The following is a 57,367-nucleotide window of genomic DNA, read 5'->3' on the forward strand; positions in this document are numbered from 1 at the left end:
CTAGGAAGGACGAGCATCGGCGCGGAGCGAATTTGACATTCGTGAGCACCGAAGCGCAGGACTGACACCGAATGCGAGGGTTTGTCTACACGCTGAGAGGTCCCTGTCATAGAGGGACCTCTCTTTTTCTGCTTACGACAGCTCACTTAATTCCTCTAACCGCCGCTTCGCTTCTTCTTTATTAAAGGAACTATAATAGCGATAATTCTCATCATCTAAGATGCGGTAATGCTGGCTTAGTACATTTTGCTGGAGACGAAACGTACCTTTTTTCACAGACGTCCGCCACCAAACCTTTCCGCCAATCGTACGTTCAACAGATAAATGCAATTCATCGTGGGCGACGACTTCCAAAATCTCAAGCGGATCATCCCCAAGTGTCCCTTTTAAAATGTCACTATCCCTGAATAATGCACATACGGCCGCAGATTGCGTCCAGTTGAGGCGAAGACGATTCTTTTCTACCTGCTGCAAATGCCGTTTGGATAGCCCAAGCACCTCAGCCATGCGGTCCTGTGTATAGTCTTTTTCTTTTCGAATTCGTGCCATTTGTTCTGTGACGAGGTCAATTACCATTTCTTTGTCCATCTCTCATCACCTCTTGATTGTTCAGTCTTTACTGACATCATACACGATTTCTTAAAAAAAGTGGCGTCTCACCTCATGGAATGATGGCGAAAACATCTATTGATTCTGCTTTTCACCATGACCATGCTGCTGTTTCCAATTCTCTTGGGCAGTCTCATGTAAATATGGATAAATGTTTTGTTTCACCGTTTGCTCAAATACTTCTTCATCTAAAATACTGTACGCCGGAATCTTGATCAATTTCCCATCAAATTTCCGAATAAGCACATCCATGAACAGAAATCCCCTGATACTGTAACGATGCCTGCGCATATCAATAGATTGAATGTCTTGAAAAGCGATTGTTTGTTGCCGATATAAAACAGCGCCATTCTCTCCTCGCTGAATGCGAAAAATCACATTTCCCCTCTTCGTAAAAGCCGGAAGAATCATCAAAAAAGAGATCCACCCATAGACAATGCCTAATAATCCGCCTAAAAATAAAAACAACGTATAATTCGATTCAAATGTAAGAGCTTCCGAAAATAACCAAATACCGATGATGCCAAATCCGCCCGTTGCTAAGAATGCCCATACTCTTAGAAAGGGTCTGCTCCTCACTTCTATTACTTCACTTGGATTCAAGCGTCATTCTCCTTTTCTCCATTAGAATATAGAACGTAATCCGTCTCTATGAGCCGTCTCTATCCGAAATTCATTTTCCTTCATGCCCGACACTAGCCAAGAATGCTTCTGCCCCGGAATAACAAATATCATGGACTCTACATCCGGCGTATTATTTTTATCATAAGTGACCTTCATCAAAGAATCCATTTTTCCTTTTCTGACCCTTACATCAGAAACAAATGCCCTCACAAGCTCTTGGTTCTCTGCTTTATTTAGAAAAGAAGGCCAATCATCATTCCCTTGACTGGCTTGTTCTAACAGCAGTTCAAATTCTTCTGCCTGCAAATTGATGACTGGTGTGAGGTGTTCACTCATGTGTATGTTCAAAAAGGTTGTCACTTGCTCCACAGTCTGCTGATCGTCTTTTAGTTTGTGAATCTGATGCACTTGTTGATCATAAAGCGTATGATGCGCATACACACCTACCTGAGTCGTATGAAAGGACGTACTGACCTCTTCATCTAATGCACCAAACCTTGAAGCTTTCACGGTATGTGATGCATCATTCATGGCCTGAATAAAATGCCGGTATGCTTCTTTATAACGGTATTGTCTATTTCGAAATTCCAGCACGTCTTTTGCCAGCAAAGAGCGGCATGCAATTTCAAATAAAAATCCAAGACGTTCATCCTCTACATCTGGATAATAGGCTTCCTTTAAAGACATCCCTTGCTCAAAATAGCCTTCACTGTAAAAACTAAAGATGAGTTCCTCAATACTTAGACTTAGCTGATCCAACTTGATCTCTCCTTATCCAAAAGAAAATGCGCCCTTCAAGAAATCACCTGCACCTTTCAACAGCGAATCTGCGGTTTCTTTTGTTTTTTCTATTCCTTTATGTATCACCTGATTTGCTTGATCAATGGTGTCATTGACTGCTTTAACACCTTGACCTGCAAGTTCAAATGCTTTTTTTCCTTTATCGACAACCGCATGAATTGGGTCTTTTAATTTCACTGCGACCTGTTCTGCAAAACCAGAAGTAAGCTTGGCGACTTTTTCACCAATAAAGCCACCTACTGCTGATCCTATCGCACCGCCAACGACTGTTCCAATCGGTCCTGCAAAGCTTCCAAGAGCGCCACCCACAACGGCACCTGCAACAGATCCGCCTGCAATAAAGACCGTATTATTCACTGCATTTCCAACAGCCTTTGCATTTTCACGCTTGAGAACTTCAGGCTGATCCCCAAATTCCGCATAGTTCTCCGCAATTTTCAGACCGCAGCCTACCGTTTCTGTTGCACCCGTGACGACCGTTGCAATGATGGCATTTCCTTTCGCAAACCTTGCACCATTTTTCAGAACAGACTTGATGCCAGCTGTGTCCTTCCAATTGATACTCCCTTTTGTGAAATCACGTACACTGTTCGTGAACGCAACTGTATCACTAGGATAAAATTTCGTAAATTTCTTATGGACCAGGTCAGCCATCGACCAATTCGATCGTTTTAATAATTCTTTTTTGCTCAGCCAAATCCTTGCCAACCGGTCAAATCTCGTACCTTCTACCCGTCCGGTCACATCAAGAAGGAGCTTTGAATGCTGCGCAGCATATCGGCCATTTTCTTTAATAAAAGTCGTCATTCCAAGCCCATAGTATTTTGCCTGCATCATCACAATACCAGCTAGGCTCGTGAGTGTACCATATTGATCATACAGACTGTACATTTTCCTTAAAATATCATCAGCTTCGACCATTTTATCCGTTGCATGACGAATGGCAATGTCGTCACTGCTCAATTTGCTCATTAAGGCTTGTCCAGAACCCCATGCATCTCCTACACCAGAAAAACAGCTTCGATAACGGGGATCACAGCCTAGGATGAGGCCATCCAGTTCACTATGTAAATCGTGGTGCTTTGTTTCGATGGCCGAAAGCTCTCCTACAAAATCATTCGCCAGCCCTGTCAGCTGATCTGGATCTACTACAATGTCACGCGCCATCACATCATCTCCCTTCTCGGTTTCTTTCTCTCCGTTCTTCTCGCCTTTTTCGCTCAAGCTCTTCCATTCTGGCGATTTCAGCTTTACGTTCCTCGATTTTGACAGCAGCATCCCGCAGTTCCTGACTTGTTTCAAGCAAGTCCTTTTCAAATTGATCATAGCGTGCCACTGTTTCCTCAAAGCTTTGATCAAATTTATCTCTTGCTTCCCCTTGCCAGCCTGATCCAACTGCCTTCAGCCGATTCTCAAGCAGCTGCTTCGACTGCCGAATGCCATCAGCAGCTTCCTGGAACTTTTGAGCGAGTGCAAGTGTTTGACTAGAATCCAACTTTCGCACCCCTTTCTCCCAAATTAACGTACAAATGGATGATTTTATATGTCCTCATTATAAATAAAAAGACACCCAAAAAAATCACCCTAAAGAACCATTCAGCACATCGCAAAATAAAAGTAGGTCTTTTTCCTCTCTAATTGTCAGAGAAAGCCTTTCTTGTTATGAAGCGCATTCAAGACATGATAAAATGAACATATTCTACAAAAGGAGTGACGTATTGATGAAAGAGGAAATGATCCAGCGATTCACAAGTTATGTAAAAGTGGATACACAGTCTGATGCAGACATAGAGAGCTGCCCATCCACTGAAGGACAGCTAAACCTAGCAAGGCAGCTAGTTGAAGAGATGAAATCCATCGGCATTCAAGAAGTGACAATGGATGAAAACGGTTATGTCATGGGCACGATCCCATCTAACACAGACAAAGAAGTGCCAACCATTGGCTTCCTGGCTCATATCGACACAGCCACTGACTTCACTGGCAAGAACGTGAAACCGCAGATTCATGAGAACTATCAAGGCGGGGACATCACGTTAAACGAAGATCTACATATCGTATTATCTCCAGCACAGTTTCCAAATTTACAAAAATACCAAGGACATACGCTCATCACGACTGATGGCACGACCCTGCTTGGTGCAGATAACAAAGCAGGTATCGCAGAAATTATGACCGCCATGCATTACCTGATTGAGCATCCAGAAATCAAACATGGAAAAATTCGTGTCGCCTTCACACCAGATGAAGAGATCGGCAGAGGACCTCACAAATTCGATGTTGATGCCTTTGGCGCTTCTTATGCTTATACGATTGACGGTGGCCCACTAGGAGAGCTTCAATATGAAAGCTTCAACGCCGCAGGTGCAAAAGTATCAATTAAAGGAAACAACGTCCATCCAGGGACAGCAAAAGACAAAATGGTCAGTGCTGCAAAGATCGGCATGCTCTTTCACAACAAACTTCCTTCAGATGAATCTCCAGAATACACGGAAGGATACGAAGGCTTTTTCCACCTCACAAGATTTGTAGGAGAAGTAGAAGAAGCAGAGTTGCAATATATTATTCGTGATTTTGATAAAGAGAAATTCAACAAGCGCAAAGCACTGTTTGAAAAAATCGCAAACGACTTAAAAGCGGTCTACGGCGAAAACAGCATCACCCTTAGCATTCAGGATCAATACTACAATATGAGAGAAAAAATTGAGCCAGTCAAACATATCGTAGACATCGCTCATGAAGCCATGGAAAACCGCTCAGTGACACCTGTCATTGAACCAATCCGCGGCGGTACAGATGGCTCACAGCTTTCATATAAAGGACTTCCAACGCCAAACATCTTTACTGGCGGGGAAAACTTCCACGGTAAATATGAATTCATCTCTGTAGAGAATATGCTGAAAGCGTCAGAAGTGATCGTGGAAATTGCACGTTTATTTGAAGAAAAAGCATAAACATGTTTACAACCGTTCCTGTTCGGGAACGGTTTTTTAATAAAAGTTTACAATTTTCTGAAACTTTTATGACACTTAATCGTACTAATAGAGACAACCCCAGAAAAATTCTTCTTGACGAGTGAAATAACTGGAAATATAATAGTTAAAAACAACCAGTATTTTAGACCTAAAAAAGCAGCCAGAATAAACCTTTAGAACTAAACGCTATTTGCTAACTATTTTCAGTTATAAACATCACTCACCCTGTCTACACTTAAAGAATAGGATGAATTGGAGGAATGTCATATGATGATTTTATTGATTATCGCTTCACTTTGCTGCTACTTACTATTCTCTTTCAAAAAAGATAACCGCACCCAAAAACGAAAAAGCGCAGAGCTTTCGGAGTTTGAAATCTTTCGTATGCGCCGCCACTACAACGGCAAACGCCGTCACCCACTAAACGATGCACCCAAACAAGTATAAATGTAAAAAGAAGGGCCTCATCACCAGAGGCTCTTTTTATGTATAAAAAACGACCAAATTCATGGCCGTTTCTCTTGTTTATTTATACACCTTCGCAGGTACTTGAATCATAGGAATTCCTACATAGTACGGTGAAATTTCATATGGCTGGAAGACAACAGCGATTCCCTTTTTCGTGAAGTAGTACTGCGTGTCGTAGCCGATTTGAATATCGCTTTTTTTCAGATTCGCATAGAATTTACTTTTATGCTTCTTTGTGTAGTTATAGATATAATCTCTTACTTTTGTACGCTTTTTCTTTGTTTTTACCACATCTGTAAAGTACAGTTGCTTTGTTTTTTTCTTTGTTAACACATAGTTCATGCTCGTAACCATCGTATCCCCGTGCATGCTACCGTCATTCATGTAATCATAGTTTAGGATACTTAGTTTCTTCCCATTATTAAATTTCGTTTTAAACGATCTCTCGTATGTGATCTTCCCAATGCCTTCTTTTTTCGCTTCGTCCTTTAAGAACAAATACGTAGAGTAGGAAAATGCAATATCTTCTTTTAAATCATGGTTGATGGTTTTCATATGCGCTTTACTAAGGTTTTTCACCTGTGCATATTTAAACGTTTTTTTCTTTTTATAATAGTGTGTGCTTACTTTTGCTTTTTTCACTTGTTTGGCATCCGCAGATCCAACTGGCGCAAACAATGAAACAATCAGCGAAAAAATGAGCAGGCTGATCGTTAGGCCTTTTTTCATTGTCATAGTAAAAACCCCCATTTTTGTCTATTACCAATTGAGTATACCATGACAAAAGAACCAAAAGAAGTGTTTTCTTCCATATTATTCTTTATTTTTCATGTGAGGTTTGTTTACCGTTTTCATAAGTTCCTGTATGCTTAAGATAGAATGTTAGATGAAGTGTGGTGTTTATCATAGAAGAGAATATTTTTAGTCATATCCGGACAACATTTCATAGTTTGTCCCCTACCCAGAAAAAGATTGCCAATTACATTTTACAAAACCCTCAGAAAGTTGTGCTTCATTCGATTAGTGCACTCGCTGCTGAATGCAACACAAGTGAAACGACGATCTTTCGTTTTCTGCGAAAAATTGGATATGAGTCCTATCAAGTGTTTCGTGTCCATGTCGCGCAGGATATTGCGACCAATACGCCTCAATCTATATACGGTGAGATCGAAGCATCTGATAGTGTCGCAGATATTAAACATAAGGTCATAGAGTTAACAACCAACTCTATTCAGGATATGAAGCATATTTTAGAAGACCAAGCTGTGACACAATTTATTGAGCAAATGAAACAGGCTCATAAAACCGTCTTCTTTGGAGCAGGTGCCTCCAGTTTTATTGCCGGAGATGCCTATCATAAGTTTCTCCAGCTTGGCTTTGAAGTGAGTCTATGTAGTGATCCTCATATGATGAATATGATTGCAACACATGCAACGGAACATGATTTTATCGTCGCGATCTCACATTCAGGGGAAAGTAGAGAAATCCTTGATGCCGTGCAATTTGCAAAGGAAAAAGGTGCAACGGTCGCCTCGATCACGAGCTATCCGAAATCAGAGCTCGCCAAGAAATCCGACTTTCATCTGCTCAGTTCATCGAGAGAAACAACCTATCGTTCTGACTCAATGATTTCTCGTATTAATCAGCTTGTGATTATTGATGTTTTGTACGTCACAGCTGTTTTAGAATTAGGATCAAATGCAATCGACAACGTCAAACGTTCTCGATTAGCTGTAGCTAAAAATAAAACATAATCGACCATAGACCGGAGCTGTTTCCGGTCTTTTTTTTGTGACTTTTCTCATATTTTCCGTTGACACATTCCTATTTCGTCATGTACATTAAATGAACAATAGTTTATTTCCTACTATTAATTTAAATCGATAGTATATATACTAACAAAAAGAAAAGAAAGCGCTTTTTGTAAGGGGTTTCTAAATAGGAGGCGGACAAAATGGCAAAGCAAATTGGATTCATTGGATTAGGCATTATGGGGAAACCTATGGCACTCAATCTATTAAAAGCCGGTCATACTGTGACTGTTTTCGATATTCATACAGAAGCTGTTCTAGCATTAAAAGAAGTGGGCGCAAATGCCGCTGCATCAGCTGCTGAGGCAGCATCTGTAAGCGATATCATCATCACGATGCTTCCAAAAGGTGAGCATGTAGAAGCAGTCGTAGCAGGTGAACAAGGCATATTGGCTACAGCAAAACCTGGCACGATCATTATAGATATGAGCTCTATTTCACCTGTTACTTCTAGAGCATTAGCGGCACTGGCAAAACAGCATCAGGTCGAATTTATCGATGCTCCTGTCAGTGGCGGAGAGCCAAAGGCGATAGACGGGACACTTGCGATTATGGCGGGCGGAGAAGAAGAGATCTTTGAACAAGTAAAGGATGTCCTCTATGCCATGGGCACAGATGTCGTATTAGTTGGTTCAAATGGAAGCGGGACAACCGCTAAGCTTGCGAATCAAATCATCGTCAACTTAAATATCGCTGCCATGTCCGAGGCACTCGTCCTTGCCGCTAAGTCTGGCATTGCGGTTGATAAAATGTATGAAGCCATCCGAGGTGGACTGGCAGGAAGTGCTGTCCTCGATGCGAAGGTTCCTCTCATTTTAGAACGAAACTTTGAGCCTGGCGGACGTATTGACATCAACTTAAAGGATTTAACCAATGTCATGGAAACTGCCCACGATATCGGCGTTCCTCTCCCGCTTTCTAGTCAGCTGCTAGAAATCTTCCACGCCCTCAAAGCAGACGGAAAGTCTGGACTTGATCACGGCGGAATCGTTCAATATTACGAAAAAATGGCTCATGTTGAAGTGAAGAAAGGATGAGGTTCTATGAAACAAAGCATTGAATTACTAAATGCCATTCCGAAAGCGGATTCAGACCGCATTCAATCAGCATACGAACAAGCACTAAACCATTTTCACCATAAAGTGATTGTATTAGACGATGACCCAACAGGTATTCAAACCGTGCACGGCGTCTCTGTTTTCACCGATTGGTCAGAGAAAAGCATTGAGGCTGGTTTTCTTGAAGACAGCCGTATGTTCTTTATCTTAACCAACTCTCGCAGTATGACAGAGAAAGAAACGGCGGTTCTTCATGAAACGATCGCATCAACGATTGTGAAAACGGCTGAACGGCTTGATCAAGATTTCATCATTGTCAGCCGGGGAGACTCCACCCTACGTGGACACTTCCCGCTAGAGACTGAAATTCTCAGAACGACCATTGAACAGCAAAGCTCCCGCCAATTTGACGGCGAAATCCTTCTTCCCTTTTTTAAAGAAGGCGGCCGCTTTACGATTGGCAATATTCACTACGTACAGGAAGGTCACGAATTAATTCCTGCTGGTGACACAGAATTTGCATTGGATCGTACATTCGGATTTCAATCTTCTCACCTCGGAGAATGGATCGAAGAGAAATCAAACGGATCGTTCACTAAGGAAAACACTACTTATATTTCTTTAGAAGATATCCGGGCTTTACGTATTGAACAAATCAAGGATCAGCTGATGACCGTGAAAGATTTTCAAAAGGTGGTTGTGAATGCAGTGGACTATGACGATGTCAAAGTCTTTGTCGTTGCCCTCATAGATGCCATCAAAGCAGGTCAGCACTTTCTATTTAGAAGTGCGGCAGCTCTCACAAAAGTGCTTGGCGGTGTTGAGGATCAAGCACTATTAACTAGACAAGACTTAATACAGGAAGAAAGCACGCACGGTGGCCTCATCATGGTCGGTTCCCATGTCAAAAAAACAACCGAACAATTGCGAGCGCTGCAGCAAAATAAAGACATTGCATTTATTGAATTTGATACACACCTCGTGTTAGAACCTGAAGCATTTCAAGAGGAAATTGACCGCGTGATTCAACAAACTGAAAGGCTTTTAACAACCGGACAATCGGTTGCTGTTTATACAAGGAGAGAACGGCTTGATCTTGGAGACAATCGCCGAGAGGAAGAATTGAAACTCTCTGTTCAGATTAGTGATGCGGTGACAAGCATTGTCCAGCGCCTCTCCATTCGCCCTAAGTACCTCATTGCCAAAGGTGGAATCACCTCAAGCGATATTGGAACAAGAGGACTCAGCGTCAAACGTGCGACCGTCGCAGGTCAAATCAAACCAGGTATTCCCGTTTGGCAAACAGGAGAAGAAAGCAAATTCCCATTTATGTCTTATGTGATTTTCCCGGGAAATGTTGGCTCAAAGGATACGTTAAAAGAAGCAGTAGACATACTTGAAGGATAAAGCAGAGGGGGCGTTCACGCTCCCTTATGCAGCACAAAGGAGGAAAGATCATGTCGTTAGTTTTTATCGGACTTGGCGTTTTGTTATTACTTTTACTCATGGTTGTCTTTAAGTTAAACGCTTTCATTTCGTTGATTATTGTCTCTTTAATCGTTGCCGTTTTAGAAGGCATGTCACCACTTGAAGCGATTGCTTCAGTCGAAAAAGGGCTTGGAAGTACACTCGGCCATCTGGCGTTGGTTCTTGGCTTTGGAGCGATGCTTGGTAAATTGATGGCTGATTCTGGCGGTGCTCAGCGTATTGCCATGACACTCATCGACCGCTTTGGTATCGGGAAAATCCAATGGGCGACGATGCTGACTGGATTTGTTATCGGAATTGCTCTATTTTATGAAACCGGATTCATTATTCTTATTCCATTAGTCTTTACCATTGCTCAAGCCGCAAGACTTCCTGTGTTGTATGTGGGAATGCCGCTCGTCGCTGCACTCATTACAACACATGGCTTCCTCCCTCCTCACCCAGGGCCGACAGCCATTGCCAATGTATTTCAAGCCAACATGGGACAAACCTTATTGGTTGGAATTATTTTAGCCATTCCTGCTGTTTTAGTAGGCGGACTTCTGTTTACGAAACTATTTAAGAAAGACCAACTGCATGCACACATTCCAAAGGACTTGTTTAATCCAAAGGAATTTACAGAAGAGGAAATGCCAAGCTTCAGCATTAGTATTTTCACCGCTATTTTACCTGTATTGCTCATGACATTCAGAGCATGTTTAGAAATTTTCTTCCCGTCCTCCCCGCTGCTACCGGCAGCTGAGTTTTTAGGCGAGCCGGCGATTGCCCTATTAATCTCTGTGCTGCTTGCCATCTACACATTTGGTCTTGGCAGAGGAAAGAGCATGCAGGACGTCATGAAGTCGATTACAGATTCAATTGGCTCCATTGCGATGATTTTATTGATCATTGCAGGCGGCGGCGCCTTTAAACAGGTGCTCATTGACAGCGGTGTTGATCAATACATTGCAGGGATTATGCAAGGAAGCACACTGTCTCCTCTGCTCCTCACTTGGCTGATTGCAGCTGTCCTTCGTGTCTCTTTAGGGTCAGCAACTGTCGCGGGTCTCACAGCAGCTGGCATTTCTGCACCGCTAATTGGTTTGACGGGAGTTAGCCCCGAACTAATGGTGATTGCAACAGGCGCCGGCAGTATAACATTCTCTCATGTGAATGATGCAGGTTTCTGGATTTACAAAGAATACTTTAATTTGTCGATGGCTCAAACTTTTAAAACGTGGACATTGATGGTGACTGTTCTATCACTTGTTGGATTAGCAGGTGTTCTCGTCGCTGATTTGTTTATGTAGGAAAATAAATAGGAAAAACCATTGACTTTTTCTCGAAAAGATTGAATAATTGTGTTTATTAAGAAAATTGAATCAAAGGTAACCTTATTAAGAGTGGTGGAGGGACTGGCCCTGTGAAACCCGGCAACCGCTGTTCCTAGGAACAGAATGGTGCTAATTCCTTAAGCAAGCTGATGCTTGTTTGAAGATAAGGCAGAGATCTCACAGTATATGATGCTCTTCCTTATCTAAGGAAGAGCTTTTTTATTTGATTTATAACCTGAAGAAAGAAGGGATTCAGCATGACACAAGTACAAACCATTGGTAAGAAAACAACAAAGCCGCCATTTCGCGCAGATCAAGTAGGGAGTTTACTTCGTTCTGAACGCATCAAAGAAGCACGTAAGCAAAAGGCAGACGGTACACTGACAGCAGAACAGCTCAGACAAATTGAAAACGAAGAAATCATTCGTATTGTAGAGAAGCAAAAAGAAATTGGATTAGAGGTTGTCACAGATGGAGAATTCAGACGTGCATGGTGGCATTTTGACTTTCTAGAAGGGCTTGATGGGGTCGAAGGATTTGAAGCAGACCAAGGCATTCAATTCCACAATACGACGACAAAAGCGAGAGGCATCAAAGTAACAGGTAAGATTGATTTTACTGATCATCCAATGATAGAGGATTATCGCTTCCTTCACAGCATCGCGGGTGATCATACGGCTAAAATGACGATTCCAAGTCCGAATATGCTCTTTTTCCGTGGAAAGCTTGAAGAAGGTGTGTACAACAGCTTAGATGATTTTCACCATGACGTGGCACAAGCTTATAAAAAAGCCATCCGTGCTTTTTATGATGCAGGCTGCCGTTACTTACAGCTAGATGATACAGCTTGGGCTGTGTTCTTTTCTGAAAAAGGACATGAACAAATCAAAGCTTTTGGCCGCGAGGAAGATGAACTGCGTGAATCGTTTGCGAAAACAATCAATGAAGCGGTTGCCGATCGACCAGATGATTTAGTGATCACCATGCACATTTGCCGTGGTAACTTTAAATCAACTTGGGCAGCCGAAGGTGGTTATGAGGCAGCGGCAGAAACGATTTTTGCGGGTCTCGATTTGGATGGTCTCTTCTTAGAATTCGACGATGACCGTTCTGGCGGATTTGAACCCCTGCGTTATGTGAAGAATCCAAACCTTCAAATCGTACTAGGTCTTGTCACTTCAAAGTATGGGGAACTCGAACCCGTTGATCAGATCAAAAGAAGAATCGAGGAAGCGGCTCAATATGTGGACATCAACCAAATTTGTTTGAGCCCACAATGTGGATTCGCCTCAACAGAGGAAGGCAATTTGTTAACAGAAGAACAGCAATGGGAAAAGCTGCGTCATGTGATTGAGATTGCGGATCAAGTGTGGAAATAACACATCTAGTTCTAAGCTCTCAAAGCCTAGGGGTTAAAAAAAGAACTGCCAATAAGCAGTTCTTTTTTAGTTACGTAATCTTGATACGATATTTTCTTGTGACAGTTCTTTCTTCATACGTTTTGTGATAATGTATCGCACAAACCATTTATTTAATAGAACCAAGACAAGTAGAAGTCCAACAGCTGTTCCACCAATCCATAGAATGATCTCTCCCGGTAATTGTCCTAGCAGGAAAGCACCCAAGACAGCAATGAATAGTAACGCAACAATATACACTTTTAGGTTCATCTTATCTATACTACGATAGAATTGCTTGATCATATCCTTTGATGACATCCCATTTAAATACAAGGACAACAAATCTCGATTCAAAATACTAATCAGTGTATGCATCTGACCTCGATAAATAAAAGTAATCACCACAAATAAAATGATCTGAAATACGACAAGCAGCAAAAATGACAATTTTGAATTAGCAACTAGTTTCTCTAGCCCTTGCGCTTGATAGTATACAAAAACATCTTCTTCATCAAACATTCGATCAAACTGGTTCACAAATTCATAAATATCCTCGGTTTTATTTAAATTAACAATGAGTGTTCTAACACCATCGTAGTTCTCACCAATCTTAATTTGATTACTTAGTTTTTTATACAGATCAGGTGATAAGTAACTGTAATCTTTTAAGAAATAGTTCCCTTCTCCTTTGTAGTAATCAATATTCGCTTTTAATGGTTCCACTTCACCATCAAAAACTTTTATTTTTTTACCTTTAAATCTTTCTGGAAGCAGGATAGTGTTTTCTTTTAGATCTCCTTCATAACTCACAGCCTCTTTTGTTGTCGGATTGAATGATAAAGCCGACAATATATCCGTTTCTCCATTTGCTTCAATAGATAACGAGACGTCATATTCATAGACAATGTCTTTGACATTCGGCATACGCTTAATTTTATCTGTATCGTACTGATACTCACCAGTTTTCGAATATCCATTAATTAAAACCATTGATAGACGATCATTAGTCAATACGTTTTTATAAATATTATCGGCAGAAATCAAGATAGTAAATATGGAGAAAAAGATTAACATCAGTAAAACAAAATTCAAAACAGCTAATTTTCTCAGGGTCGGTCGATGTTTCTTTTTTAAATACTCAAAGACGAATGTTGTTTTCATATGGATTGGTCCTTTTTATTCAAGTCTTCAAATCGAAGGACGACATCAGCATGTTGCACAACGGTATCAGAATGTGTAACGACTAAAATGGTCCTCGTTTTCTTCAATTCAGATAACATACCAAGCATCATCTGAATATTATCTTTATCAAGGTTATTTGTTGGTTCATCTAATAGAATCAATGAATAATCAAACAGCATGATTTTCAAAAAAGCCGCGCGCTGCCTTTCTCCCCCTGATAAGTTGCTCACTGTGACATCAATTTTCTCGCTCATTTTGAGCTTCGCAGCCTGTTCCTCTAATCTTTCATTTGAGATTTCTTGTTCGTTAATTAATGAGATAACGTGTAGATTTTCTCTGACAGTTAAAGACTCAATCAAGTTCAAATCCTGAAACAAATAGGCGATTTTTTTGCGGTAATTATCAATCTGTTCTTGATTTGTAAAATCAATGGGCTGATTGAACAACGTCATCTTCCCAGTACTCGGTTTTTGAATCAATGCAATAATATTAATAAATGTCGTCTTCCCACTACCACTTTCTCCATGAAGGGCATAAAGGCCAGAGCCTTGAATATGTAAAGACAAATTTTTTAAGATGGTTGCATTCCCATATTGAAAACCAAGGTGGTCGACCTTTAAAATCGACGCATCTTCCTTATTATCTAAGTTCACTTGCCATCTCAATCCCCTCTAATAAATTAAGTGTGTTATTTCCATAAACACCCAATTCAAAATCGTAACTTCCTTTAGATGTGCAATAACCCACATTGTTACTCTAGTTTGATCATTTTTTACATTAAGTTATAGCACAATAGATTCATATGTATCTTGATAATATTGTAATAACTTTATCAACCAAATATACTAATTTATTCATTATACTCACCTACAATATCATACTTCATCAAGGTTGTTAATAAATTGTCAGATGAGCTAGCTCGCTTAAATAAATCATAAAAAAACAAAACCACTCCTAGAATTGAGTGGTTTTGTTAGATCTTTATTCTTCATGCATCTAAATGATCACCATTTGTCGCGATCACTTGTTTATACCAATCAAAGCTTTTCTTTTTCTTTCTATCTAATGTACCGTTGCCTTCATTGTCACGGTCGACATAAATGAAGCCGTAGCGTTTTTTCATTTCAGCTGTTGATGCACTGACAAGATCAATTGGGCCCCAGCTTGTATAGCCGATCAGATCAACGCCGTCTGCGATCGCTTCTCTTGCCTCAAGCAAATGACTTCTTAGGTAATCAATTCGGTAATCGTCTTGAATTGAGCCGTCTTCTTCTACTTGATCCACAGCACCCAATCCATTTTCTACGATAAACAATGGTTTTTGGTAGCGGTCATATAGTTGGTTTAGTGTTGTACGAAGTCCTTTTGGATCAATTTGCCAGCCCCAATCACTTGCTTCTAGATAAGGGTTTTTCACACCTTCAAATAGGTTACCACCAGTCACTTGTCCAAGAACCTCTGGATCTGTACTTGTCACAAAACTCATATAATAGCTGAAGCCGATATAGTCGACTGTATGGTTTTTTAGAATGTCTTCGTCACCGTCTTGGAATTCAATGTTGATGTTATTTTCCAGGAAATAACGTTTCATGTATCCAGGGTAATAGCCTCTTGACTGTACATCTGAGAAGAACAATGTTTTACGATCTTGATCAATCGCAGCAAACATATCTTCAGGTCTTGAGCTGTACGGATATGTGGTCATCGCTGCAATCATACAACCGATTTTCGCATCTGGAATGATTTCGTGTCCTGCTTTAACAACTAGAGCACTTGCAACAAATTGGTGATGCGCTGCTTGATATTGAATGCTTTTCTCGTCTTCGCCTTCTTCAAATACAAGGCCGCCCCCTGTGAAAGGAGCATGTAACACAACGTTGATTTCATTGAAAGTCATCCAATATTTCACTTTATCTTTAAAGCGAGTGAACAATGTTTTAGCGTATGTTTCATAAAGACCCACAAGCTTACGGTTTCTCCATCCGCCATAGTTTTTCACAAGTGCAAGCGGCATTTCATAGTGAGAGATCGTGACAACTGGCTCAATTCCATGCTTATGCAGTTCATCAAATACTTTTTCATAGAAAGCGAGGCCAGCTTCATTCGGTTCCGCATCGTCGCCATTTGGGAAAATACGTGGCCAAGAAATGGATAGTCTGAAGCACTTGAATCCCATTTCTGCAAAAAGGGCAATATCTTCTTTGTAGCGATGATAGAAGTCGATCGCATCATGATATAAGTTAAGGTCCTTCATTGATTCATCGAATGGGTGCATAATCCCGTGTGGTGATACATCCGCTGTCGATAAGCCTTTTCCATCTTTGTTATAAGCGCCTTCAATTTGGTTGGCGGCTACTGCGCCGCCCCATAAGAAACCTTTAGGAAATGTTTTTTCTAAATTGGTCATGTTGAATGCCCTCCTCATTTTCTTCTACACTGACTGTAAGCAATGTCTCTTTTACTGTAATCGCCCCATCTGTTTTCGCATTAACTTGTGCAAAATCATTTGTGTTGGTGACGATAATTGGCGTTGTTACATCATAGCCTTCTTGCTTAATGCCCTTGATATCAAATTCAACTAGCAGATCTCCTGCTTGAACGAGATCACCTGACTGCACATGACTTGTGAAATGTTTACCGCCAAGTTTTACTGTATCAATCCCCACATGGATGAGAAGCTCTGTGCCTTGATCACTCTTTAAACCAATGGCATGTTTCGTTTGGAAAATGGTTTCAACCTTGCCGTTGAACGGTGCTACTACACGTCCAACTGTTGGGACAATGGCTGTTCCTTTACCCATGATTTCATTAGAGAATGTTGCATCATTTACTTGATTGAGCGGCTTTAGTTGACCTTCAAGCGGGCTTTGTACCACTTCATTTTGAAGCGCTACTGTGTCTTTCTTTTCTTCTGGTTTGTCTGCTTTTGTATCATCTTTCACTGGTACATCTTTGAACCCTAGAACAAGTGTCATGATGGTTGCTACAACAAAGCCGATCACTAATCCAATGATGGAGTAAACAAATGTCGGTCCAATGAACGTTGGGAGACCTGGAAGACCTGCTGATCCTGATATCACATATGACTTTACTTTGAAGATAGACATGAACACGCCGCCTGCTGCTGCACCAATGAGGGCTGCAAGGAACGGTTTTTTCAATCGCATGTTCACACCATACATAGCAGGTTCAGTAATACCCATTAATGCAGTGATACTTGTAGACATCGCCAATGATTTGAATGTTTTGTTTTTTGATCTTAAGAAGACACCAAATGCTGCGCCTGCTTGTGCCATATTCGCTACAAACATCATTGGAAGAATGAAGTCAAAACCGTTTAATGTAATGTTGTTGATCATGATTGGAAGTAGTGCATAGTGCATGCCCGTAATGATCAATGGTGACATAAAGCCACCGATTAAGAGTCCGGCCAAAATACCTGCATGTTTGAACAATAAATCAATTCCACCTGAAAGGCCATTTCCGATAATCCCACCAAGCGGTCCAACCGCGATAAGCATAACTGGTACCACGACAAGAAGTGTAACTGTTGGAACAAGAATGATTTTTAGTGATTTCGGACTATATTTTTCTGCGAATCTTTCCACATATGAGCCGAGCCAGATAGTGAGTAGAATTGGAATCACCGATGAAGAGTACACAACGGCAACCACTGGCAAGCCTAGAAATTCTGTATTTCCTGCACCTAGTAAAGCAGTGAGCTGCGGGTGCAGTGCGGCTGCTGCAATGGCAGCTGCGATATACTGATTTGTGCCAATTTTTTTGGCTACGCTTACAGCAAGCAGAATCGGTAAGAAGTAAAAGGCTCCGTCTCCGATAGCTGTTAAAATCGCATATGTGCTGCTTTTATCTGAGATCCATTGGAACGTCAGCATTAATGCCAAGATCCCTTTGATCATACCAGCTCCAGCGATGGCTGGAAGAATCGGTGTGAAGACACCAGAGATAAAATCGAAAAGCTTTGAAATCACATTTTGTTTTGATGCTTCTTCTGAATCGCCTGACTTTACATCTGTTGATAACCCAGAATCAGCAATCATTGCTTGATAGACGTTTGATACGTCGTTGCCAATAATGACATGGTATTGACCGCCGCTTTGATTCACGCCCATGACGCCATCTGTTGATTGCAGCTTCTCCTTATCCGCCTTGCCTTCATCGTATAAATTGAAGCGAAGTCTTGTCATACAATGCGTGACTTGCTTTACATTCTTTTCACCGCCGACAAGCTCTAGAACTTCTTTTGCTGTTTGTTTGTGGTTCATTGTGTTACCCTCCAATCGTTGATTTCATCTTGATATAGAAAAAACCTAAACATCCATTAATGCCCGAAAAATAGCGATTCAGACATTAATCGATATTTAGGTTTTGCCTGCTTAACCAGTAACAATCCTTCATAGCGATTGATCGTTATTCAATTTTATAAGCCTTTAGATACAAAAAAACCTAAATCATGCCTTATCAAAGATAGGGACAATGATTTAGGTTTTGCCTGCTTGACCAGTAACAATCCTAAAAGATTGTGGGTTATTGAGTTTATAGTTATAAATTAGCATGTTAATTTTGATATGTCAACGCTTTCTTTTTGATTTATTTTCTTTTTATGACTCGATCGATGTGCAAAGTTAAGTATAACATCTCATCTTCTATGAGACTTCGGTTGTATTCTTTTTGAACATAGTCATTAATTTTCTCCGCACATTGAAAAGCGGCTGTATTTTTTTCCTTTACCACTTCATACAGAAACTCATTTTGATTTTCCATTTGTGTTTCGTTAAACAGACGCTGTCCAAAAAATTTCAAATGCGTGACAAAACGGAAATAATTTAATGATTCTTCGTCCAAATCAATTTGGAAATGATACTTTACGATGTTCAAAATATCTTGAATCAGTTTTGTAATTTGAATGACATTCGGCATTTCCTCATTCAGTTCTGCATTAACAATATGCATCGCAATAAAGCCTGCTTCATCCTCGGGAAGATGGATGTTGAGCTTGTCCTGTATGATCCGAATCGCTTCTACACCACACATGAATTCCTCTTTGTACAGCCGTTTGATTTCCCAAAGCAAGGCATTTTTAATGTCCATTCCTTTTTGATGACGTTCAATAGCAAAGGTAATATGATCCGTTAATGTGACATAGATGCTGTCATTTAAATTTTTGTTAAGGGTCGTTCTCGCGTGATCGATAATTGCCTCACACACTTGCATATACTCGATCGGAATATCATAAAGCAGGGTTTTGAATTTTTCTGATATATCTTTATTTTGAATGGAAAATACTTTTTCGATACGTTCTTCGTCAATCGGGTCTCCGCTTTTCTTTTGAAACGCAATCCCTCTGCCCATAATGACCAGCTCATGCTGCTCGTCATCATACGCACTGACCACATTATTGTTGATTACTTTCGAAATGATCAATTGATCCCCCCCAGTACATTCCGCTTTTTCGAGCATTTCATTGTTGATTGATATGTCATTTTATTATTATTTTCAAAAAAGAGGACTTTAAGATGATTTTACATTTTTTTTTGATACGGTCAACTAGAAAGAATGACATATTACCTCTCAGAAATGACGATTTAGGGGCAAAAAGGCTAAAAATAGACAAAAAACACTCTTCAAAAAGAGTGTTTTTTACAAAATTAGGAGCAATCCCAGTTATAGACGACATTTTCGAAATGTTTTCGTTTGAGGTCTTCTGGTTTGATAAAAAAGTTAGCAATGCCGCAATCTCCCCACAACATGTCCACTTCATCATCTGAGTCAATTTGCAAAAATAGCACAGTATGTTCTTGGTCTACATAGGTACGCGGGTCTTCTTGTGTAAAACCTGGATATCCGCCAACTTTATGGCCAAAACCACTTGCTGTCTCATAAAATTCATCTAGCAATTGATCTGCTTCATCACCATCAATACCAACAGCATCTTCGAATAGATCCCAGCTTTGCTTTCCTGTGACTTTTTCAAAGCGGAAATCTCCTACACTGATCGTTTCGCTTGATAATTCACCTGTAATCGCACCTTCCTTCGTAACTGGAAAATAAAAATCGTCAGGAATTTTCACGAATGAAAAATCAGTCAATAAGTCTTCTTCAGCTAAGAAAGGTTCCTCAATAAATTTGATCCGAAAATCTTTTTGCTCTGTTTTTTGGTCAATATTCATCCCATAAAGATCATCATGTACAGAAATAAACACTTGCAAAAGTCCTGTTTCTGGGTAATCTTTCAGCTTTGGCAGCTGGCCGAAATTGATTTGTGCCAGCAGCTTCATAGGATGGCCTTCTCCATCAACGGGATATTCGTCGTTTTTTGGGAAATAAGGATCACCTGCTATTTTGCTGTCATATGGTCCTGTTTTTCCTTGTTTTATCTGTAATTGAATCAGTGGTTTTTCAGTTTGATCTAGCAATGGACGGTAAGGCGCAAGTACTTCTTGCAGCTTTGCTGATTGTGTCAAGATGGTCTTCCTCCTTATGAATAGGTCTAATGATCAAAACAGGTCTCTCTTTTTCTATCATACAGAAGTGTAACTTCCCTGTCAGTGAAAAACCCTTCAATATCATGACAAAAAACTCACTTCAACACGTTAAAAAACCTCCGATACGGCTGGAGGTTTTGTGATTCGTTTATTTATTTCACTTGATAATTCACTAAGTCTGTTGCCAATGTTTTCATCGTTTCGTTCGTTTCGTGCAGCCCCTCAATAATTTTTGTGAAAGTGCCAACGAGTTCTGCTTGATGTTCAGAAGAAGCCACGATTTGTGCTATTTCTTCTTCCATTCCTTTGATAGAGCCTTGCACATCTTTTAGCGCTGTTTCAATATCAGTCGTTGCTTGCTTCGCGTGAGTAGACAGCTTTCTCACTTCCGTAGCAACCACCCCAAAGCCTGCTCCTGCTTCACCTACTCTTGCAGCCTCAATGGATGCATTGAGTCCAAGTAAGTTCGTTTGATCAGAGATACCTTTGATGAGATTAGACACTTGGTTGATTTTAGAGGAATTTTCGACAGTGGTTTTTGTATTTTGTAGAATTTGTTCACTTGTCGCTTGTAGTTCCTCTGAATGTGCAGCCACTTGCTGTACCATCGCGACTAGTTTTTCGGAAGCATCGTTACTTTCCGTCATAATGTGTTCTAATCGTTGTTGATTCGTTTGGTCATATGCTACACAGAAGGCAGCGACCACTTGACCATTGTCATCTTTAATCGGGACGGCGACGATGTCCATAGGAATTCCGTACACCTCTTTAGGAATCTGGATAAATGATGGCTCTCTCCCATTTTTCAACATCGAAAAGTTTTGGAACCCGGGAGCTACAACGTCCCCTGCTTTAAACCCTAAGTCAATGTTCCCGTGCTGCTGATAATAAAGAACCTTCTCTTTCCCTAATACAGAAAAGGTTAGCTGCTCTCTCATAGCTAGTCCAACGATTGGTAAAGCGTCTATTATGTTATCAATTCTCTGTGACATTCGCTCACGTTCATCCTCTCTTTTTCTCAGTACACTCTCTTTATCGGTTCTTTATATGATCTATTACAGCCTGCAATGTGTACTAATATCAACCAAATGACCTAAGACATATAAAACAGCCACATTCTATCAAGAGAATGTGGCTGTTTTTAAAAAAAGAACATGCATATCAACACACTAATGACGATGAAAAAAAGATACATGCAGTCGATCCATGAAGTGCTGATGACATGATAATACGTTCTCTCCCTCGTCCCTGTGAAGCCTCTTGCTTCCATCGCAATGGCTAGTCGTTCAGATTTCCGTACGCCTTGCGTGAAAAGAGGGAGTGCATAACGTATAAAGGCTTTCCAACTGTTTTTTTGCTTGTAACCTCTAATTTTATGTGCAGCCTTCATTTGCTTCAATTCACTTTGAAACAACGGGATAAACCGGAAGCCTGCCAGCATCCCATATGCCCATTTGGGTGACATTCGGCATTGATGGATTAAGCTCATCATAAAGGCCGTCAAATCAGTTGTTGATGTAAAAAGGAGACCAAATGTCACAAAGCCAAGCATTCTAAAAGAAATGGTCAGCCCATTTCTTAAACTCTCCTCTGTGATATGAAACCATGCCCACTTCCAAACTGTATGATCTCCCTTGCCAAAGGCTGCTATCATCCAAAACACGAGAATGAAAAAGAGCAGATAAGGTACAAGTCTGGTGATGAGGTATTTCAAATTCCAGCCGCCTAGGACAAGTCCAATTCCAAGTGCAAACAGCCAGATGATGAACGTCGTTTTAGGATCAGAAATCGCCATCAGACAGCACATCGCAAGGAGATGGGCGAGTAATTTCATGACTGGATTTACAGTGGATAGAAAGGAGTGATTACTTTGCAATCGTCATCACTTCCTTTCTTTCAGCCATATAGCGATAATGTAACGGCACTCTCAGCTCACAGGAAGTGACAAGTTCCTGATGAGAAAATAAATCAAAAGGCGTACCATCATAAACATGCTCCCCTTGATGAAAAACAAGCACCTGATCAGCGCACTCATCAACGAGTTCCATATCGTGTGTGACCATAATAATAGTGGTGCCTTGTCGTTGACGTTCTTTTAAACGCCGGATTAACTCCCTCGCCGTTTTCTCATCCTGCCCGAAGGTCGGCTCATCTAAAATGAGTACATCCTGATCAAAAAGAAGCATCGTGGCAACACTTAATCTTCTTTTTTGTCCTAAGCTTAAGGTGAAAGGATGCGCGTCTCTATGCTTCTCTAGACCGAACTCCGCCAATAGCTGATTCGTTTTTTCTTGCACCACAGACTCTGACCAATTTCGCTGTCTCCCACCAAATGCGATTTCACCAAACACTGTGTCCTGTATAAATTGAAGTTCTGGATTTTGAAATACAAAGCCGGCTTTTTCATATAATGTTCGGTCAGACCACTTTTTCAGGTGTTTTCCTTTTAAAAAAATGTGACCTTTTTTTATTGGTTCTAAACGGATGACATGTTTAAGAAACGTACTTTTTCCGCTGCCATTTTCACCAATGATCGCAACCCAATCTCCTGCTTTTATATCAACGTGCAGGTCATCTATAATGCTTTTTTTCCCGTAGCTTAATTGTAGATGATCTGTGCGAATAATGACCTCTCGATTTGTTGATGACAATTTCTCATGACGTTCTTTTCTCGCCTCAAAGGTTTGCAAGAGTGTTTGACTCAGTGGATGAAACGGATCTTGTACGATAGTGGACCATTTCTCGGGAAATATTTTCGGACGCCAAATGCCGGCTTCTTTCATTTCTCCCTCAAATGTGTTCATCACGTCTTTTGGCGTTCCATCTGCTATGATACGGCCTTGATGATCTAATAAGATCACCCGATCCATCCACTCGATGACACCGTCTAACACATGCTCCACAAAAATCATCGTCTGATTCTGTTCAGCTGAAAGCTGCTGAAGTAATTGAAATATCTCCATTCTTCCTGCTGGATCAAGCTGTGCAGTCGGTTCATCAAAGAACAGGACATCTGGCTCTAATGCTAGTAAACAAGCAAGCGCCAACCGCTGCTTCATTCCGCCAGATAAGGTATGAATATCTGTATTTGGGTCGACATCCAGCTGTACCTTTTTCATGAGATGTTGAATCATGTCATCCATTTGTTCTCGAGGGACAGATCGATTCTCTAAGCTAAACGCAATTTCTTCATTGACTCGGTGCATACAAAACTGCGAATCTGGGTCTTGAAACATGACACCAGTATGCCTTTGCCGCATCACTTCTCCCTGTACTTCAGCTTCCATATGCTCTGGAATAATGCCAGCAAGCACAGAAATCAGCGTAGATTTCCCGCTTCCACTTGGTCCTAATATCAGCACCTTTTCCCCCTTTTGAATAGAAAGAGATACTTGATGAAGAACGGGATTCGGCTGTTCATAAAAACGGACAGTGAGATTACTGCACACGAGAAATGAATCCATGCTGGTCACCCTTACTTCGTTTTTCTTTCATGATGGCATATTGATTCAGCACACCCGTTTTAGATAAGGCATCCACCACCACTTTTGCTAAGCAACCACCGAGTAACATACCGCTAATGACTTGAGTGACAAGTGTCATGAGTAACACTTGAGGCGTGTAATAGCCGAATCCATTGGCAATGAGGCTATATGCCATTGCCCCTACTGCTGCAAAGGCACCAGACAACATGAGTGTCCACATGCGATATCGCTTATAGCCAAATAGAGCGAAGGCGATTTCTGCTCCAAGTCCTTGGCATACACCAATCAAAAGCGCAGAAAGACCGAAGTGGCTACCTGTCAGTAATTCCACGGCAGCGGCAGCTGTTTCTGCGATGAGGGCAGCTCCTGGCTTTTGGATAATGTAAGCAACGATTGGACTGGCAATGACCCAAATTCCGAACATGATGTTGCCTCCTGCTGGACCGACAAGGGCTGTAATCGGTAAATAAAGCGTCGACCACCCTAAATAGATAACTCCGCATGCCACTGATAAAATGACAGCGAGAACGACTTCTTTCATCTTCCATGTCATGAAGAATGCACCTCCATTTGGACAGGCCACTCTTCGACAGTAAAGGCCATGTCCCAGAATTTATACTCAAGCTGACAGCTTAAGATGAAGTGCTGTTTCATTTTCTCCTTTTCCTTCTCACTTGCTCCTTCCGCCCACTGATCAAGCCGTTTGCAAAGCTCCACTGTAACAGAGTCCGTTAACCCGCCATAAAACGTGATCCACTCATAGAATGGATGGGCAGGGTCGGGCTCAACATCTTTAAGCATTCGTTTGCCTATTTCCCAATAGGTCCAAGGGCAAGGGAGCAAAACCGCAATGATTTCTCCTAGCGTCCCTTCCTCGGCGACTTGCAGCATGTGATGAATATAGTGATGAGCACTTGGCGCCAAAGATGCACCTTGCAGTTCATCATAAGCGACACCTGCCACCCGGCAAAGGTTTTGATGAGGATGTGTCTCACTATCAAGGACAAAAGCCATTTGTTGATGGAAAAAGGTAATGTCCTCTCTTTCTGTACATCTGCTGATGGCTGCCGCATAAATTTTAATAAAGGCATTTAAATATTCTGCATCCTGTTTGACATAATGAATGATCTGTTCCTTTTCGAGTTCTCCTGCTGCAAGTCCTCTCACAAACGGATGCTGATAAATCGCTTCAAATAATGGTTCTGCTTCTTGCCTTAATTGCGTTGAAAATGTCATAAAAAAAGCCTCCTCTTTTTCAGTTGAATAAATGAAAAAGCCACCCCAAATGGAGCGGCCTTCTTATCGATTCAATCATGAATAAGACAAGGTCCTGCTCCACTTCCCTCCGCTAGTACAAACTAGATCAGGTTCAAAGGGTCCAAGATTTTCTCTTGTCTCAGTCATACATGACTCCCCTAGTGGACTTTTGTCATTTAATTATCTTTACTCTACACATGTGGCGATTTGATGTCAACCGCCGATCTTAATTCAATGTATTGATCGTTGGCAGCTTCTCGATCCCTGCTGCATAGTAGAAATTAAGGACACTGAAGAAATCAATTGGCTTTCCTGTCTTTATATCAACAGCCAAAATATGATCGCCATAATTGGTCAGATCATCAATGTCTAAACGCCTTGGCGTTGTCTTTCCGAGAGTATCAACAAAGCTGCTATGGTAGTACTGCCCACTAGCAAACGATGATTCATGATACATAAATAATGTCTCCACATCTAAGTAGACAAGAATGGCCTCAGAGGAACTCGCGTATGGAGCAGAGTACGATACTGGTGCCGAAATACTTTTCACTTTTACACTGTCAACAGAATGCGTTCTCTGTTGATATTTTCCATCATATGAGAAATAAAATACACGCTCCCATTTATAATCAGCGGTCTTAGATTGTTTGTTATACACTTTTGTACCATTTGCGAAAACATCCCCATTGGCATACGAAGCAACAAAGTATTGCAACGTTGATGACAGGGATTCAGCACCTGTGAAATTTGGTGGGTTTTTTGCATTCACCTGTAATGTATATGAGTCTCCAAAGTCTCCACCGCTAGTAATACCAAACGCATAATCACCCGCTGGTAAATTGCTTAACGCAAGCAGACTGCCTGCTGGTTGAATCAGATCCGTTGGATAAGCTTGTCCTTCTTCATAATCAATAACAAATAACTGAACGAAATAATCAGCATTTGGAGAGGTAATCCGGCTGATGAGCGCCTGAGGGGACGATGTACTTAAGAACCATAAATCAACTGGATCTTCCTCGTTTAAAACTGCCGATTGATTAATAGCTAGTCCATCAATAGAGCGAACGGCAGACGTGCGCATCTTTCCATCTGCAGCCGCTTTTCGTTTAATACTTATTCCCTTTTTCTTATCTACTTTAAATGATTTTTTTACTTCCTTCTGTTGAACCGCAGTCCCTTTATCCTGCTTTTCAAACGACTCTTGCACTTGCTGAATGGCTTTTTCAGTCAGTGGCGATACTTTTTCACTTGATTTTGGTGCATCTTCTGCTTTGATTGCTGGTGAAAATAAACCTGTTGTGACCAATAAAATAGACAGTAAGGCGGCGGTGATTTTGACATAAAATGCTCTCACAGGAACATCCCCTTTTCCCTAATTTGGGTTTTTTACCCTGTGATTATTTTACCATTTTTCTAATACTTGTTTTGGACTTTTTTAGGAAATTTTCATAACAAAAAACCAGCCGTATGAGTCACGACTGGTTTATTTGATGATTTATGCAATGGTTTTGACAAATAAGCGTGCTGTTTCTGCACTTGATCCTGGATTTTGTCCAGTAATAATTTGTCCGTCTACAACAGCGAATGGCGCAAATGCATCGCCTTTTTCAAATGCTGCCCCTTGCTCGCGAAGTTTTGTTTCCAATAAAAATGGAACTTTAGATGTCAGCTGAACAGCATCCTCTTCCTCATTTGTGAATCCTGTTATTTTTTTGCCGTCGATAAATGATTTTCCATCACGATCCTTCACATCAACAAAGGCAGAAACGCCATGGCAAACTGCCCCAACGGCTCCATTTTTGTCTGAAATCGCTAAGATCGCATCGGCAACCAATTGATTGGACGCAAAGTCGATCATTGGGCCATGTCCTCCAGCAAAGAAAATGCCATCATACTCAGCTGGGTTTACATCGGTCAGTGCCTTTGTGTCTTGAAGTAATTCATACACATCTTGATATTGTGCTGGAACTCCTTCAGGAATTGAATTTTTATCGATCGGTACTGTTCCACCTTTTATTGAAACAATTTGCACGTTGAGTCCATTTTCTTTAAAAATATGAAATGGCTCGGCCAATTCTTCTAGCCATAAGCCTGTTGGGTGTCCGTTCATTTCTGAGCTGCTTGTTGATACTAATAAAACGTTCTTACTCAACTTTATCATCCTTTCTATTTATCATGTGACTATTTTATATTTTGCACAATTAAATATCAAGCAATCAGACTTGGATACAACTCTTTATGTTATACCCGATTTTTTAAAAAATATAGCCTCACTTCAAATCTAATCATTCTGTCACATTCTATTGACAGGGAATTTCATGTAAAATTGTGATGAAATGATATAATATGAGAAACAATTGACAGACCTCTTGCGCTAGAGGGAATTTAAAAGGAGTGGAAAAAGAGATGAAAACCTATTCGATTGTGATGATTATCATCACGCTCTGTATCATATTGGCTGTCTTTTTAATGAATCTTACGGGCGTCATGTATGGAAAAATCATATTGGCTGTCGCTGTTGCCCTTTGTCTTACGTCCATTATTCGTTTGATGGGAATGCGTAAAAGATAAAAGCCGCCCTCTAGGGCGGCTTTACCGTGTAGACAAACCCCTCGCATTCAGTGTCAGTCCTGCGCTTCGGTGCTCACCAATGTCAAATTCACTCCGATGCTCGTCCTTCCTAAACTGCAAAGGTTTTCTATCACGTTGATAGGATTATATAGCCAGGATAAGTGCAATTAATGCAAGAAAAGCTGGTAACCCTTGTTTGATGATAATCGATTTATTAGACGTCACACCGCCAAATACTGCTGCGATGAACACACAAAGAACGAAAAATAGCTGAATCATATATCCTACGGTATTCGAACCAAGAATGAGCCCCCAAATGAGTCCAGCAGCTAGAAAGCCATTGTATAGCCCTTGATTAGCAAACATCACTTTCACATTTGGATCCTTTTGTAAGTGTTCAGGCAGATTGAAAGATCTTTTCGCCATTTTTGATTCCATAAAAAACATTTCTAGTAACATGATGACAATGTGCTCTAAAGCGACAATTCCTACTAAAATCATTGCTGAAATATTCAATTTAGTGAATTCCTTTCTGATAGACGGTCTCGTATTTGTATTTTGTCCGTGTATAAATCAAAGTCTTGGATTAGCTCTAACGCCTCATGAAAACGACTTTGTGGAATGTCTTTCATTTTTCTTACACCAAATTCCTTTTTAATAAAAGCCATGATGGTATTAATATGAAGCTTACCGTGGCCATCATACTCTAAATGGCTGCAAAAAGTCTGCATCGTCCCTCGAATCACCTTTAATTGCTTGGCAGTGACACAACTCATTGGTAACGCTCATCCTTTCTTGGTTTTTTAACAACTAAAAAGAACATTGAATGAAAGAAAAACCTTCCAATCTCTATTATATAATGGTTTCATTCGGATATCAAAATAAAAAAGAACAAACATTCGATCGAAGACGAGTCATACGCTAAAAATCCATGTCTTAACGTATCAAAAAGCCGGATTCATGGATAGAATCCGGCTTTTTGTTTAGTTGCTTTTAGAAATTAATACCTTTCCAACAGAACGGTCCTTACTTTGTCCGACGACTTTAAAGGATAGGCCGTATGTTGGCACATCACGTCCTGCATCCGGGTTATTTGGATTCACATAGTTCTTTTTATCACTAAATGTACGCGTTGGGCGGATATAGCGATCCTCTAAGGTTAAGCCTGTTGTCGCTGTATAATCAATATTCAGCTTGGTGCTTGGATTCAAAGAGAATGCTGCATCATGTACTTGGAAACCTGTCGCTGCAATAGAGCCGTCACTCCATTTCAACACTTGTTGATCTGCATCTACGACTCCAAGGAAGCCGTTCCCTGGATGTTTTCCAACCCAGTTATCACTGTACGATTGATCGACGTACCACACGACCAAACCGTTATTATAGCTCATCAGACTTGCTCCTCGTTTGATATGCTTTAAGCCTTTATCGACATCAGCATAAGAGCGCCATTCTAGTAAATAATACTGAGCGGCATATTGTTTTCCATTAGATTGAGAGAATCCGTTAAAAGTGAACGTGGACGTTCCCTCGGCATCATCTGACCACACTTTTGATCCATCTGCTGTAACCTTTAGATCATCTACAAATAAACCTGGCAGTGAATATCCTGCATCGGTTGTATAGCGGAATTGCAGATCGATCTTTTTCCCTGCATAAGCAGAAAGGTCAAAGGATGCATCTACCCATCCATCTGATTTTCCATCGATGCCATTACCTTCATTCGCTCCTGCCTCATTTCGATCATTCGTAATATTACCAGCAATGGTTGTCCATTTGTCTGTCCCAGTTTCACGAACTTCTACATACGCATAGTCATAATCTTCTTCGATATCGTACCATGCTTTAAACGTAAGCTCGGCTTTGCTTCCCTTCGACAAATCAATCCCTGATGTCGTCATGGTAGCATTCAAATTGTCACCTGTTCCGCTGAAGTATGAATATTGCCCTTGTGCAGGCTGAGTGACCACAATCTCTTTATCTGGCAAATCGACTCGAACCGCATCATGGTTGGTTCCTTTTGTTGCTGCTTCATCGATTAAAACTGTTTTGCTTTTTGTTAATGTCTTACCATCAATGGTTTTTCCAGAAAGCCAGTTGCCGCCATGCAAGTTTTGAAGCATTTCTTTTGCATATGGACTAAAACCTGTTGGTTCCGTACCAGGTACTTTACCTGCCCAGCTTCCGCTTGACATGATAGACCAATAAGAAACGGGCTCTCCTCTGCCTGTGTATTGTGTATCGTATTCATCAGGCAGACCAAGATCATGTCCAAATTCATGTGTGAACACACCTGCTGCGCCATCTTCAGGCTCAATCGTATAATCTAGAGCGCCTAACTTTCCGCCTTGACCCACTTCTGATTCAGTGTTTGGAATCTCAAATACATCACCAAGTGACCAGCGATGCGACCAAATCGCGTCAGAGCCAAGCTGTCCGCCGCCAGCTTCTTCACCTACGCCAGCGTGTACAACCATGAGGTGGTCAATGATACCGTCCGGCTCATTATAAACACCGTCCCCATCCATATCATAGCGGTCCCATTGATCATATTCACCAAGGTCAATGTTTGGATCCTTTGCCGCTGCTTCGAGGGCTTCTTTCACCAATTCGCGCGGTCTGCCGTCACTGCCTGATTCGTCTGGTACGTTCCCGCCATAATATGCTGCTTCATGCTTGGCTGTATACCATCCAGCTACTGTTCCACTAATCGTATAACTTCCACCAGACTGCTTTTCATAATATTGCTTCATAGAAACTTTTCTTTTACCATCTGGACCGATGTAGCCATTTTTTCCGAAAAGCATATCTTGGTAATGCTGCTGATCGTACTTGTCATAGTACATATCAGTCTCTTCTTTTTTAATACTATTATGCTTATAATCTTTAAAATCTACTAATAAGACCAAAACTTTATCATTACGGACGTCGCCTTTATATTTTTCCTTTTTCACCGGCTTTACTTGATTGCCTTCTTTTCCTTTATGCTTCTTTAACTTGTTCTTTTTGGCTAGTTTATTATGTACATTTTGTTTGTATTCTTTTAGGAATTCAGGTTCTTCTGTTAAGGTACTTGCGCTTTGTTTCATCGCTGCTTCTTCTTTTTTCTTTAGGTAGTTCTTTAATGCTTTTTGGGTTTCTGCCTCATTGGCATTCTTTTTGATCTTTCCTTGTTTTTTCAAGGCTTTGATGAGGCGGTCTTCATTGACAACACTTGCGTCGAATGGAATACCTGAATAATGACCACCATCTGAGGATGTTGACTTTTCTGAGGTGTGGGCAGATAGAGGGGTGCTGAAAGCTGTCAATGTGCCTAAACTGAGGACAGCTGTTAGTGCGATGCTCGTCCATTTCCCTTTTTTCATATTGGTTCCTCCCTAATTTGGTAATAAATAATATCTAATTCTAGCATATTCCAATATACTTAAGTCGAAAAACATTTTATTTTCAGAAACTTTGTGGAAAATGCACAATACGAGATTGAAATAGGTGGAACGAATTGTCGAAAATAAAAGAACCCTAGGCTATAAATGCCTAGGGTGTTTGTTGTTTTTCTATGAAAGCTGCTCTCCTTGATATGCAACAACATCAAGTGGAGCGGCTAAAAATTCTTTTGCCTTTGTGACGAAAGCTTGGAAATGTGCACTTGCATTATGGCTTTGAACCGCTGCTTCATCTTTCCACACTTCTACCATTAAAAAGGTGTTTTCTTTCTCTGTATCCTTGAAAAGCTTGTAGGACACATTGCCTGCTTCTTCCTGTGAAGCTTTCATTAAACCGTTGATTTCTTCTAGAAATACGTTTTCTTTCTCTGGATGAATGGTCATCCCTGCATGAATAATAATCATATGATCGTCTCCCTTTTTTTTAAAATTATTTCCACTCTGTGATGCGATCGATCGGTAAACGGTAAGAAGCATAACCTTCGTCAGCTGCTTTCCCAATGGATAGAAGCATAACTGGTACATAGCGCTCTTTATCCCAGCCGAATGTTTCAGCGATGACTTCTTTGTCATATCCGCCAATTGGGTTTGTATCATAGCCATGCGCACGAGCAGCAAGCATCAGCTGCATTGACACAAGTCCACCGTCAATTAAGATCGTTTCACGATTCACTTGCTCTGGAAGAGCTTCAAAATGTGCAGTTAATGCAGCAATTTGTCTTTCTTTTACTTCCTGCGGCATGTAGCCATTTTCTACTGCTTTTGAATAAATTTCTTCTAAGTATTCATTGTTTTTCATATCTGCAAACACAGCGATGACAGCTGATGATGTTGCCACTTGTGTTTGATTGAATTTTGCAAGTGGTGCAAGCTTTTCTTTTCCTTCTGGGCTGTCAATGACCATGAAGCGCCAAGGCTGTGCATTCACTGATGATGGTGCTGTTGTTGCCTCTTCTAAAATCTCCGTCATTTCTTCTTTGCTAATTTTCACTGCTGGATCATAGTTACGAATGGAGCGGCGCCCTTTCATAATATCCATAAAATCGTTTGTTTTTAATGTTGTAGCCATGTGTAACACTCCTTTAGGTTGTTTGAATCTGCTCGATGTTTTGTTGTATACGGATGAGCACATCAGTGAGAAGCTTTCGTTCTTCATCACTTACGTTTTCAAGCATTTCTGAGATAAATCGTTCTTTTTCTTTTTTAGAAGCTTCGATTCTTGTTCTGCCTTCATCTGTCAGACGAACAAGCGTGACGCGATTATCTTCCGGCTTTCTTCTGCGCGTGACCATTCCTTTTGTTTCTAACTGTTTTAAGTGACGCGTCACAGCCGCACTATCAATATTTACTTTTTTCTGCAAATCGGATTGGCTGATTTCGTCGGCTTGGAATAACAGTGATAGCAACTCCAGTCTTGATTGGCTGATGCCCGTGCATGCTTCGAACTTCACACCCATCATACGGTTCACGCACTGCAAACGATATAATACCTCTGCTTCTTCAGAGCAAAATGCAGTCAATGCCATCCCCTCTTTTCTATTCAGATCAATTAGTTGATATATCAATCATTGACTCGTCAACTAATATACACCCATTATTTCATGATTGCAAGAGGTTTGTTTCATAAAGTGAAATTTTTTATTTCAATTAAAAAAGACGAGCTTTTGCTCGTCTCAGACCGTAGACAAAGGGCTAAAATGTAGTTTATTTTAGCCCTTTGTCTTCTTTTCAGCGTGAAAGAAAACCTTTGCAGTCTAGGAAGGACGAGCAATGGAGCGGAACGAATTTGACATTCGTGAGCACCAGCGCGCAGGACTTACACCGAATGCGAGGGTTTGTCTTCACGCTGTCGTCTTAAGAACTTGGTGTTGTTGTTGGTCCCACATAGTAGCTGATAAATCCAATAATCATCAAGACAACAAAAATAAAGAGAATGAGTTTGAGCATTCTCATGGTTTATCCCCTCCCACTCATCTAACTTATCATATCTAGAAGAAGCGCTACCTAAAATTTACATAAAAAAAGACAAAAGCGATTCATCACTTTTGTCTTTTTCTCTTTATTCTGTAATCACTGTATGAATCAAAGTCGGAGCATCGGCATGGTCATCAATGCGGATGTTGTCATAAATTTTCTCCATGACATTCGCAACATCTTCACGATTTGCATGCAGCGTCACGAGAGATTCGCCTTTTTCTACACGATCGCCTACTTTTTTGTTGAGCATGATGCCAACAGATAGGTCGATATCGTCTTCTTTTGTTGCACGTCCTGCTCCAAGAATCATCGCTGCAACACCGATTTCGTCTGCGACGATTTCAGCGATCACACCTGATTCTTTTGCCGGCACTTCGATTTGATAAGGTGCTTGCGGCAGTTTTTCCGGTTGATCTACAATCGAGCCGTCTCCACCTTGGTTTTCTAAAAATTCCTTGAATTTCTCAAGTGCTTTGCCGTTTTTCATGACTTCAATTAGCTTTTCTCTTGCTTCATCAAGTGTCTCTGCTTTTTTCGCAAGAACGACCATTTGACTTCCTAATGTGAGCACAAGCTCGTTTAAGTCTTCAGGGCCTTCGCCTTTAAGCGTGTCAATCGCCTCTTTCACTTCAAGGGAATTTCCAATCGCTAATCCTAGCGGCTGAGACATGTCTGAGATGACAGCCATCGTTTGTCTGCCAACATTATTTCCGATACGAACCATTGCTTTTGCAAGCTTCTCAGAGTCTTCAGGTGTTTTCATGAAAGCACCTGCACCTGTTTTCACATCTAATACGATTGCATCTGCGCCAGCAGCGATTTTCTTACTCATAATCGAGCTTGCAATGAGCGGGATTGAGTTAACAGTCCCTGTTACATCACGAAGGGCATACAGTTTTTTATCAGCAGGTGTCAGGTTGCCTGATTGTCCAATGACCGCTACTTTATGACGGTTCACCAGCTCGATGAACTCGTCTTTTGTAATTTCAACGTGGAAGCCTTTGACTGCCTCTAGCTTGTCGACAGTTCCACCCGTATGTCCAAGACCACGCCCAGACATTTTTGCAACAGGTACATCAAGTGCTGCAACAAGAGGAGCGAGTACAAGCGTTGTTGTATCGCCTACACCGCCTGTTGAATGCTTGTCTACTTTAATGCCTTCGATAGCAGACAGGTCAATTGTGTCCCCTGAGTTTGCCATAGCGAGTGTTAAATCTGCACGTTCTTGATCCGTCATATCTTGGAAGAAAATCGCCATCGCCAAGGCACTTGCTTGGTAGTCAGGAATTGTTCCGTCCGTATAACCTTTGACAAAGAAAGAAATTTCCTCTGAAGATAATTCTTTTCCGTCACGTTTTTTCGCAATGATATCTACCATTCTCATTGTTTTCACCATTCCTTTTTTAGTTTAGTAAATCAAACCGACAACGCCTGCTGTTAAGAAGCTGACGAGTGTTGCACCGAATAACAGCTTTAATCCAAAGCGTGCGACAACGTTTCCTTGTTTTTCATTTAAGCCTTTCACTGCTCCAGCAATGATACCGATAGACGAGAAGTTCGCAAATGACACAAGGAATACAGAAATGATCGCTTCTGTACGAGCAGTGAAATGAAGACCGTCGCCAGATAGAGCAAGCATCGCTACAAATTCGTTAGATACCATTTTGGTCGCCATAATACTTCCTGCTTGTACCGCTTCACTCCAAGGTACACCAACAAGGAAAGCAAATGGTGCAAACACATATCCAAGTACATCTTGGAAAGAAACACCGATGGCAGCTGTGAAAATACCATTAATCATCGCAATTAATGCAACGAATCCAATCAACATCGCAGCCACAACAATGGCTACTTTGAAACCATCCATAATGTATTCGCCGAGCATTTCGAAGAAAGATTGTCTTTCTTCTTCTACGACTTCAAGCATGTCTTCGTCTTTAGACACTTCATATGGATTGATGATAGACGCAATAATAAATCCACCAAATAGGTTCAGCACAAGTGCTGTAACAACGTACTCCGGTTTAATCATTTGCATATACGCACCGACAATGGACATTGATACAGTCGACATCGCAGATGCACACAATGTATAGAGACGCTGTTGAGGTAATAATCCAAGCTGTTTCTTAATGGAAATGAACACTTCGGATTGACCTAAAATCGCTGACGCTACGGCGTTGTAAGATTCTAGTTTCCCCATTCCATTGACTTTACTAAGCAAATACCCAATTCCGCGTACGATCAGCGGAAGGATACGCCAATGCTGCAGGATACCAATCAAGGCAGAAATGAAGACGATCGGCAGCAAGACATTGATAAAGAAAGTTGACGCATTATCATTCATTAAACCACCAAATACGAAGTTGATCCCTTCACCAGCATAGCCTAGAAGCATTTGGAATCCTTTTGCAAAGCCCCCGACTAGGAAGTTCCCAACACCTGTATTGAGCAGAATATAACCTAAAATAAATTGCAGTACAATCATGACAATGACTGGACGGAATTTCACTCGCTTTTTCCCGTTACTTGCCAGCCATGCAATGGCGAGAATCACCAGCAAACCGATAATACCAATGACGTATTTCATGTTTTTCCTCCTTGAATGAATTCGTTTACATTAATGTGCTTGTATGGAACAAACCCTATTTCGCAAACAAATTGCGGAAGAAAATCCCAGAAATGAGATCCTTCCGCATATGACTTTTTCATCATCTAATGAGTCATGATTGTTATCCTACCATAGGATCGTATGAATTAATAGTCTTTAGAAGGAGCTGATTGATCCCCTTTAATAATGGAAACGCCTGCACTGGCACCAATACGGGTTGCGCCTGCAGCTGTCATCGCTTCTACGTCTTCTTTTGTTCTCATGCCGCCTGATGCTTTGACACCGATGTCAGGTCCAACTGTTTTACGCATTAATGCGATGTCCTCAGCTGTTGCACCGCCTGTACTAAATCCAGTCGATGTTTTGACGAAATCAGCGCCAGCTTTTACAGAAAGTTCACAAGCTCGTACTTTCTCTTCATCTGTGAGTAGACAAGTTTCAATGATGACTTTCACTAAGGCTTTGCCTTTTGCTGCGTCTACAACGGCACGAATATCTTGTTCAACTGCATCATATTCGCCATCTTTCAATGCCGCAATATTGATGACCATGTCCACTTCAGTTGCACCGTTTTCAATGGCATCCTTTGTTTCAAATGCTTTCACTGCTGTGGTGTTTGCACCTAACGGGAAACCGATGACTGTACATACATCAACGCCTGTTCCTTCTAGTTCTTTCGCCGCAAGAGATACCCAAGTTGGGTTCACACAAACGGAAGCAAATTGATATGTCTTTGCTTCTTCTAGTAACTGCATGATCGCAGCTTTAGATGTATCTGGTTTTAGTGCTGTATGATCAATGAGCTTTGCTATTGTCATGATTCACACTTCCTTTTAAATATGATACTTTCATCTTAAATGACTATTGAACAATTGTAAATATAGTTATGAAATTTTGTTCATCTATTTTGTGACATTTAAAAGAGCTCTTGCTGTGTGCTGATCGATCATCAATACGTTCGCATATTTTCCTCTCAGCGCCCCATGGATAGAGGCAACCTTTCGATGTCCACCAGCAACAAGAATGGAGCGCTCTTTTGTTCTCAAATCATCCAGCTCCACACCGATTGTGCGATTGTTAATTGCTTCACTGCAAATGCGTCCTTCTTGATCATAAAAACGCGAACAGATATCTCCGACACTGGATGTCTTGAGCAGCGCCTTTTCTTCTTCACGGAAATAACCAAGCCTAAACAAAAGCGCCTCATCTCTTACCGTCCCAACAGTAAACACAGCGATATTTGCCTGTTTGCCCATTTCAATAATGCGCTGAATATGTCTGTCCTGTTCGACCATCTCTTTAACGGCGGCACTATCGAACACAACAGGCAGTGGCAAATAGCGTGGTGCCGTTTGAAAAGCTGATGCAAACAGCTGAATTGTTTCCGCAGAATATGTATTCACATGTGAATGGCTGATTCCGCCTTTCAGCTGAACCACCTCTACCCCTTTTACCTGTTTAGGTTGCATCTTTTGAGCAATTTGATACATCGTGGTGCCCCAGCTCACTCCAACGATATCACCGTCTTTCACCGTATTCTGAAGATAATCTGCACCAAACCGGCTCAAGTAATCAGTAATCGTTGGATAATCGTCCTTTGGTGAAAATACCACATGAGCCTCGAGCAGATCATATTTTTCTTTCAGCAATGAGGACAGCTCATTTAAATCCTCAAATGGATCCATCACTGTAATTTGGACGTACCCTTTTTCCTTCGCATACTGAAGCAGACGAGACACCGTTGGCCTCGACAGGTCAAGCTGCTTGGCGATTTCCTGCTGACTGTAATCAGATAAGTAATAGAGCCTTGCTGCTTCAATACTTAATTGCTGTTTCTCCCGATCCATTCGTACGCCTCCTTTTTTCCTCTATCATAACAAATTGTTCACTTCACCATGCACAAATGTTCATTTAAAGAAAATGGTGTAGGCTGCGTGAAAGGTCTCTTGCTTCTCTAAAGTTTGAATGCCGAATTTCTCCTTATACTGCCCATTCGTCCCTTCCATATCAGCGATCCCATACCAAGGCTCAATACAAACAAAAGGAGCCATTGTTCCCTTTTCTTGATCATATGGAGACCAAATACCAACGAACGGAAAACCACTGAGATCGACCTCAATGCCGTGACCTGCTTGAGAAGTCAATGATACTTGATGAATATGACTAAAGATCATTGCATCGTTCTGAAAAAGTTCTGGGCGAAGTTGAATCGGCTCAAACTCAACACCTTTCTCCTTCTCTCTCACAAGTGAATCATGAAGTTCATATTGGACTGGATCATGTTCGGTGGAAGGTGCCAATGTAAGTGAATAATCAGCTGTCTGCTCGCCTTCAACAAGCGGGACATGAAATGCCGGATGCCCGCCAATCGAGAAATACATCGTGCCATCTCCTTCATGAACAATTTCCCAGGAAATCGTTAGTCCATTTTCCGACAGTGCATAACTGATGCGCGCTGTAAATTCATACGGATATTGTGACGTGTGACGGCCATTTGATTGATATTGAAAAACCACCTGATCTTTTGCTTCTTGAAATAGTTCAAAATCAACATCACGCAAAAATCCATGCTGCGAGAGTTGATACGTTTGATCGTCTATCTTGTATTGATCATCCTTCAACCGTCCGACAATCGGAAATAAGACGGGCGACACCCTGCCCCAATAAGCAGGGTCACCAGACCACATATATTGACGTCCACTTTCTTTATGAAGCACCTCTCTCACCTCGGCACCTCTCTCATTGATTTGAACCAATAACAGATCATTTTCAATCGTTCTCATTCAACACATCCCCTTTCCTTCTTCTTTTATTATGACAGGGATTTTCGGTTTGAGTATAAAAATAAGAATCCCTCAAGCCTTAGAATATTTCTTCATATAAAAAAATTTTAAAAAGGACAGAAATTCGCCAACAAAATGTAATGCTGATTCGTCTAATCTTATATAAAATAAAAGAATCGTTGTTCTTTTGGAGTGACAACAAAAAAGACGCGTTTGACATTGATGGGGGATTCTTTTTCATGAACAGCAAGGAAAACCGTTTACGTTACATATTAGGATTAGATGGGCTGAGAGCTGTTGCCGTATTGGCGGTCATTGCTTATCACTTACATATTGAACCCGCAAGCGGCGGGTTTCTTGGTGTTGATTTGTTTTTTGTGATTTCTGGTTACTTGATTACAACCATCTTGCTGCATAAGCAGGATCTGGGCTATCAAGAGCTTCTGCCTTTTTGGATGGGCCGCATCAGAAGGCTGCTTCCAGCTGCCTACGTCATGATTTTTTTAATCGTCAGCTGGTGCGCCATTGCTGGTTCAAATGCATTAATGTCCATTCGTGGCGATGCCTTATCGTCCTTTTTTTATGTGAGTAACTGGTGGTACATTTTTCATCAGCTCTCTTACTTCGACAGCTTCAATGCTGTATCTCCACTAAAAAATTTATGGTCTTTGGCAATTGAAGAGCAATTTTATCTCATTTGGCCGGTACTGTTGATTGCTGGACTGAAATGGGTGAAAAACAGATCCCATCTTCCTATGATCACCTTTGGTCTGGCACTTGTATCTGCTTTATGGATGGCCATTCTCTATTCACCGGATACTGACCCGAGCAGGATCTATTATGGAACAGACACACGTGCGTTTGCACTCCTCATCGGGTGCAGTCTTGCATTTGTCTGGCCCATGCACAGACTTTCCAGCAGAAAATTACTTCCTGTCGGCAGACGTATGTTACAAATAGCCGGATTCGGTTCGATGGTCATTTTCCTCTTATGTGTTTATGCAGTCGACGAATTTGACGGCTTTCTCTACCAAGGCGGTATGCTTTTATTCTGTCTGAATGCAGCGATCTTAATTGCGTGTGTCTGCCATCCTGCCAGTCTTATTGGGAAATGGCTGTCTTTTCAACCACTCGTTTGGCTCGGAAAGCGGTCTTATGGCATCTACTTATGGCATTATCCAATTATCGTGCTGACCACACCGGTCATTGAGATTGGACAGCCTTCTATAGGACGTGTCACATTGCAGCTCATCGCAATTCTACTCATATCAGAGGCTTCCTATCGTTTGATCGAACAGCCGATTCGTAAACTTGGGTTTAGACACTATTTTGCCTCTTGGTCGATTTGGAAAACAGGAATCAAGCAATGGTCTATGTCCAATAAAGTGTTTCTTGGGATTGCCGCAGTCCTTTTGATTTTATTTACCATTGGCATGTCTAGCTCGTCTCATACATCCCCACATGCCAAGGAAGTAACACAAATTAAGACAGCGGCCAAAAAGGCAGGCGGTCAGACAGAATCAAAAGTGAAGAAAAAGAAAGACAAACATGAGAAAAAAGCAGCCGATCCTAAACAATTTCACCAAGTTCTTGCCATTGGTGATTCCGTCATGTTAGACATTGCTGCAAATTTAGAAAAGGCCTATGAACCCATCACCATTGACGCAAGGGTCGGAAGGCAAATGAACGAAGCCATCCGCATCGCCCCTCAATATGCTTCTTTTAACAAGGCTGATGCCGCTGTTATTATTGAGCTTGGCACAAATGGTTATTTTACAGAGGGGACTTTGACTTCATTCATTCAACATTTCTCGAAGGCACATATTTTTCTTGTGAACACTCGCGTTCCAAGATCTTGGGAAAATGATGTGAATGCAGTCATTGAGCGTGTGGCCAATCAACATCACAATGTGAGCTTAGTCGATTGGCATTCAGCCGCTACCGGACAGCCATCCTATTTTCAGCCAGATGGTGTTCATCTTTCCACAAAAGGCTCTGACACATTGACTGAGCTCATTAAAGCCAGTATCAAGAAAAAAGGAGATGTGTCCTCGGCATCATAAGAAGACTAGCATCCTGTGAAGAGAGATTCAAAAAAGACATGCTTTCCTATGATTGGAGGCATGTCTTTTTTGTGATGGATGAGCACAGAGCTGCATTATGTTTTACTTTTAAAAGACCAAACGATGACAGGGATGAGAATTAACGATAAAATTCCTCCGCTTAAAGATAATGTAGCATAACTCGTATTCGCCACGACCATTCCTGAAAGGGCACCGCCAGAAGCACCTGCTAACGCAACAAAAACATCGAGTGTTCCCTGGGTTTTTGCCCGGGTTGATGGTTCTGTAGCATCCACTATTTGAGCAGTACCACTAATTAAACCAAAGTTCCATCCCAATCCTAGTAAAGACAAAGCAATGATTAATAGAATCATTGAATCACTTGGTGCGAATGCTGCTAATAAACCAGCAAGTAACAATGTGATGCCCGACGCTATGCTCATAGCTGTTCGTCCTAGTTTATCTACAAGTACACCCGTGATAGGTGAAGGAAGATACATGGCCCCTATATGAAAACCAATCACAATGCCCACTTCGGCTAATCCATGACCATGATGCTGCATATGCACCGGTGTCATGGTCATGAGTGCCACCATGACAATTTGAGTTAAGATCATCACTGTGGCACCTACTGTAAGCCCTTTTTTATCTGTTTTTTTATCAGCAGCATCTGCTTTATTTCCATGACCATGTTCTGCTTTGTAAGTTGCTATTCTTCGGGCAATGTCTAATGGATCAGGACGCAGCAGAATAAAAAGAACAAGACCAGCTACAATAAATGCTACTGCTGATAAAATAAAAGGACCGGCAAGTGCTGGAACACCAATGGACACTGCAAATTTACCCATCACTTCAACTAAATTCGGACCTGCTACTGCTCCAAATGTTGTCATGACCATTGTTGTACTAATGGCAGTTGCACGCTGTTTAGAATTCGCTAAGTCCGTCCCAGCATAACGCGCTTGTAAGTTCGTGGATGTTCCTGCTCCGTAAATGAAGAGCGATGCAAATAATAAAGTGACACTATTCATCATAGCTGCCAGCACAACGCCAATTGCTCCGAGCCCTCCAGCAACAAAACCTGTCGATAAACCGATGCGTCGTCCATAACATTGCGAAAGCTTTCCTACAATGAAAGCTGACCCAGCTGACCCCAAAGTAAATAAAGCGATTGGGACTCCTGCATAGGCTTCAGTTCCAAGCATTTGTTGCGCTAAAATGGCACCTACCGTAATTCCTGCAGCTATTCCAGCCCCTCCAAATATTTGCGATAGACTGACAACGAACAATACTCGTTTATATAATTTTTTCAATTTTTGGGGTGAATCTATATAATTCTTCACTACATCTTTTTCTGTATCTAGCACTTGTAAACACCCACTTGAGATTTATTTGCCCAATGTAACCATTATATCAGCTCCGACTACCATCTTTGATTGCCTCTCGGCCATTTACATGGAGAGCAAGCGGTTGTTTTCGGATCATGAATAAAGCGCCCACATGACTGACCTGTACTTTTGAGCTGATGCGTATCTCTTGTCGTTTTCTTTTATGCCGTTAAAAGGCTGGCTCTCAATGCTAATGCGTGCTTTTCCTTCGTTTTTTGATCCACCAACGCAAAATCACCATTCTCATACGCTAATGAAAATAATTCTTCGATATGAAAGACACCTGCCTGAAACTGCCTGCTCAATACATGCAGTGCCGCAGCACTGGCGACTTGAGCCGTTGCTTGAGACTCATCGCGACCTTTTATTCCAAGCGCTGCTTGATGAATTTCGTTACCCTTCATTCCTACCGCTTCCACTTTCACTGCATATTGATCTGTACCCATTTGAGCAGATTGAATCAGTGAAATGGCACGTTCCTTGATTTTCGGCATCGTGAGAAGGGACGTCATTCCGAGTTTCCTTGTGAGAGCAAATGCACGTGTCGCTACACCAGAATCAAAACAGAGCCTTGTTGTCACAGAAGGCACATGGAGCGTCGAAGGCAATGTTTGCTGGTCAGAGAAAGGGAACTGATAGGCTTGCCGCTTTCCAAGCGTTTTGCCAAAATCAATGCGTTTCCCTCCAGTAAAACTTTTGACTTTCTTTCGCTGATGATTCTTCGTCAGCTCATAATCCGTATGCACATGATCAAGCGTCCATTCAATAGCTGCTTTTCCATGCTGGTCACCTAGCCCAAGCATGATACTAATATCAATTTGCTCCACAGAGGTCAGAATAGATGCCGCCTTCGCTGCAAGCAAATTGGTGAGACCAGGTGCAAGGCCTACGCTCAGCACAGCCGTTGCGTTCAATTGCTGTTGATGGACCTTTGCTAGCTTCTCAATATAGGCTCCTTTTGCCGAAATATCGAGATAATCTATACCTGATCGTAAGCATGTTTCAGCAAATGACGTGTCATCTTGATCCAGACACATGATCACGAGTTTCGTTTCATCCATCCAGTCCGTATCCATTGGTTGTCTTACGTCTATCTGAAATGGACGTACACGCCCATTCGTTTGGCGTGCAAATTGTTCAGCCTTCTCATAACTTCGGCCGGCCGCAAAGACTTGCCCAGGATACACGTCACTTAATTGAAGACATATTTGCTGCCCCACATGTCCATAACCGCCTATCACCATCACTTTTGACCTCATTTTCCAACCGCCTTTCTATCGCCTCTTTTACAAACAATCCCTTTGATCATGCCCACTTGAAAATAAGGTCTGATGTCTTGAAATCCTGCTTCGGTTAATTGTGCTGTCATCTTTTCTTCAGACACGGGATATGTTGTGACACCCAGCCTTTCTCGGAAGGACGTAAACACTTCCTTTCCCAAGCCTTGACGATTCATGAATAGAGAAAGCATATGAAGCTCCTGCTGAAATGTCGGCGTTTTCGGGTCTCCTTGAATAAACGCCAACATGAGAGGCGCCCCTGGTTGAAGCCGGCGGGCGATCTCCTGTAAAAAGGTCAGCTGATCTTTTACAAAATGAATGACAAGCAAACTTACTGCTGCATCGTACAACTTTTCAACCGGCACTTTGTCTAAGGCCATCTCATACCATGTGACACGATCTTGCATATGAAGCTGTGCCACTCTGCGCTTGGCCATATCAAGCATGGTTGGAGATGGATCAACCCCTGTGATATGCCAGTCTTTATTTCTTTGAAGCATGTTGATGATCTCTTCGCCCCCACCTGCTCCGACTGTTAACATGCGAGAAGCCGCTCCCATTAATTCGATTTCTACTCTATCCACTGTCAGCTCATGCAAAAGATGATAGCCCGGTACTTTATGTGCAATTGTCGCTGCATAGGATTCAGCAACAGGATCATGCCAATGTTGATTTACACTCATATGTCTTCTCCTCCAGTTTCCGCTTTGCTTCGTTTCCTTTACACTAACGGTATGTTATCTTCATTGTAAGAAGATAGATGAGAAAAAACGATCCCTAAAAGTAGGGATATTGAGGAGGAGATCAAATGAACAATCCAGCCGCTCATTTTCAGCAGCTGAGAAAAAACATTCGAGATGAACTTGCTGCTATCTGTGATTTTGATGCTGCCTGTATCACAACCATTGATCCAGCTACTCTCCTCTCGACGGGTTCTTTTACAGATGAACCGATTGAAGCCATACATAACGAGCTGTTTCAAAATGAATATTTAAAAAAAGATGTGCACCAGCATGAAGATCTAGCGAAAGGTCCTGTCCACGCTGCCAGTCTCGTCCAAAGCGGAGAATACACCAATAGTGGTCGATACCAGCACATTTTGTTACCTAACGGATGGGCAGATGAATTGCGGGCAGCCCTTGTGATTCAAGGTGAATGCTGGGGAATCGCCAGCCTTTATCGGAAAAAGGAGAAGGAACCTTTTCATGAACAAGATATACAAGCGGTTAGTCGTCAAACACCAGCACTCGCAGCCAAACTGAGAGATGAACTTTTTAAAAGAAGAGAAACGGAAGAAGATGAAACGGCGGAACACCAAGGCTTCCTCATTCTTTCACACGATTACCATCTTCTTTATGGAAATGAAACTGGACTTCATTGGCTCCACACCTTCCAAACCTTTGAGCAAATTCATGACGGTGCCATCATGCCCCGTCCGTTTAGAGCATTAGGTGCTAAGCTTTTATATGGCGGCGGTGACCAAACAGCGGTCAGCATCACCAGAATGCCGACAGGGCGTTTTCTCTCTCTTCAAGCATTTCGTTTAGCACAAGCAGCCGGGCAGGAAGAGGCTGTCATGATTCATATTAAACGAGCTCAAACAAGTGACATCCTTCCTTATATAGCGAAAACATATCGGCTAACAGAAAGAGAAATGAACGTCCTTGACTGCTTAATAAAAGGACAATCCACAAAAGAAATTGCCAGTACGTTATTTATCTCGCCTCATACGGTGCATGATCATGTAAAGGCGATGCTCGAAAAAACAAATTTGAACAGCAGACGTATGCTTGTTTACTTTTTCTCACACATATAAAAAAGCGGCTACCTCATTGGTAGACCGCTCTTTCTTTATTTTCCGATGACTCGCTCATGCAAGATATGTGCGACTCCTGCTTCGTTATTGGATTTTGTCACAACATCCGCAACTGCTTTGACATCTTCAATGGCATTTCCCATCGCAACGCCACAGCCCGCAAATTCTAGCATCGACACGTCGTTCCCATTGTCACCAATCGCCATCACTTCTTCACGAGAAATCCCCAGTTCATGCGCTAGAAGCTTCACTGCATTCCCTTTGCTCACATCAGGATGAAGAATTTCTAGGAAGAAATCTGTGCTTTTTACCATCATGTACTGATCCTTCACTTCAGATGGAATGGCTTGTATCGTCTTTTCCAAACGTTCCGGCTGATCAATATACATCATCTTCGGAAGTCTCATGGATGGGTCTGCCTCTTCGACAGGTAAATACTTAAGCGGCAATTTCGTTAAATACGATTCAAGTACCGTGTATTCACTAATATCCCGATTTGGTGTGTATAGATGAGCCGAATCGAAATAATGCATAGGTGTATCCAGCTGACGGCTCAGTTCATATAAAGAAGTCAAATCATCATAGGATAAAGTTAATTCTGATACGACTTCATTTGTATGGCTGTTTTGTACAAGCGCTCCATTATAGGCGATGACATAATCCCCCTCTTGATCAAGCTGCAGCTCTTTTAAATAGCGATGCACCCCGCCAATCGGCCGGCCTGTACATAAAACAATTTTAACGCCTTCTGCCTTCGCCTGTTGAATGGCTTCAAACACCTCATCCGGCACCATATGCTGATCATTTAATAACGTACCATCCATATCAATTGCGACTAATTTATACATTCACTGCTCCCCTTTTCTCAGCAAAACGTGCTGTCACTATTTTGAGTGATCATCTACATGATCACATGCTGTTCATCATACTATGTACCTATTTTAGCCTATCGTTTTTTTCTCACACTGTCTACTTGTTCATATCTGTAACAAAAAATCACTTCATCCTCATCTATTATAACCTATTCTATGAAATCCGCTGTGAATAGGACAGACCTGTCATTTTAACAGTATGAAAAGGAACAAATGTTCATCGAAGAATATTTTGAAACTAGCAAATCTAATTGTATGATGGATAGCAAAGAAAGGAGGTGCAGGGAATGATTACATTTACGAGAGGAAAATTGTCAAAAATGTCTGGTGTACATATTGAAACCATTCGTTTTTATGAAAATGAGGGTGTGCTCCCCGAGCCTAAGAGAGCACATAACGGCTATCGTTTATATGATAAAAAATATGTACTCATGCTATCCTTTATCACTGAAGCAAGAAAGCTAGATTTCTCACTCAAAGAAATTCGAGAAATTATCACGTCACTATTCGAGAAACAGTCGAAAACAGAAGCGGAACAGCTGCTCGAACAAAAAGTAGAAGATATTCAAAAATCCATTCAAGAGTTAAAAAAGAGGAAGGCGGCCATTCAACTGTTAACGAAACAAACATTAGCTAACATTAGTTAATTGTAGAGACTGCCAAAGATGTGCCGGTATTTTTTACTGGCACCCCTCTGCGCCTAGCTGTTAAGTACACGTTGTATGAAAACATCAGGTATACTAGAGACAGCTTGACGTGACATCAATCGTATGAAAGGGGTTATGAATAGAATGAGAATAGCAACCATTGGAACAGGTGTGATTGTGGAAGGTTTCCTCCAGGCAATTGAACAGCTTGAAGGTGCTTCTTGCCACGCTGTCTATTCAAGAAAGGAAGCTACGGCAAAGAAACTCGCAGATCAATTTAGGGTGCAAACGACTTATACGGATTTAACCACTATGTTAGAAGATCCCCACATAGAAGCGGTATATATCGCATCACCCAATCGTTTACATAGCGAGCATGCCACGGCTGCATTGAAACACGGAAAACATGTGATTTGCGAAAAGCCTTTTACCTCTAATGTGAAAGAGCTAGAAGCCTTAATCGCTCTCGCAAAGGAAAAGCAGCTCTTCCTATTTGAAGCCATTACGACCGTTCATATGCCCAACTATCATTTAATCAAAAAACACCTTCATCAATTAGGCAGAATCAAACTCGTTCAATGTAACTATAGTCAATATTCAAGTAAATATAATCAGCTGCTCGCCGGGGAAACGCCGAATGTCTTTAACCCAGAGTTTTCAGGCGGTGCTCTCATGGATATTAACATTTACAATGTTCATTTCATTATGAATCTATTTGGTTCACCGAAAGACGTTCGTTACCAGGCCAACCGCCATCCAAACGGCATCGACACATCTGGTGTATTAACTTTTACTTACAATGATTTCATCGCCACAAGTGTTGGCAGCAAAGATACAAGCAGTATGAATTTCGCTTTGATTCAAGGGGAAAAAGGGTTCCTGCATGTCAAAAATGGTGCGAATGGCTGTGAGGAAGTGTTGCTGCATATAGGAGACCAAGTCACTTCACTCAATGCACAAACCAATTCGAACCGCCTGTTTTATGAAGCAGAAGCATTTCAGCATATCATTGAAACCGGAAATGTCGAAAAGTGTTATGAATGGCTTGATGACAGTCTTTCTGTCATGAAGGTTCTTGAAGCCGCTAGGAAAGACGCCGGTATTGTTTTCCCAGCAGATCATGCTTAAATAAAAAAACCGCCTTCTGATGAAAAGGCGGTTTTTTGACATTAGATACTCTTTGAATATGCCACTAGACGCTGAGACATATGATTCACTTCATCAACGGAAGCGTTCACTTGCTCTGTCAAAGCAGCCTGTGTTTGCGTAAGAGCTGTCATATTGGAGATATTTTCAAGAATTTGATCGATTTGTGTTTTCATTTCAGTTAAACTAGATTCGATATTTTCTGTCGCATTGGCACTATGAAGCGCTAGCTTACGCACTTCATCGGCAACGACTGAGAAACCGCGGCCCTGCTCGCCTGCTCTTGCTGCTTCAATCGCGGCATTCAAACCAAGCAGATTCGTTTGGTTTGCCACTTCTTTGATTAAGTCTGAAATGTTCTTCGTCTCATCTGCACTGTTTTTCGCCAGATTAGCAGCAGACGTTGACTGCTCTTGAGCGACAGCAAGCTCTTGTGCTTGGTTTGTCACAGAACTGATGCCAGATACCATTTCACTAATAGAACTTGAAAGCTGCTCTACTTGGGAAGCCATTTCATTGGCTGTTTTTTCTTTATTTTTTTCTAACGTAATATCACGAATCGTTCCTGCGACACGTAAAGGGACACCCTTCTCATCACGAATGGTTTCACCACCCGCATGATACCAGCGGTACTCGCCATTTTTACTCTGCAATCTATAATCAATGTCAAATGGTGTACGGCCAGAATGGTCATTTAAGTGATCCGCAAAGGCTTGGAGAGCCGATTCTTTATCTTCAGGATGCAAACGATCACTCCAGCTGCTCAACACGTTCGGGAAATCCTTTTCATCTGTAAAACCAAGCGTTTTTCTAAACTGCGGAGACCACCAGAATTCATTGTTTGGATTGACAGGATCGCCAGCCTCTACAACCATATCCCAAGGCGCTTCCACAAGCGCACGGTTGATCAAGTCATATCTTGTCACGAATGCTTGCAGCTCTTCTTCTTTCAATTTCTGATCATGAATATCAAAAAGAGCCCCTGCCACACGAAGAGGTACCCCATTTCGATCTCGAATCGTCGTTCCAGTTGCTTTGAACCAGCGATACTCGCCATTTTTCAACATCAGACGATATTCGATATCATACGGTGTACGGCCAGAATGATCCAATAAATGCGTAGAGAATGCATTCAAGGTGTATTCCTGCTCATCTGGATGAATTCGAGATGCCCAACTGTCTAAGACATTCGGAAAATCGTTTTCATTTTGGAAACCTAGCATTTTGCGGAAATCATCCGTCCATGTGAATTCGTTTTTTGGATTCACAGGATCTCCTGCTACAACCGTCATATCCCATAGACCCACTTTAATGGCTTTTGTCACTAAATTCATACGCATATGAATATCTTCTTGCGCTTCTTGCATCTTTTGCAACGCTTCATTTATTTGAGCCACTGCTTCTATTGTTTGACTAGAAGAGAATGCAGCAGTATCAATTCTGGCTGAAAAATCTCCCTTCTCTATTCGTTCAACTAATTGACTGCTTTCACTTAGAAGGGCCTCCGACGATGAATCACTTGCTTTTCTCATAAACATCTTCAATAACTCCTTTCATTCTTTCGTACGTTTTTGAAATATTTTACAGTTATAAACAATTCTTTATTAGGACTTTAGTAATACAAAAGATATATCGACAAAAACTGAAAATTGTTTATGTCAGAATGAAGGCAAAAGTTCATTTTTTCACGAAGTTTCAGATTTTGGGGATGGGTCATGGAAAAGATTTATGGAAGAAAACGGCTCATTTGATAGAATCAACCGCCTATTTTGTCTGAAAAATCTCTTTTTTTATATTGACACTGACCGCTCGAAAAAAGAAAATGGAACATAAGCATTTTAAAAAAGGAGAACGTCATGAGCGCGAATCAGGAACAACACGAATTAAAAAAGCTTTTATCGCCGCGTCATATTCGCATGATTGCGATGGGCGGGGTCATTGGTACAGGAATCTTTAAAGGAAGTGCCGATACAATCGGCTTAGCAGGTCCTGGAGTTATCTTTTCCTATGTATTTGCTGGATTGCTTCTTCTCATTGTCATGGCGGCTTTAGCTGAAATGGCCATCGTCTACCCGGGGAATAACCTTCGCGACCTCATACAGATTGCGCTTGGTCAACGTTTTTCATTTGTTGTCGGATGGGTTTACTGTTTTATGTGGCTCACTGTATGTGTCATTGAAATCATTGCAGCGGGGAGTTTGCTTCAATATTGGATGCCAAACGTACCATTATGGTCTTTATGTTTACTTTGCTCGCTCTTAGTCATCGGAATTAATTTAAATAATGTAAAATACTTTGGTGAAATTGAGTTTTGGTTCGCTGGAATGAAGATTTTCGTTATTATTGTGTTTATTATTCTCGGTGCTGCATTATTATTTGGAATCATTCCGAGCGAACAAAGCACGCCTGTTCTCACCAATTACCAAAACTTTGTCCCGAACGGATGGGGTGCTGTCTTTGCCTCATTATTAGTAGTGATCTTCTCGTATGGAGGCTCTGAATTGATCGGGCTGACCATTACAGAAACAAAGGATGCAGAAAAGGTGTTACCTGGTGTTGTCAAAAGTATGATGTGGCGCATCATCTTGTTTTACACACTGCCGATTTTGATTATTTGCGGACTCATTCCTTGGAATCAAATCGATCCGAATAACAGTCCTTTTGTCCAAGTCTTTTCAGCAGCTGGCATGCAGGGTGCCTCTCACTTCATTAATTTCGTCTTAATTACAGCTGTTCTATCTGCCGCCAACTCTGGTATTTACGGTACGACGAGAATGATTCATTCTCTATCTAAATCAGACGGCGGTCCAAAAAAGCTGGCACAGGTCAACAAAAGAGGTGTACCTATTTTAAGTTTATGGGTGACCGTTCTGTTTCTTTTAATCGGAACATTCTTTGCTTACTTGTACCCAGATCAAATTTTCAGCTATATGCTGGCTATCCCTGGTTTTGCGGTTTCTCTTATTTGGATCAGCATCTGTCTGGCTCATTTGAAACTGCGTCCAAGATATCCGCAGGAACCGTATTTCAAAGTTTGGTTATTTCCGTATTTCACTTTATTTGCTGGTCTTGTACTCAGTGTCAGTTTTGTTCTGTTCCTATTCAGACCAGAGAACTTACCTAGCTCGATTATCAGTATCGGTTTCTTAGCAGCCGCCATCATTGCTTCATTCTTAATGAAAAAGAAAGCTTAGAAACGAAGCAAAAACCCGCCTCAGTGGCGGGTATCAAATTGTTGACAAAGGGCTAAAATGAACTTGATTTTAGCCCTTTGTCTTCTTTTCAGCGTGATAGAAAACCTTTGCAGCCCTAGGAAGGACGAGTACTGGCGCGGAGCGAATTTGACATTCGTGAGCACCAGCGCGCAGGACTGACACCGAATGCGAGGGTTTGTCTACACGCTGAAACCCGCCTCAGTGGCGGGTTTTTTCATGAGCAGCTGCTGCGACTTCGAAATCAACAGACGCTTTTGGGATGCCGTTGATGATGATGGTTAATGTATGAATGCCCTCATAGTGCTTTCTCGTTGTCATATTTTGAAACGACTGTGACCGGACAAATTCTCTATGCAGCGCCGATCCTGTTTCAAATTCTGTGATTTTAAATACCTTTTGATTGCGTGTACCACGAGCTTTCACGTAATCAATGGCATACTCTACGCGCAGCTTTAATGGCTTATCAACCTGAAGAATAAAATGAAAGGTCAGTTTCTCTCCAATACGAACGGGGTCTTGCGTCACCTTCAAATCCGTTACTTGGATAGACGGATCATCTCCATAGCCAAATAAAGCCATGATATCTGGATCGCCTTTTTTCAATAACGTACGGGATGCATGTTTGACAATCCAGTTTGTATGTTCATTGGTTCCATACCAGCTTTTGACCATTTGCTTCATGAGGTCTGGCTGAATTGCAGAAATATCATTTAAATGATTCGCCACACTTTTTTGCACATACTTGGCCGAATCTGACTTCAAATTTTCTAAAATGGGCAGCGTGACAGAAGGGTCCTTTTTCAGCGCAGGGACGGATAATCCCCACGGCAAACGAGGCCTGCATCCTTCACTAGCGAGACGGCGAATATGTTCATTTTGATCCTGTGACCACACAAGCATCTGCGCCAGCATTTTCTCTTGATCTCGAATGAGAAAAGGTCGAACGGCAAATTCAGCAGTGGAAAACGGTGTAAAGAATTCAAGTGCTTTGATCGAGATATTCCAATGGTCAACACCATATGTCTCGACGTAGTCTGGAAATACAAGCGCACTGAGCCCTGTAAAATGCGGTGCTGTCTGACGCAGTACATCGATTGCCTTCTCATAATCCTCAGGCAGACAGGCGTGCATCGATTCAGTTACTCTTCTCATTCGTCCTTTCAACTCGAGCTGCTCCCAATCCTCTTGAAACACAAGCTGCTGAAAGTGATCAGCATCAAATACAGTTGACGCTTGCGCAAGTTTTTCTGCTAAATGTTGAATAAATGGTTTATTATATACATGTTTTAAAGGTTCGATCGTGTCCGCCTCCCATAGCTCAATATCATTATTTTATCCTAAATTGTCAAAAGCGGCATAACAACAAACCAAAAACAGCCCAATCCCGAAGAATTGAGCTGTTGTGCCGTTATATAAACATATTAATGATCATAATAAATGCAATGGCGCTAACGGAAATGATGGTCTCCATAGCCGTCCATGTCAAGAACGTCTCTTTAATGGTCATACCAAAATACTCTTTGATCAGCCAAAAACCAGAGTCATTGACATGAGACAAAATCAGTGAACCCGCTCCTGTTGCTAAAACAAGCAGCTCTCTGCTCACATCCGGCATGGATGCAGCGATTGGGGCTACAATTCCGGCCGCTGTCATCATGGATACTGTAGCAGATCCTGTTGCCACACGAATAACCGCAGCAATCAGCCAGCTAAGTAAAATCGGTGAGATTGGGGAGTGTTTGGCTAAATCAGCAATATAATCCCCAACGCCTGAATCGATCAATACATTATTGAACGCTCCGCCTGCACCAATCACAAGCAGAATGGAAGCGATCGGTCCCAAACAATCATTACTGAATGACAGCACTCGGTCACGGCTCATCCCTTGTATAAAGCCAAGGCTAAAGAAAGAATACACTGTCGCAATCAGTAAAGCTGTTATAGGATCTCCAATGTACTTGAACATCTGATACCACATACTATCCTCTGGCAAAATAATGTCCGCCAACGTGGCAAGCAGCATAAGAATGACCGGCACCAAAATGGTAAACATCGTATTTGCAAAACCAGGAAGCTTCCGATCAGCATTTCGTTCCGTGAATTGCTTTCTGAGCAGCTCTGGAACTGGTTTATGTATCCGTTTTCCAATCCACTTACCGTACAGCGGTCCAGCAATAATAGCTGTTGGCAAACCGACGATGATTGAAAAGAAAATCGTTTTCCCCACGTTGGCATGATAGATGCCTACTGCTGCCATTGCAGCTGGGTGAGGCGGGACTAACCCATGCACAACAGACAAGCCTGCGATTAATGAAATCCCAATCGTCACGAGCGAAATGCCCGTTTCAATCGCAATGGTAAAGAGTAAGGGAATGAGAAGAACAAATCCGACCTGGAAAAAGACAGGTATCCCCACGATAAAGGCTACAAACATCATCGCCCAATGCACATTCTTCGTCCCAAATCGGCTGATGAGTGTTTGAGCGATCCGCTCAGCGCCCCCTGACTCAGCCATCATTTTCCCAAGCATCGTCCCAAGCGCTAGCACAATCGCCAGTAATGATAACGTGTTCCCTAATCCCGTTTTAATCGATTGAATGATTTCCTGTAAATCCATTCCTGTAGCAAAACCTACTAGCATAGAGGTAATGATCAAACTCACAAACGGATTCAACTTAGCGACTGTAATGAGAATGAGTAAAAGGACAATCGCCGCAATCACAATGAATAAAAGCATGTTCTCCCACCTTTTCCCCGATGTTTAACGATTTTGTTTTAATTGCAACGCACTAATGACATCAAATTCATCCTTCAGTTTGTCATAGAGACGCTCATATAAATAAAACAGCTCTATGTATGTTTCGTTGTTCTTCATATTTGGTTCATGGCGGGCAGAAATACGAATCCATTCCTGCACCTCTTCTATCTCTTCCATATGACCTAAACTATGAAGTGCAAGGACAGCCGCCCCAAGTGCGGAAGCCTCGTAGCTCTCTGGAACGAGCACTTCTCTGCCCATCGTATCTGCCAAAATCTGTCGCCATAGAGGGGATCTCGCAAATCCACCAGAAGCCCTGACATCCTTCGCTGGACCTGTTAAATCTCTTAGTGCCACACCGATCGAGAAAACACTCATAATGACGCCTTCTAACACGGCTCTAATAAAGTGCTCGCGCTTATGCTGAAGACCAATCCCAAAGAACGTGCCTCTTGCGTTTGGATTCCAATAAGGTGCTCGCTCACCTGTTAAAAATGGTAGAAACAGCAGTCCTTCTGAGCCAGCTGGAACCTTTTCTGCAATGTCAATCATTAGATCGTAAGGGTCTACACCTAGACGCTTTGCTACCTCCACCTCTGACGACCCAAATTCATCCTTCAGCCATCTCAGCATAATTCCGCCGTTATTGGTCGGTCCTCCGACCACCCAATGCTTGTCCGTCAATGCATAGCAAAATGTTCTTGATTGCTCATCTGTAATTGGCTGATCTACGACTGTACGTACTGCACCACTTGTCCCAATCGTGACTGCTACCTCACCTTTGCCAATCGCACCAACACCAAGATTCGCTAATACACCGTCATTTGCGCCCACAACAAATGGTGTATCTTCTTCAATGCCCATTCGCAGCGCAATTTCTGGCTGAAGACCACGCAGCTGATGCGTCGTTGGAACAAGTTCAGACAACTGATTCACCTGAATTCCTGCAATGCGTAGTGCCTCCTCGTCCCATTGAAGCGTTTCCAATCGGAACAGTCCTGTTGCTGATGCGATTGAATAATCGACCACATACTGACCAAAGAAATGATAAAGAACATACTCTTTGATGGAAATGAATTTTGCTGCCTGATTGAAGACGTCAGGTGTCATTTCCTTGATCCATCGTATTTTCGAAAGCGGTGACATTGGATGGATCGGTGTTCCGGTTCTTTTATAAATTTGAAAGCCATCTAAGTCCGTTATGATTCGTTTCGCTTGTTCTGCACTTCTGTTATCAGCCCAAATGATACTGTTTGTTAATGCTTTTCCATTCTCATCCATGACGATTAAGGAATGCATCGCCGTACTAATTCCCACACCTATGAGGTTTTTTGCATCAAATGCTGCTTTCGTCAATGCGCCTCTTACACTCGCAATCACAGCATCTAAAATATGTTCAGGGTTCTGCTCAACCCATGCTGGCTGGGGGTGAATGAGGTCATAAGGAACAGAATGCTTTGATATGACTTTCCCCTGTGGTCCAAATAGAACCGCCTTTGTACTTGTTGTTCCAATATCCAAACCAATTACCGCCTGGTTTCCCTTCATCTGTATCACGCCCAATCATTGATTTGAAATAAAGTGTCGTGGTGCCGGTGTACCTGATAAATCCCATTATAGGAATATTTTTTTCGACATTCAACGACCAAAAAGAAAATAATTTTCATTTAAAACCTTAGAATCGTTACCACAACAGCATTTTTCACTAATAGAAAAATTTATTTTTGAAACTATTACACTCTTTTTTGAGAAATGGTTTCTCTCATTTGCTTTAAGTTTGTTAATGTTTCCTGCTGCCTTAAATGTGCAAGCGCAAAATATAGCACATCAATCACAGTAAGCTGGGCAAGCCTAGCAGACATCGCTTCTGTTCGGAAAGCCGTTTCTTGCGTTGATGTATACAGCGTGACATCTGCAAGCTGACTCAATGGAGAACGCTGATAGCTTGTAATGCCAATGGTTTTCGCTCCTTTTTCCTTAGCTGTTTTCATCGCATCCAGTAAATCCTTATTTCGACCAGAATGAGATATACCAAGCACTGTGCTCTTTTGATCAAGCAGGCCTGCCGACATCGCTTGAAAGTGAGAATCTGTATGAACAATACAGTTGATGCCTGTTCTCATAAATTTGTGAAAAGCATCTGTGGCGATGAGGCCAGACCCACCGCTGCCATAAAACTCTAAGCGCTCTGCTTCATGGATTAATTGTACGGCTTTTTCTACATCTTCTGGATTCAACAATTGAAAACTATCCTTTAATGCAGTGATGTTCGCCTGAAATACCTTTTGCATAAAAACGGCAGTATCATCGTCAAGACTCATCTCTTCATCTACATAATCAGGCTTCGTTTGGTCTATTTCCTGGGCAATAGCAATCTTCAAATCTTGATACCCCTCAAATCCAAGCCTTTTACAAAGACGAAAAATCGTTGCCTCTGAGCTCGCTGTCTTTTTGGCAAGCTCGACAATCGACAAATGGATGATGTCGCGGGGCTCACTCGTAATGTGCTCAGCAATTGCTTTCAGTTTTGGCGGCAATCCTCTGCTTGCTGCCCTTATCTTATCCATACTACTAAAACTGACAGAAGCCAATTGACTTCACTCCTTCCTCATTAATGTTAGCGCATACATTTCCTCATGTTCCCATCTTATAAAAAAGAAGCCTGTTTGCACAGACTTCTTTTTTAAGAATTCAAGACTTTGATCATTAAATCAAAAAACCCTTCAGCATCTACATCCATACACACTTGAAGATTGCGATCTTTTCCCCATTGGTGCTGAAAATCACATATCATTTGACCATCGCAGAACTCACTCTTCGTCTCCACTTCTACATGAAAAGCCTGTGTATTCACAAGTTGTTTATCAATTGCAAGACTTACAGCAAGCGGATCATGCATGGCACATGCCCACACCCCATTCCGCTCAAAATAGCGCTGGCGGTAAATGCTTGTGCTCTCTCTGATATAACCGGCTAACGTTTCATTTTGAATGGCATCAATTCTCTCATCCGTTAACAAGACCTGTCTCGTGACATCCAGCCCTACTTGAGTCAATGAAGGGAAACCAGCCTCCAGCACCAATTTCGCCGCTTCTGGATCTGCATATGTATTAAATTCCGCAACCGGTGTGACATTCCCCTGTCCCTGCACGACACCCCCCATAAAAATGACTTCTTTCACGTGATGAATCAGCTCAGGACATTTTTTTACCGCAAGGGCTAAATTCGTTAACGGCCCTGTCAACACAAGCGTAACCTGCTTCGAATACTTCAGCACTTGGTCAATGATAAAATCAGGCGCAAAACCTTCATCCGCGGTCTTCTTAGGCCGGGCGTCCTTTAAAGCGCCGCCAATTCCATCCTCCCCATGCACCCGACGTTCATAATGAGGGGCTCTCAAAAGAGGCGTTACTGCACCTTTGATGACAGGGATTTCCTCTGCCTCAACCAACTCAAGCACTTTACACGTATTCAACGTCGCCGCTTCAACAGACACATTCCCGCACACCGTTGTGATCCCCAACATATCAAACCGCTTACTTTTCACCGCAAGCAAAATACCAATCGCATCATCAATTCCAGTGTCTACATCCAAGATCAATTTCTTTTTATTTGCCATGTTTGAAAGCTCTCCCTTTTTTGTAAGTGTTGTTAGGGGAATGATAGCATATTACTTTGGTCATCGTTTTTTAAAGAACATACGGCTAACGGATATTTTTCATTCTTTTTCTCCAATGTCTCTCAGATACTGTTCACGTTCCTCCTTAGTAAAACTTTTAAGGTAATTTTCTTTCACTTCCGGCTCATCTTTATATTCTTC

General features: G+C 41.7%; 52 protein-coding genes, 2 pseudogenes and 2 riboswitches. Of the genes and pseudogenes, 13 read left to right on the forward strand and 41 right to left on the reverse strand.

Features of this window, described 5'->3' with window-relative positions:
• Positions 1-132 precede the first annotated feature (132 nt).
• The 5 genes from ACTJKA_RS04750 to ACTJKA_RS04770 form a co-directional block, all read right to left on the reverse strand.
• Entirely contained in the window at positions 133-588 is a 456-nt protein-coding gene (locus ACTJKA_RS04750; RefSeq protein ID WP_017368337.1) for a helix-turn-helix domain-containing protein, read from the reverse strand.
• Between the two features lie 96 nt (positions 589-684).
• On the reverse strand, positions 685-1,212 hold the full coding sequence (locus tag ACTJKA_RS04755) for a YfjD family protein (protein WP_171465916.1): 528 nt from the start codon (positions 1,210-1,212) through the stop codon (positions 685-687).
• 21 nt (positions 1,213-1,233) lie between these two features.
• Positions 1,234-1,992 carry a hypothetical protein gene (locus tag ACTJKA_RS04760; protein WP_108611106.1) on the reverse strand — a complete coding sequence of 253 codons (759 nt, stop codon included), beginning with the start codon at positions 1,990-1,992 and terminating at the stop codon, positions 1,234-1,236.
• A 12-nt stretch (positions 1,993-2,004) separates the two neighbouring features.
• Positions 2,005-3,201: a DUF6861 domain-containing protein gene (locus ACTJKA_RS04765; protein ID WP_017358662.1), complete on the reverse strand. Its 1,197-nt coding sequence runs from the start codon at positions 3,199-3,201 to the stop codon at positions 2,005-2,007.
• Positions 3,202-3,205: 4 nt separating this feature from the next.
• On the reverse strand, positions 3,206-3,529 hold the full coding sequence (locus ACTJKA_RS04770; protein WP_017358661.1) for a WXG100 family type VII secretion target: 324 nt from the start codon (positions 3,527-3,529) through the stop codon (positions 3,206-3,208).
• Between the two features lie 226 nt (positions 3,530-3,755).
• Here ACTJKA_RS04770 and pepT point away from each other — a divergent pair, with 226 nt between their 5' ends.
• Both pepT and ACTJKA_RS04780 read left to right on the forward strand, forming a co-directional pair.
• Complete coding sequence (gene pepT, locus ACTJKA_RS04775) at positions 3,756-4,988, forward strand: peptidase T (RefSeq protein WP_008345662.1); 1,233 nt, start codon at positions 3,756-3,758, stop codon at positions 4,986-4,988.
• 288 nt (positions 4,989-5,276) lie between these two features.
• On the forward strand, positions 5,277-5,456 hold the full coding sequence (locus ACTJKA_RS04780; RefSeq protein WP_008345664.1) for a hypothetical protein: 180 nt from the start codon (positions 5,277-5,279) through the stop codon (positions 5,454-5,456).
• Positions 5,457-5,534: 78 nt separating this feature from the next.
• On the opposite strand, the gene ACTJKA_RS04785 is transcribed toward ACTJKA_RS04780, so the two are convergent.
• The gene (locus ACTJKA_RS04785; protein WP_017368341.1) at positions 5,535-6,212 is read right to left on the reverse strand and encodes a DUF3298 and DUF4163 domain-containing protein; all 678 of its coding nucleotides are present in this window, start codon (positions 6,210-6,212) and stop codon (positions 5,535-5,537) included.
• A gap of 161 nt (positions 6,213-6,373) precedes the next feature.
• Between ACTJKA_RS04785 and ACTJKA_RS04790 the strand changes: the two genes are divergently transcribed.
• The 5 genes from ACTJKA_RS04790 to ACTJKA_RS04810 all read left to right on the forward strand — a co-directional run bounded on the left by ACTJKA_RS04790 (position 6,374) and on the right by ACTJKA_RS04810 (position 12,526).
• On the forward strand, positions 6,374-7,231 hold the full coding sequence (locus tag ACTJKA_RS04790) for a MurR/RpiR family transcriptional regulator (protein WP_024719230.1): 858 nt from the start codon (positions 6,374-6,376) through the stop codon (positions 7,229-7,231).
• 200 nt (positions 7,232-7,431) lie between these two features.
• Positions 7,432-8,325, forward strand: a complete 894-nt coding sequence (garR, locus tag ACTJKA_RS04795) for a 2-hydroxy-3-oxopropionate reductase (RefSeq protein ID WP_345911434.1) — start codon at positions 7,432-7,434, stop codon at positions 8,323-8,325.
• Between the two features lie 6 nt (positions 8,326-8,331).
• A complete protein-coding gene (locus ACTJKA_RS04800) occupies positions 8,332-9,753 on the forward strand; it encodes a four-carbon acid sugar kinase family protein (protein WP_440607644.1) in 1,422 nt (473 codons plus the stop codon).
• Positions 9,754-9,803: 50 nt separating this feature from the next.
• Positions 9,804-11,123 (forward strand): gluconate:H+ symporter, encoded by a 1,320-nt coding sequence (locus ACTJKA_RS04805; protein ID WP_429623399.1) that lies wholly within the window; start codon positions 9,804-9,806, stop codon positions 11,121-11,123.
• Between the two features lie 81 nt (positions 11,124-11,204).
• Positions 11,205-11,317, forward strand: a riboswitch (SAM riboswitch).
• A gap of 87 nt (positions 11,318-11,404) precedes the next feature.
• Complete coding sequence (locus tag ACTJKA_RS04810) at positions 11,405-12,526, forward strand: 5-methyltetrahydropteroyltriglutamate--homocysteine S-methyltransferase (RefSeq protein ID WP_440607645.1); 1,122 nt, start codon at positions 11,405-11,407, stop codon at positions 12,524-12,526.
• Between the two features lie 66 nt (positions 12,527-12,592).
• Here the strand turns inward: ACTJKA_RS04810 and ACTJKA_RS04815 are convergent, their stop codons facing one another.
• The 13 genes from ACTJKA_RS04815 to ACTJKA_RS04875 all read right to left on the reverse strand — a co-directional run bounded on the left by ACTJKA_RS04815 (position 12,593) and on the right by ACTJKA_RS04875 (position 27,129).
• Entirely contained in the window at positions 12,593-13,708 is a 1,116-nt protein-coding gene (locus ACTJKA_RS04815; RefSeq protein ID WP_007497982.1) for a hypothetical protein, read from the reverse strand.
• A complete protein-coding gene (locus tag ACTJKA_RS04820) occupies positions 13,705-14,382 on the reverse strand; it encodes an ATP-binding cassette domain-containing protein (RefSeq protein ID WP_008345683.1) in 678 nt (225 codons plus the stop codon). Before ACTJKA_RS04820 ends, ACTJKA_RS04815 begins: the two co-directional genes overlap by 4 nt.
• A gap of 335 nt (positions 14,383-14,717) precedes the next feature.
• Positions 14,718-16,136 carry a glycoside hydrolase family 1 protein gene (locus tag ACTJKA_RS04825; RefSeq protein WP_440607646.1) on the reverse strand — a complete coding sequence of 473 codons (1,419 nt, stop codon included), beginning with the start codon at positions 16,134-16,136 and terminating at the stop codon, positions 14,718-14,720.
• Positions 16,108-18,015, reverse strand: a complete 1,908-nt coding sequence (locus ACTJKA_RS04830; protein WP_217967691.1) for a beta-glucoside-specific PTS transporter subunit IIABC — start codon at positions 18,013-18,015, stop codon at positions 16,108-16,110. Before ACTJKA_RS04830 ends, ACTJKA_RS04825 begins: the two co-directional genes overlap by 29 nt.
• A gap of 325 nt (positions 18,016-18,340) precedes the next feature.
• Positions 18,341-19,174, reverse strand: a complete 834-nt coding sequence (gene licT / locus ACTJKA_RS04835) for a BglG family transcription antiterminator LicT (RefSeq protein WP_017368351.1) — start codon at positions 19,172-19,174, stop codon at positions 18,341-18,343.
• A 224-nt stretch (positions 19,175-19,398) separates the two neighbouring features.
• The gene (locus ACTJKA_RS04840) at positions 19,399-20,214 is read right to left on the reverse strand and encodes a YwqG family protein (RefSeq protein ID WP_144609960.1); all 816 of its coding nucleotides are present in this window, start codon (positions 20,212-20,214) and stop codon (positions 19,399-19,401) included.
• Between the two features lie 173 nt (positions 20,215-20,387).
• A complete protein-coding gene (locus ACTJKA_RS04845) occupies positions 20,388-21,227 on the reverse strand; it encodes a methyl-accepting chemotaxis protein (protein ID WP_116306502.1) in 840 nt (279 codons plus the stop codon).
• 149 nt (positions 21,228-21,376) lie between these two features.
• Complete coding sequence (locus ACTJKA_RS04850; protein WP_017358644.1) at positions 21,377-22,111, reverse strand: energy-coupling factor transporter transmembrane component T family protein; 735 nt, start codon at positions 22,109-22,111, stop codon at positions 21,377-21,379.
• Positions 22,101-23,699 (reverse strand): ABC transporter ATP-binding protein, encoded by a 1,599-nt coding sequence (locus ACTJKA_RS04855; protein WP_171465924.1) that lies wholly within the window; start codon positions 23,697-23,699, stop codon positions 22,101-22,103. The genes ACTJKA_RS04850 and ACTJKA_RS04855 overlap by 11 nt, the downstream gene beginning before the upstream one ends.
• Complete coding sequence (locus ACTJKA_RS04860) at positions 23,674-24,273, reverse strand: ECF transporter S component (RefSeq protein WP_019743666.1); 600 nt, start codon at positions 24,271-24,273, stop codon at positions 23,674-23,676. The genes ACTJKA_RS04855 and ACTJKA_RS04860 overlap by 26 nt, the downstream gene beginning before the upstream one ends.
• Positions 24,270-24,956, reverse strand: a complete 687-nt coding sequence (gene tenA / locus ACTJKA_RS04865; RefSeq protein WP_440607647.1) for a thiaminase II — start codon at positions 24,954-24,956, stop codon at positions 24,270-24,272. Before tenA ends, ACTJKA_RS04860 begins: the two co-directional genes overlap by 4 nt.
• Before the next feature lie 87 nt (positions 24,957-25,043).
• A riboswitch (TPP riboswitch) is annotated at positions 25,044-25,147 on the reverse strand.
• Positions 25,148-25,203: 56 nt separating this feature from the next.
• Positions 25,204-26,331 (reverse strand): hypothetical protein, encoded by a 1,128-nt coding sequence (locus ACTJKA_RS04870; protein WP_025208237.1) that lies wholly within the window; start codon positions 26,329-26,331, stop codon positions 25,204-25,206.
• 141 nt (positions 26,332-26,472) lie between these two features.
• On the reverse strand, positions 26,473-27,129 hold the full coding sequence (locus ACTJKA_RS04875) for a type 1 glutamine amidotransferase domain-containing protein (RefSeq protein WP_017358640.1): 657 nt from the start codon (positions 27,127-27,129) through the stop codon (positions 26,473-26,475).
• A 227-nt stretch (positions 27,130-27,356) separates the two neighbouring features.
• Here ACTJKA_RS04875 and ACTJKA_RS04880 point away from each other — a divergent pair.
• Positions 27,357-27,548, forward strand: a pseudogene (locus ACTJKA_RS04880) (hypothetical protein); the annotation flags it as partial.
• A gap of 144 nt (positions 27,549-27,692) precedes the next feature.
• Here ACTJKA_RS04880 and ACTJKA_RS04885 read toward each other — a convergent pair.
• The 11 genes from ACTJKA_RS04885 to ACTJKA_RS04935 all read right to left on the reverse strand — a co-directional run bounded on the left by ACTJKA_RS04885 (position 27,693) and on the right by ACTJKA_RS04935 (position 38,362).
• Positions 27,693-28,064 (reverse strand): DUF1304 domain-containing protein, encoded by a 372-nt coding sequence (locus ACTJKA_RS04885; protein ID WP_440607648.1) that lies wholly within the window; start codon positions 28,062-28,064, stop codon positions 27,693-27,695.
• On the reverse strand, positions 28,061-28,324 hold the full coding sequence (locus ACTJKA_RS04890; RefSeq protein ID WP_008345710.1) for an ORF6C domain-containing protein: 264 nt from the start codon (positions 28,322-28,324) through the stop codon (positions 28,061-28,063). Before ACTJKA_RS04890 ends, ACTJKA_RS04885 begins: the two co-directional genes overlap by 4 nt.
• Before the next feature lie 207 nt (positions 28,325-28,531).
• The gene (locus ACTJKA_RS04895; RefSeq protein ID WP_182488997.1) at positions 28,532-30,913 is read right to left on the reverse strand and encodes an immune inhibitor A domain-containing protein; all 2,382 of its coding nucleotides are present in this window, start codon (positions 30,911-30,913) and stop codon (positions 28,532-28,534) included.
• Between the two features lie 189 nt (positions 30,914-31,102).
• Positions 31,103-31,396, reverse strand: coding sequence for a putative quinol monooxygenase (locus ACTJKA_RS04900; protein WP_079919734.1), 294 nt, complete (start codon positions 31,394-31,396; stop codon positions 31,103-31,105).
• A 25-nt stretch (positions 31,397-31,421) separates the two neighbouring features.
• A complete protein-coding gene (locus ACTJKA_RS04905; protein ID WP_017368360.1) occupies positions 31,422-32,060 on the reverse strand; it encodes a nitroreductase family protein in 639 nt (212 codons plus the stop codon).
• 13 nt (positions 32,061-32,073) lie between these two features.
• Positions 32,074-32,517, reverse strand: coding sequence for a MarR family transcriptional regulator (locus tag ACTJKA_RS04910; protein WP_440607659.1), 444 nt, complete (start codon positions 32,515-32,517; stop codon positions 32,074-32,076).
• Between the two features lie 533 nt (positions 32,518-33,050).
• Positions 33,051-34,352 (reverse strand): pyrimidine-nucleoside phosphorylase, encoded by a 1,302-nt coding sequence (locus ACTJKA_RS04915; protein ID WP_017358633.1) that lies wholly within the window; start codon positions 34,350-34,352, stop codon positions 33,051-33,053.
• A gap of 24 nt (positions 34,353-34,376) precedes the next feature.
• A complete protein-coding gene (locus tag ACTJKA_RS04920; protein ID WP_017358632.1) occupies positions 34,377-35,558 on the reverse strand; it encodes a NupC/NupG family nucleoside CNT transporter in 1,182 nt (393 codons plus the stop codon).
• A gap of 167 nt (positions 35,559-35,725) precedes the next feature.
• Positions 35,726-36,397: a deoxyribose-phosphate aldolase gene (gene deoC, locus ACTJKA_RS04925; RefSeq protein WP_440607649.1), complete on the reverse strand. Its 672-nt coding sequence runs from the start codon at positions 36,395-36,397 to the stop codon at positions 35,726-35,728.
• A gap of 84 nt (positions 36,398-36,481) precedes the next feature.
• Entirely contained in the window at positions 36,482-37,426 is a 945-nt protein-coding gene (locus tag ACTJKA_RS04930) for a sugar-binding transcriptional regulator (protein WP_019743593.1), read from the reverse strand.
• A gap of 60 nt (positions 37,427-37,486) precedes the next feature.
• On the reverse strand, positions 37,487-38,362 hold the full coding sequence (locus tag ACTJKA_RS04935; protein ID WP_268359741.1) for an aldose 1-epimerase family protein: 876 nt from the start codon (positions 38,360-38,362) through the stop codon (positions 37,487-37,489).
• A 239-nt stretch (positions 38,363-38,601) separates the two neighbouring features.
• Here ACTJKA_RS04935 and ACTJKA_RS04940 point away from each other — a divergent pair, with 239 nt between their 5' ends.
• The gene (locus ACTJKA_RS04940) at positions 38,602-40,425 is read left to right on the forward strand and encodes an acyltransferase family protein (RefSeq protein ID WP_268359743.1); all 1,824 of its coding nucleotides are present in this window, start codon (positions 38,602-38,604) and stop codon (positions 40,423-40,425) included.
• A 95-nt stretch (positions 40,426-40,520) separates the two neighbouring features.
• On the opposite strand, the gene ACTJKA_RS04945 is transcribed toward ACTJKA_RS04940, so the two are convergent.
• The 3 genes from ACTJKA_RS04945 to ACTJKA_RS04955 all read right to left on the reverse strand — a co-directional run bounded on the left by ACTJKA_RS04945 (position 40,521) and on the right by ACTJKA_RS04955 (position 43,776).
• Positions 40,521-41,792 carry an MFS transporter gene (locus ACTJKA_RS04945; protein ID WP_216942999.1) on the reverse strand — a complete coding sequence of 424 codons (1,272 nt, stop codon included), beginning with the start codon at positions 41,790-41,792 and terminating at the stop codon, positions 40,521-40,523.
• Positions 41,793-41,974: 182 nt separating this feature from the next.
• A complete protein-coding gene (locus tag ACTJKA_RS04950; RefSeq protein WP_017358626.1) occupies positions 41,975-43,072 on the reverse strand; it encodes a saccharopine dehydrogenase family protein in 1,098 nt (365 codons plus the stop codon).
• Positions 43,069-43,776 (reverse strand): class I SAM-dependent methyltransferase, encoded by a 708-nt coding sequence (locus ACTJKA_RS04955; RefSeq protein ID WP_309174270.1) that lies wholly within the window; start codon positions 43,774-43,776, stop codon positions 43,069-43,071. Before ACTJKA_RS04955 ends, ACTJKA_RS04950 begins: the two co-directional genes overlap by 4 nt.
• A gap of 125 nt (positions 43,777-43,901) precedes the next feature.
• On the opposite strand from ACTJKA_RS04955, the gene ACTJKA_RS04960 reads away from it, so the two are divergent.
• Entirely contained in the window at positions 43,902-44,909 is a 1,008-nt protein-coding gene (locus ACTJKA_RS04960) for a LuxR C-terminal-related transcriptional regulator (protein ID WP_142153279.1), read from the forward strand.
• A 35-nt stretch (positions 44,910-44,944) separates the two neighbouring features.
• Here the strand turns inward: ACTJKA_RS04960 and yidA are convergent, their stop codons facing one another.
• Positions 44,945-45,757: a sugar-phosphatase gene (gene yidA, locus ACTJKA_RS04965; RefSeq protein WP_007498032.1), complete on the reverse strand. Its 813-nt coding sequence runs from the start codon at positions 45,755-45,757 to the stop codon at positions 44,945-44,947.
• 311 nt (positions 45,758-46,068) lie between these two features.
• Here yidA and ACTJKA_RS04970 point away from each other — a divergent pair, with 311 nt between their 5' ends.
• Positions 46,069-46,428 (forward strand): MerR family transcriptional regulator, encoded by a 360-nt coding sequence (locus ACTJKA_RS04970; RefSeq protein WP_007498034.1) that lies wholly within the window; start codon positions 46,069-46,071, stop codon positions 46,426-46,428.
• 144 nt (positions 46,429-46,572) lie between these two features.
• Positions 46,573-47,556 (forward strand): Gfo/Idh/MocA family protein, encoded by a 984-nt coding sequence (locus ACTJKA_RS04975; RefSeq protein WP_417901794.1) that lies wholly within the window; start codon positions 46,573-46,575, stop codon positions 47,554-47,556.
• A 41-nt stretch (positions 47,557-47,597) separates the two neighbouring features.
• Here the strand turns inward: ACTJKA_RS04975 and ACTJKA_RS04980 are convergent, their stop codons facing one another.
• Complete coding sequence (locus tag ACTJKA_RS04980; RefSeq protein WP_076821408.1) at positions 47,598-49,112, reverse strand: methyl-accepting chemotaxis protein; 1,515 nt, start codon at positions 49,110-49,112, stop codon at positions 47,598-47,600.
• A gap of 318 nt (positions 49,113-49,430) precedes the next feature.
• Here ACTJKA_RS04980 and ACTJKA_RS04985 point away from each other — a divergent pair, with 318 nt between their 5' ends.
• Positions 49,431-50,768, forward strand: coding sequence for an amino acid permease (locus tag ACTJKA_RS04985; protein WP_007498042.1), 1,338 nt, complete (start codon positions 49,431-49,433; stop codon positions 50,766-50,768).
• A 219-nt stretch (positions 50,769-50,987) separates the two neighbouring features.
• On the opposite strand, the gene ACTJKA_RS04990 is transcribed toward ACTJKA_RS04985, so the two are convergent.
• From ACTJKA_RS04990 to ACTJKA_RS05015, 6 genes and pseudogenes are all read right to left on the reverse strand, one after another.
• Entirely contained in the window at positions 50,988-52,088 is a 1,101-nt protein-coding gene (locus tag ACTJKA_RS04990) for a DNA alkylation repair protein (RefSeq protein WP_052320660.1), read from the reverse strand.
• 109 nt (positions 52,089-52,197) lie between these two features.
• The gene (locus tag ACTJKA_RS04995) at positions 52,198-53,526 is read right to left on the reverse strand and encodes a GntP family permease (protein WP_039164961.1); all 1,329 of its coding nucleotides are present in this window, start codon (positions 53,524-53,526) and stop codon (positions 52,198-52,200) included.
• Between the two features lie 24 nt (positions 53,527-53,550).
• Entirely contained in the window at positions 53,551-55,095 is a 1,545-nt protein-coding gene (gene gntK, locus ACTJKA_RS05000) for a gluconokinase (RefSeq protein ID WP_024720429.1), read from the reverse strand.
• Positions 55,096-55,280: 185 nt separating this feature from the next.
• The gene (locus ACTJKA_RS05005; protein ID WP_034646848.1) at positions 55,281-56,114 is read right to left on the reverse strand and encodes a MurR/RpiR family transcriptional regulator; all 834 of its coding nucleotides are present in this window, start codon (positions 56,112-56,114) and stop codon (positions 55,281-55,283) included.
• A 116-nt stretch (positions 56,115-56,230) separates the two neighbouring features.
• Positions 56,231-57,166: a nucleoside hydrolase gene (locus tag ACTJKA_RS05010; RefSeq protein ID WP_345911480.1), complete on the reverse strand. Its 936-nt coding sequence runs from the start codon at positions 57,164-57,166 to the stop codon at positions 56,231-56,233.
• A gap of 99 nt (positions 57,167-57,265) precedes the next feature.
• Positions 57,266-57,367, reverse strand: a pseudogene (locus tag ACTJKA_RS05015) (DUF1433 domain-containing protein); the annotation flags it as partial.

Source organism: Bacillus sp. 22190, assembly GCF_052045575.1.
GTDB classification, from domain to species: Bacteria; Bacillota; Bacilli; order Bacillales; family Bacillaceae; genus Bacillus; species Bacillus altitudinis.

Excerpts from the sequence above, each read along its gene's own strand:
- yidA (WP_007498032.1), bottom strand. The coding sequence starts at position 45,757 with ATGTATAAATTAGTCGCAATTGATATGGATGGTACGTTATTAAATGAT.
- ACTJKA_RS04780 (WP_008345664.1), top strand. The coding sequence starts at position 5,277 with ATGATGATTTTATTGATTATCGCTTCACTTTGCTGCTACTTACTATTC.
- garR (WP_345911434.1), top strand. The coding sequence starts at position 7,432 with ATGGCAAAGCAAATTGGATTCATTGGATTAGGCATTATGGGGAAACCT.
- ACTJKA_RS04890 (WP_008345710.1), bottom strand. The coding sequence starts at position 28,324 with ATGAGTTGTGTCACTGCCAAGCAATTAAAGGTGATTCGAGGGACGATG.
- pepT (WP_008345662.1), top strand. The coding sequence starts at position 3,756 with ATGAAAGAGGAAATGATCCAGCGATTCACAAGTTATGTAAAAGTGGAT.
- ACTJKA_RS04975 (WP_417901794.1), top strand. The coding sequence starts at position 46,573 with ATGAGAATAGCAACCATTGGAACAGGTGTGATTGTGGAAGGTTTCCTC.
- ACTJKA_RS04830 (WP_217967691.1), bottom strand. The coding sequence starts at position 18,015 with ATGAACCACAAACAAACAGCAAAAGAAGTTCTAGAGCTTGTCGGCGGT.
- ACTJKA_RS04995 (WP_039164961.1), bottom strand. The coding sequence starts at position 53,526 with ATGCTTTTATTCATTGTGATTGCGGCGATTGTCCTTTTACTCATTCTC.
- ACTJKA_RS04955 (WP_309174270.1), bottom strand. The coding sequence starts at position 43,776 with ATGAGTGTAAATCAACATTGGCATGATCCTGTTGCTGAATCCTATGCA.
- ACTJKA_RS04910 (WP_440607659.1), bottom strand. The coding sequence starts at position 32,517 with ATGGCATTGACTGCATTTTGCTCTGAAGAAGCAGAGGTATTATATCGT.
- ACTJKA_RS04750 (WP_017368337.1), bottom strand. The coding sequence starts at position 588 with ATGGACAAAGAAATGGTAATTGACCTCGTCACAGAACAAATGGCACGA.
- ACTJKA_RS04825 (WP_440607646.1), bottom strand. The coding sequence starts at position 16,136 with ATGACCAATTTAGAAAAAACATTTCCTAAAGGTTTCTTATGGGGCGGC.
- ACTJKA_RS04930 (WP_019743593.1), bottom strand. The coding sequence starts at position 37,426 with ATGGATCGGGAGAAACAGCAATTAAGTATTGAAGCAGCAAGGCTCTAT.
- ACTJKA_RS05010 (WP_345911480.1), bottom strand. The coding sequence starts at position 57,166 with ATGGCAAATAAAAAGAAATTGATCTTGGATGTAGACACTGGAATTGAT.
- ACTJKA_RS04960 (WP_142153279.1), top strand. The coding sequence starts at position 43,902 with ATGAACAATCCAGCCGCTCATTTTCAGCAGCTGAGAAAAAACATTCGA.
- ACTJKA_RS04765 (WP_017358662.1), bottom strand. The coding sequence starts at position 3,201 with ATGGCGCGTGACATTGTAGTAGATCCAGATCAGCTGACAGGGCTGGCG.
- ACTJKA_RS05005 (WP_034646848.1), bottom strand. The coding sequence starts at position 56,114 with ATGGATAAGATAAGGGCAGCAAGCAGAGGATTGCCGCCAAAACTGAAA.
- ACTJKA_RS04810 (WP_440607645.1), top strand. The coding sequence starts at position 11,405 with ATGACACAAGTACAAACCATTGGTAAGAAAACAACAAAGCCGCCATTT.
- ACTJKA_RS04860 (WP_019743666.1), bottom strand. The coding sequence starts at position 24,273 with ATGACATGGAAGATGAAAGAAGTCGTTCTCGCTGTCATTTTATCAGTG.
- ACTJKA_RS04855 (WP_171465924.1), bottom strand. The coding sequence starts at position 23,699 with ATGGATTCATTTCTCGTGTGCAGTAATCTCACTGTCCGTTTTTATGAA.
- ACTJKA_RS04805 (WP_429623399.1), top strand. The coding sequence starts at position 9,804 with ATGTCGTTAGTTTTTATCGGACTTGGCGTTTTGTTATTACTTTTACTC.
- ACTJKA_RS04815 (WP_007497982.1), bottom strand. The coding sequence starts at position 13,708 with ATGAAAACAACATTCGTCTTTGAGTATTTAAAAAAGAAACATCGACCG.
- tenA (WP_440607647.1), bottom strand. The coding sequence starts at position 24,956 with ATGACATTTTCAACGCAATTAAGGCAAGAAGCAGAACCATTATTTGAA.
- ACTJKA_RS04785 (WP_017368341.1), bottom strand. The coding sequence starts at position 6,212 with ATGACAATGAAAAAAGGCCTAACGATCAGCCTGCTCATTTTTTCGCTG.
- ACTJKA_RS04935 (WP_268359741.1), bottom strand. The coding sequence starts at position 38,362 with ATGAGAACGATTGAAAATGATCTGTTATTGGTTCAAATCAATGAGAGA.
- ACTJKA_RS04950 (WP_017358626.1), bottom strand. The coding sequence starts at position 43,072 with ATGAGGTCAAAAGTGATGGTGATAGGCGGTTATGGACATGTGGGGCAG.
- ACTJKA_RS04915 (WP_017358633.1), bottom strand. The coding sequence starts at position 34,352 with ATGAGAATGGTAGATATCATTGCGAAAAAACGTGACGGAAAAGAATTA.
- ACTJKA_RS04920 (WP_017358632.1), bottom strand. The coding sequence starts at position 35,558 with ATGAAATACGTCATTGGTATTATCGGTTTGCTGGTGATTCTCGCCATT.
- ACTJKA_RS04980 (WP_076821408.1), bottom strand. The coding sequence starts at position 49,112 with ATGTTTATGAGAAAAGCAAGTGATTCATCGTCGGAGGCCCTTCTAAGT.
- ACTJKA_RS04970 (WP_007498034.1), top strand. The coding sequence starts at position 46,069 with ATGATTACATTTACGAGAGGAAAATTGTCAAAAATGTCTGGTGTACAT.
- ACTJKA_RS04985 (WP_007498042.1), top strand. The coding sequence starts at position 49,431 with ATGAGCGCGAATCAGGAACAACACGAATTAAAAAAGCTTTTATCGCCG.
- ACTJKA_RS04900 (WP_079919734.1), bottom strand. The coding sequence starts at position 31,396 with ATGATTATTATTCATGCAGGGATGACCATTCATCCAGAGAAAGAAAAC.
- deoC (WP_440607649.1), bottom strand. The coding sequence starts at position 36,397 with ATGACAATAGCAAAGCTCATTGATCATACAGCACTAAAACCAGATACA.
- ACTJKA_RS04845 (WP_116306502.1), bottom strand. The coding sequence starts at position 21,227 with ATGTCACAGAGAATTGATAACATAATAGACGCTTTACCAATCGTTGGA.
- gntK (WP_024720429.1), bottom strand. The coding sequence starts at position 55,095 with ATGAAGGGAAACCAGGCGGTAATTGGTTTGGATATTGGAACAACAAGT.
- ACTJKA_RS04940 (WP_268359743.1), top strand. The coding sequence starts at position 38,602 with ATGAACAGCAAGGAAAACCGTTTACGTTACATATTAGGATTAGATGGG.
- ACTJKA_RS04800 (WP_440607644.1), top strand. The coding sequence starts at position 8,332 with ATGAAACAAAGCATTGAATTACTAAATGCCATTCCGAAAGCGGATTCA.
- ACTJKA_RS04905 (WP_017368360.1), bottom strand. The coding sequence starts at position 32,060 with ATGGCTACAACATTAAAAACAAACGATTTTATGGATATTATGAAAGGG.
- ACTJKA_RS04895 (WP_182488997.1), bottom strand. The coding sequence starts at position 30,913 with ATGAAAAAAGGGAAATGGACGAGCATCGCACTAACAGCTGTCCTCAGT.